General features: G+C 72.9%; 49 protein-coding genes and 1 tRNA gene (2 of these 50 only partly in view). 30 read left to right on the top strand and 20 right to left on the bottom strand.

Translation table 11 applies throughout. From position 1 onward, the window contains the following. Together FXF68_RS16575 and FXF68_RS16570 are read right to left on the bottom strand one after the other, a co-directional pair. On the bottom strand, positions 1-74 hold the 5' end (the start) of the coding sequence (locus FXF68_RS16575; RefSeq protein ID WP_148760070.1) for a DUF397 domain-containing protein. 112 nt of this gene lie to the left of the window's left edge; 74 of the gene's 186 nt are visible here — the first part of the coding sequence; its start codon is at positions 72-74; the stop codon falls past the left edge of the window. Continuing rightward, entirely contained in the window at positions 65-877 is an 813-nt protein-coding gene (locus tag FXF68_RS16570) for a helix-turn-helix domain-containing protein (protein WP_148760068.1), read from the bottom strand. Before FXF68_RS16570 ends, FXF68_RS16575 begins: the two co-directional genes overlap by 10 nt. Positions 878-1,045: 168 nt before the next feature. Between FXF68_RS16570 and FXF68_RS16565 the strand changes: the two genes are divergently transcribed. Both FXF68_RS16565 and FXF68_RS16560 read left to right on the top strand, forming a co-directional pair. Continuing rightward, complete coding sequence (locus tag FXF68_RS16565) at positions 1,046-1,429, top strand: ATP-binding protein (RefSeq protein WP_187437957.1); 384 nt, start codon at positions 1,046-1,048, stop codon at positions 1,427-1,429. A 92-nt stretch (positions 1,430-1,521) separates the two neighbouring features. Beyond that, positions 1,522-1,755 carry a hypothetical protein gene (locus tag FXF68_RS16560; protein ID WP_148760064.1) on the top strand — a complete coding sequence of 78 codons (234 nt, stop codon included), beginning with the start codon at positions 1,522-1,524 and terminating at the stop codon, positions 1,753-1,755. On the opposite strand, the gene FXF68_RS16555 is transcribed toward FXF68_RS16560, so the two are convergent. From FXF68_RS16555 to FXF68_RS16545, 3 genes are read right to left on the bottom strand one after another with little or no spacing between them, the layout of a single operon-like run. Further along, positions 1,739-2,968 (bottom strand): PP2C family protein-serine/threonine phosphatase, encoded by a 1,230-nt coding sequence (locus tag FXF68_RS16555; RefSeq protein WP_222869960.1) that lies wholly within the window; start codon positions 2,966-2,968, stop codon positions 1,739-1,741. The two genes, FXF68_RS16560 and FXF68_RS16555, sit on opposite strands and share 17 nt — an antisense overlap. 29 nt (positions 2,969-2,997) lie before the next feature. Continuing rightward, on the bottom strand, positions 2,998-4,089 hold the full coding sequence (locus FXF68_RS16550) for an acetate/propionate family kinase (RefSeq protein ID WP_342787137.1): 1,092 nt from the start codon (positions 4,087-4,089) through the stop codon (positions 2,998-3,000). Then, positions 4,077-6,419, bottom strand: a complete 2,343-nt coding sequence (locus tag FXF68_RS16545) for a phosphoketolase family protein (protein WP_148760062.1) — start codon at positions 6,417-6,419, stop codon at positions 4,077-4,079. The genes FXF68_RS16550 and FXF68_RS16545 overlap by 13 nt, the downstream gene beginning before the upstream one ends. A gap of 471 nt (positions 6,420-6,890) precedes the next feature. On the opposite strand from FXF68_RS16545, the gene FXF68_RS16540 reads away from it, so the two are divergent. Continuing rightward, positions 6,891-8,165, top strand: coding sequence for an amidase (locus FXF68_RS16540; RefSeq protein ID WP_148760060.1), 1,275 nt, complete (start codon positions 6,891-6,893; stop codon positions 8,163-8,165). 38 nt (positions 8,166-8,203) lie between these two features. Here FXF68_RS16540 and FXF68_RS16535 read toward each other — a convergent pair whose 3' ends face one another. The 4 genes from FXF68_RS16535 to FXF68_RS16520 form a co-directional block, all read right to left on the bottom strand. Further along, a complete protein-coding gene (locus FXF68_RS16535; RefSeq protein ID WP_148760058.1) occupies positions 8,204-9,763 on the bottom strand; it encodes a toprim domain-containing protein in 1,560 nt (519 codons plus the stop codon). A 52-nt stretch (positions 9,764-9,815) separates the two neighbouring features. Further along, entirely contained in the window at positions 9,816-12,539 is a 2,724-nt protein-coding gene (locus tag FXF68_RS16530; protein ID WP_148760057.1) for an AAA family ATPase, read from the bottom strand. A gap of 116 nt (positions 12,540-12,655) precedes the next feature. Next, the gene (locus tag FXF68_RS16525; RefSeq protein ID WP_342787136.1) at positions 12,656-13,537 is read right to left on the bottom strand and encodes a serine hydrolase; all 882 of its coding nucleotides are present in this window, start codon (positions 13,535-13,537) and stop codon (positions 12,656-12,658) included. 50 nt (positions 13,538-13,587) lie between these two features. Then, positions 13,588-14,550, bottom strand: a complete 963-nt coding sequence (locus tag FXF68_RS16520) for a LysR substrate-binding domain-containing protein (protein ID WP_148760053.1) — start codon at positions 14,548-14,550, stop codon at positions 13,588-13,590. A gap of 133 nt (positions 14,551-14,683) precedes the next feature. Between FXF68_RS16520 and FXF68_RS16515 the strand changes: the two genes are divergently transcribed. Next, the gene (locus tag FXF68_RS16515; protein WP_148760051.1) at positions 14,684-16,333 is read left to right on the top strand and encodes a penicillin-binding transpeptidase domain-containing protein; all 1,650 of its coding nucleotides are present in this window, start codon (positions 14,684-14,686) and stop codon (positions 16,331-16,333) included. A 34-nt stretch (positions 16,334-16,367) separates the two neighbouring features. Here the strand turns inward: FXF68_RS16515 and bla are convergent, their stop codons facing one another. From bla to FXF68_RS16500, 3 genes are all read right to left on the bottom strand, one after another. Further along, the gene (gene bla, locus FXF68_RS16510; protein ID WP_148760049.1) at positions 16,368-17,351 is read right to left on the bottom strand and encodes a class A beta-lactamase; all 984 of its coding nucleotides are present in this window, start codon (positions 17,349-17,351) and stop codon (positions 16,368-16,370) included. Positions 17,352-17,457: 106 nt separating this feature from the next. Further along, entirely contained in the window at positions 17,458-18,492 is a 1,035-nt protein-coding gene (locus tag FXF68_RS16505; protein ID WP_148760047.1) for a magnesium transporter CorA family protein, read from the bottom strand. A gap of 140 nt (positions 18,493-18,632) precedes the next feature. Next, positions 18,633-19,751, bottom strand: a complete 1,119-nt coding sequence (locus tag FXF68_RS16500) for a LacI family DNA-binding transcriptional regulator (RefSeq protein WP_148760045.1) — start codon at positions 19,749-19,751, stop codon at positions 18,633-18,635. A 102-nt stretch (positions 19,752-19,853) separates the two neighbouring features. On the opposite strand from FXF68_RS16500, the gene FXF68_RS16495 reads away from it, so the two are divergent. Then, positions 19,854-21,080: an MFS transporter gene (locus FXF68_RS16495; RefSeq protein ID WP_246178742.1), complete on the top strand. Its 1,227-nt coding sequence runs from the start codon at positions 19,854-19,856 to the stop codon at positions 21,078-21,080. Between the two features lie 92 nt (positions 21,081-21,172). On the opposite strand, the gene FXF68_RS16490 is transcribed toward FXF68_RS16495, so the two are convergent. Next, positions 21,173-22,861, bottom strand: a complete 1,689-nt coding sequence (locus tag FXF68_RS16490; RefSeq protein ID WP_148760043.1) for a dolichyl-phosphate-mannose--protein mannosyltransferase — start codon at positions 22,859-22,861, stop codon at positions 21,173-21,175. A gap of 72 nt (positions 22,862-22,933) precedes the next feature. On the opposite strand from FXF68_RS16490, the gene rsmI reads away from it, so the two are divergent. Together rsmI and FXF68_RS16480 are read left to right on the top strand one after the other, a co-directional pair. After that, positions 22,934-23,779, top strand: coding sequence for a 16S rRNA (cytidine(1402)-2'-O)-methyltransferase (gene rsmI, locus FXF68_RS16485; protein ID WP_425458601.1), 846 nt, complete (start codon positions 22,934-22,936; stop codon positions 23,777-23,779). Positions 23,780-23,893: 114 nt separating this feature from the next. Further along, on the top strand, positions 23,894-24,196 hold the full coding sequence (locus tag FXF68_RS16480) for a hypothetical protein (RefSeq protein WP_148760041.1): 303 nt from the start codon (positions 23,894-23,896) through the stop codon (positions 24,194-24,196). A gap of 90 nt (positions 24,197-24,286) precedes the next feature. On the opposite strand, the gene FXF68_RS16475 is transcribed toward FXF68_RS16480, so the two are convergent. Then, positions 24,287-25,963, bottom strand: a complete 1,677-nt coding sequence (locus FXF68_RS16475; protein ID WP_246178741.1) for a glycosyltransferase family protein — start codon at positions 25,961-25,963, stop codon at positions 24,287-24,289. 346 nt (positions 25,964-26,309) lie between these two features. On the opposite strand from FXF68_RS16475, the gene FXF68_RS16470 reads away from it, so the two are divergent. Then, complete coding sequence (locus FXF68_RS16470; protein WP_246178740.1) at positions 26,310-27,644, top strand: glycosyltransferase family 2 protein; 1,335 nt, start codon at positions 26,310-26,312, stop codon at positions 27,642-27,644. Positions 27,645-27,747: 103 nt separating this feature from the next. After that, positions 27,748-29,610: a hypothetical protein gene (locus FXF68_RS16465; protein ID WP_148760039.1), complete on the top strand. Its 1,863-nt coding sequence runs from the start codon at positions 27,748-27,750 to the stop codon at positions 29,608-29,610. A 24-nt stretch (positions 29,611-29,634) separates the two neighbouring features. On the opposite strand, the gene FXF68_RS16460 is transcribed toward FXF68_RS16465, so the two are convergent. Together FXF68_RS16460 and FXF68_RS16455 are read right to left on the bottom strand one after the other, a co-directional pair. Next, on the bottom strand, positions 29,635-31,257 hold the full coding sequence (locus FXF68_RS16460) for an ArnT family glycosyltransferase (protein WP_148760037.1): 1,623 nt from the start codon (positions 31,255-31,257) through the stop codon (positions 29,635-29,637). 86 nt (positions 31,258-31,343) lie between these two features. Next, positions 31,344-32,258: a LysR family transcriptional regulator gene (locus tag FXF68_RS16455; RefSeq protein WP_148760035.1), complete on the bottom strand. Its 915-nt coding sequence runs from the start codon at positions 32,256-32,258 to the stop codon at positions 31,344-31,346. Between the two features lie 118 nt (positions 32,259-32,376). Between FXF68_RS16455 and FXF68_RS16450 the strand changes: the two genes are divergently transcribed. The 10 genes from FXF68_RS16450 to FXF68_RS16410 all read left to right on the top strand — a co-directional run bounded on the left by FXF68_RS16450 (position 32,377) and on the right by FXF68_RS16410 (position 42,847). Continuing rightward, a complete protein-coding gene (locus FXF68_RS16450; protein ID WP_222869959.1) occupies positions 32,377-33,618 on the top strand; it encodes an MFS transporter in 1,242 nt (413 codons plus the stop codon). A gap of 57 nt (positions 33,619-33,675) precedes the next feature. Next, complete coding sequence (metG, locus tag FXF68_RS16445) at positions 33,676-35,478, top strand: methionine--tRNA ligase (RefSeq protein WP_148760031.1); 1,803 nt, start codon at positions 33,676-33,678, stop codon at positions 35,476-35,478. Beyond that, complete coding sequence (locus FXF68_RS16440) at positions 35,475-36,299, top strand: TatD family hydrolase (protein ID WP_148760029.1); 825 nt, start codon at positions 35,475-35,477, stop codon at positions 36,297-36,299. Before metG ends, FXF68_RS16440 begins: the two co-directional genes overlap by 4 nt. A 162-nt stretch (positions 36,300-36,461) precedes the next feature. Beyond that, complete coding sequence (locus FXF68_RS16435) at positions 36,462-37,268, top strand: transglycosylase family protein (RefSeq protein ID WP_246178739.1); 807 nt, start codon at positions 36,462-36,464, stop codon at positions 37,266-37,268. A 16-nt stretch (positions 37,269-37,284) separates the two neighbouring features. After that, positions 37,285-38,169 (top strand): 16S rRNA (adenine(1518)-N(6)/adenine(1519)-N(6))-dimethyltransferase RsmA, encoded by an 885-nt coding sequence (gene rsmA, locus FXF68_RS16430; RefSeq protein WP_148760027.1) that lies wholly within the window; start codon positions 37,285-37,287, stop codon positions 38,167-38,169. A 71-nt stretch (positions 38,170-38,240) separates the two neighbouring features. Further along, positions 38,241-39,362 carry a glycoside hydrolase family 26 protein gene (locus FXF68_RS16425; RefSeq protein WP_246178738.1) on the top strand — a complete coding sequence of 374 codons (1,122 nt, stop codon included), beginning with the start codon at positions 38,241-38,243 and terminating at the stop codon, positions 39,360-39,362. A gap of 53 nt (positions 39,363-39,415) precedes the next feature. Next, positions 39,416-40,345, top strand: a complete 930-nt coding sequence (locus FXF68_RS16420) for a 4-(cytidine 5'-diphospho)-2-C-methyl-D-erythritol kinase (protein WP_148760025.1) — start codon at positions 39,416-39,418, stop codon at positions 40,343-40,345. A gap of 162 nt (positions 40,346-40,507) precedes the next feature. Continuing rightward, positions 40,508-40,648 (top strand): hypothetical protein, encoded by a 141-nt coding sequence (locus tag FXF68_RS42395; protein ID WP_187437956.1) that lies wholly within the window; start codon positions 40,508-40,510, stop codon positions 40,646-40,648. Between the two features lie 87 nt (positions 40,649-40,735). Beyond that, a complete protein-coding gene (locus FXF68_RS42390) occupies positions 40,736-41,023 on the top strand; it encodes a hypothetical protein (protein ID WP_187437955.1) in 288 nt (95 codons plus the stop codon). Positions 41,024-41,071: 48 nt separating this feature from the next. Continuing rightward, entirely contained in the window at positions 41,072-42,847 is a 1,776-nt protein-coding gene (locus tag FXF68_RS16410; protein WP_148760023.1) for an ABC-F family ATP-binding cassette domain-containing protein, read from the top strand. A gap of 59 nt (positions 42,848-42,906) precedes the next feature. On the opposite strand, the gene FXF68_RS16405 is transcribed toward FXF68_RS16410, so the two are convergent. After that, on the bottom strand, positions 42,907-43,395 hold the full coding sequence (locus tag FXF68_RS16405; protein ID WP_148760020.1) for a MarR family winged helix-turn-helix transcriptional regulator: 489 nt from the start codon (positions 43,393-43,395) through the stop codon (positions 42,907-42,909). A 55-nt stretch (positions 43,396-43,450) separates the two neighbouring features. Next, positions 43,451-44,308, bottom strand: coding sequence for a patatin-like phospholipase family protein (locus FXF68_RS16400; RefSeq protein WP_148760018.1), 858 nt, complete (start codon positions 44,306-44,308; stop codon positions 43,451-43,453). Positions 44,309-44,446: 138 nt separating this feature from the next. On the opposite strand from FXF68_RS16400, the gene FXF68_RS16395 reads away from it, so the two are divergent. After that, positions 44,447-45,241 carry a trans-aconitate 2-methyltransferase gene (locus FXF68_RS16395; protein ID WP_148760016.1) on the top strand — a complete coding sequence of 265 codons (795 nt, stop codon included), beginning with the start codon at positions 44,447-44,449 and terminating at the stop codon, positions 45,239-45,241. A gap of 323 nt (positions 45,242-45,564) precedes the next feature. Here the strand turns inward: FXF68_RS16395 and FXF68_RS16390 are convergent, their stop codons facing one another. Together FXF68_RS16390 and FXF68_RS16385 are read right to left on the bottom strand one after the other, a co-directional pair. After that, the gene (locus tag FXF68_RS16390; protein WP_246178737.1) at positions 45,565-46,368 is read right to left on the bottom strand and encodes a TetR/AcrR family transcriptional regulator; all 804 of its coding nucleotides are present in this window, start codon (positions 46,366-46,368) and stop codon (positions 45,565-45,567) included. Between the two features lie 17 nt (positions 46,369-46,385). Next, positions 46,386-47,339 carry an acyl-CoA desaturase gene (locus FXF68_RS16385; RefSeq protein WP_148760014.1) on the bottom strand — a complete coding sequence of 318 codons (954 nt, stop codon included), beginning with the start codon at positions 47,337-47,339 and terminating at the stop codon, positions 46,386-46,388. A gap of 163 nt (positions 47,340-47,502) precedes the next feature. Between FXF68_RS16385 and FXF68_RS16380 the strand changes: the two genes are divergently transcribed. The 10 genes from FXF68_RS16380 to FXF68_RS16335 form a co-directional block, all read left to right on the top strand. Next, positions 47,503-48,423, top strand: coding sequence for an ADP-ribosylglycohydrolase family protein (locus FXF68_RS16380; RefSeq protein ID WP_148760012.1), 921 nt, complete (start codon positions 47,503-47,505; stop codon positions 48,421-48,423). A gap of 60 nt (positions 48,424-48,483) precedes the next feature. Then, positions 48,484-48,555 (top strand) — tRNA-Gln (locus FXF68_RS16375). A gap of 165 nt (positions 48,556-48,720) precedes the next feature. After that, on the top strand, positions 48,721-50,205 hold the full coding sequence (gene glmU, locus FXF68_RS16370) for a bifunctional UDP-N-acetylglucosamine diphosphorylase/glucosamine-1-phosphate N-acetyltransferase GlmU (protein ID WP_281292214.1): 1,485 nt from the start codon (positions 48,721-48,723) through the stop codon (positions 50,203-50,205). 166 nt (positions 50,206-50,371) lie between these two features. Next, a complete protein-coding gene (locus tag FXF68_RS16365; protein WP_083981565.1) occupies positions 50,372-51,352 on the top strand; it encodes a ribose-phosphate diphosphokinase in 981 nt (326 codons plus the stop codon). Positions 51,353-51,659: 307 nt separating this feature from the next. Beyond that, positions 51,660-52,283, top strand: coding sequence for a 50S ribosomal protein L25/general stress protein Ctc (locus tag FXF68_RS16360; protein ID WP_148760008.1), 624 nt, complete (start codon positions 51,660-51,662; stop codon positions 52,281-52,283). Between the two features lie 177 nt (positions 52,284-52,460). Further along, complete coding sequence (gene pth, locus FXF68_RS16355; protein ID WP_187437954.1) at positions 52,461-53,036, top strand: aminoacyl-tRNA hydrolase; 576 nt, start codon at positions 52,461-52,463, stop codon at positions 53,034-53,036. Positions 53,037-53,422: 386 nt separating this feature from the next. Further along, a complete protein-coding gene (locus FXF68_RS16350; protein ID WP_148760004.1) occupies positions 53,423-54,901 on the top strand; it encodes a sugar transferase in 1,479 nt (492 codons plus the stop codon). Positions 54,902-55,072: 171 nt separating this feature from the next. Further along, positions 55,073-56,017, top strand: a complete 945-nt coding sequence (locus FXF68_RS16345; protein WP_148760001.1) for a 3'(2'),5'-bisphosphate nucleotidase CysQ — start codon at positions 55,073-55,075, stop codon at positions 56,015-56,017. Between the two features lie 119 nt (positions 56,018-56,136). Next, a complete protein-coding gene (cysD, locus tag FXF68_RS16340; RefSeq protein ID WP_148759999.1) occupies positions 56,137-57,066 on the top strand; it encodes a sulfate adenylyltransferase subunit CysD in 930 nt (309 codons plus the stop codon). Between the two features lie 62 nt (positions 57,067-57,128). Continuing rightward, positions 57,129-57,362, top strand: partial view of a sulfate adenylyltransferase subunit 1 gene (locus FXF68_RS16335; RefSeq protein WP_148760811.1) — the 5' end (the start) only. The gene runs 1,029 nt beyond the window's last position; the window shows 234 of its 1,263 coding nt (coding positions 1-234); the start codon lies at positions 57,129-57,131; its stop codon lies beyond the right edge, outside the window.

Raw genomic sequence — 57,362 nt, 5'->3', positions numbered from 1 at the left:
GCGACCTCGACGCAGTTACCGCCGTTGTTGGAGCTGCGGCTGGACTTGCGCCATGCGGCGGTGCTCAGGTCCATTTTTCTTTCGCCACCTTTGCTATCAGTTCGAGGGACTGGTCCACGGGGTACGCGGCGGACTGAATGGCCGAGAAGAGTCCGGTGAGCCGTTTGATTTCGAGGCGATCGGTGGTCGTGTCGCCGTTGTAGGCGTTGTCTTTGTACCCTACCTCGGTCCCGTCGGGAAGCGCTCCGATGGCGAAGGCTCCGCCGATTCCCTCGTGCAGGCGAAGCGGCACGATCTGGATGCGTACGAGGCGGGAGGACACCGCAAGAAGGTGTTGAAGTTGGTCGCGCATCATTTGGGGGTCGTCGGCACCGCGGTGGAGCACGCTCTCGTCAACCACGTACGTCAGGCTCGGCGGGGTGTCGCGGGCGAGGACGCCCTGTCGCGTCAGTCGGGTCTCGACGGCGGGCTCGTTGTTGTCAAGCAGGTGAGCGATGTAGGCCGGGGTCTGGAGAAGACCGGGGATGACGAGCGGCTCATAGCTTCGGATGGCGTCGAACTTGGGCTCCTGGATGGCCCAGTCGGTGAACCAGGCCGGGACGACGTTGGTGCCCTTGTAGAGGCCGTCCCAGAGGTGGACGAGGGCCTCGCGGGTGTCGAGGACGCGGTCGGCCTGGATGGCCAGGATGCGGTCGGGGCGGGTCTCGCCGCGCTCTATGCCGCCGATCGTGCTCTTCGCGTAGGGCGCCTGGTCGCGGATCATCTCGCACAGGGCGGCGATGCTCAGGCCCGCCGCCTCCCGGTATCGGCGCAATTCGGAGCCGAATAGCGCGTTCGGCGACTCCCAGGGGCGCAGGTCGTTCGGCCGTTGTCCCATCGCTCTCTCCCTTGGGCTCGAATGACCGGCGATGGCCGGTCATGGGCGGCAGTGGCCACGGCCGTGTCACGCATGGACACGCATCGTGGCTTTCTCATTGCACAGCGTTACACAGGATGCATCATTTCTGCCACCGGATTCTCGAACCAAAAAAATTCGGAGGTTTCCATGATCGAAACCGGGATGGTGTTGGGGGTGATCTCAATCGAATCTTCCGCGCGCGCGCCAGAAGTCGCACGCAAATGGGTGGCCGCTGTGTATCAGAGGCGTCGCCTAGGGGACGACTATGTCGCGCGTACCGTCGTCACTGAATTGGTTACGAACGTCCATAAGCACACCGACACGAAACTGGTTTCCGTACGACTTCTCTTGGAGGACGGTCTCCGGGTGGAGGTCGAGGACAGGTCCGCTGTGCTCCCGGTCGTCCAAGACTGGGACGACACTGCGGAATCGGGTCGCGGGCTCCTGATGTTGGGTGTGCTCGTCCAGGAGTGGGGTGTCCGGCCACTGGCCGATGGCGGGAAGGTGACGTGGGCGCGGCTCGGCGGATGAAGGTGGCGCGTTGGCCCGGTGTGGTGTGGTGGTGGCGTATCCGGCACGGCCACACCACGGCGGAACACCATCTGGACGTACTGGCGTCCCAGATGAGCGATCGCGGATGGGCTCATCTGAAGATCTACGTGGAGTGGCCCCCGACGCTGTGGGTCTTCGCCAAGGGACACGAGGGCACCGCGTTGAGCGTCACGGCGAACCGGGAGGACGGCCGGTGGGTCTACGAGATCCTGTACGCGATCGAGTACCCGTGCCATGCGGTCGCGCAGGTGGCCGACTTCCTGGACGACCTCCTCCGCGACCGCGCGTTCAACCGGTCTCCGTAGCCTCGGCCCGGCGCAGGAGGAGGACGGCCACGTCGTCCTCGGCAAGGTCGCGGCCGATGAGGGACGACATCACCGCCGCGCCGACCTGCTCCGGCGGGCCCGCGTACACGGCCCTGCGCAGGCGGGAGATGCCCTCGTCCAGGGACTCTCCGCGCCGTTCCACGAGGCCGTCGGTGTAGAAGCACATGAGCGCGCCCGGTGGGAGTTCGATGGTGGTGGTCCGGCGGGGGAGCACCTCCTCCAGGCCGATCAGGACGTCGGTCTCCGCGGGAAGGCACCGCGCCGGGGAACCCGGCACGGCGAGCACCGGCGGGCAGTGCCCGGCCGAGGACACCCGCACCCGCTCGATGCCGGGCTCGAACACCGCGTACAGCACGGTCGCCGTGGCGTCCGGCTCGAAGTGGAGCATCTTGCGGTTGAGCTTGCGCAGGACCTCGGCGGGGTCGGTCGTGTCCAGCGCGTAGGCGCGCAGGGCGCTGCGCATCCGGCCCATGACCACGGCGGAGGGGAGGCCGTGCCCCGCCACGTCCCCCATCACGACGCCGATCTCGCCGGACGGCAGGGTGAACACGTCGTACCAGTCGCCGCCCACGGTCTCCTTGCCGGGACGGTAGCGGGCGCTCAGCTCCATCCCGGGGATCTCCGGCAGGGCGGCCGGGACCAGGCTGCGCTGGAGCTCCATGGCTCCGGCCCGCTCCGCCCGTCCGAGCATGACCTGCACCGCCATCGCGGCGGGCGTGGCGGCGTGCTGGAGGAGCTCGACGTCCTCGGAGCGGAACCTGCGCGGGGTCACCGTCCCGACGTGCATGACGCCGACGAGGGCCCCCTCGCAGATCAGCGGGACGCCGAGCAGCGAGTGCAGGCCGCGCTGCACCAGCAGCGGGTTGAAGACGTTGGCCTTCCGCACGTCGTGGATGACGATGGGCTGCCGCTCGACGGCGACGCGCCCGGCGAAGCCGTATCCCAGCGGGACGTGCGCGGCCTGGAGGACCTCTTCCTCGATCCCCTTGGCCGCCGCGGCCACGAGGAACCGCTTCTGCCGGTCGAGAAGCAGCACGACGGCGGTGTCCGCGCTCAACGACTGGCGGACGCGCTCAAGCAGGGCATCGAGGAACTCGTCGATGTCCATGTGGGCGAATGCCCGGTCGGTGATGGCCCGGATGTCCGCCAGCCGGTCGGTGACGGCGTCCACGGGCTCGGTCGTCTGCTTCACCGGGAAACTGTATGCCGAAAAGTGTCTGCTTAGTACTGTTTGTAATGGTCGTAACACCGGCGCACTCCGTTGGCAATCTCCAGGTCCTCGCGAGCCGTGATCACTAGCGTGCGGACGTCCGCGCCCGCGTGGGTGAGGTCGGTGTCGCCGTCCGCGGCCGCGTTGCGGTCGGGGTCGACGCCGACCCCGAGATGGGCGAGGTCACCCGCCAGGCGCATGCGGACGGCCGCGTCGTGCTCCCCGACTCCGCCCGTGAAGACGAGCGCGTCCAGGCCGCCCAGGGACGCCGTCATGGCCGCGGCGCAGGCGCGCAGGCGGTGGTGGTAGACGTCCAGGGCGGCGAGGGCGGTGATGTCGCGCTGCTCGGCCAGGGCGCGGATCTCGCGCATGTCGCCCGTCCCGGTGAGGCCGCGCAGCCCGGACTCGCTTTCCAGCGCCGAGTTGACGTCCCGCGCCGAGAGCCCGTGCTTGATCAGCCACAGCGGGATGCCCGGGTCGATGCTGCCCGCCCGGGACGCCATGACCAGCCCCTCCAGCGGCGTGAAGCCCATGGTCGTGTCGATCGAGCGTCCTTCGGCGACCGCGCACAGGGACGCGCCGGAGCCGAGGTGGCACACCACCATCCGCAGCGAGGACGGCGGGACGCCGAGCAGCTCGCCCGTCCGGCGGACCGCGTAGGAGAACGACAGGCCGTGGAACCCGTAGCGGCGCAGCCCGTACCGCTCGCGCCATTCGGCGGGCAGCGCGTAGGTCGCGGCGGCCTCGGGGAGGGTGGCGTGGAAGGCGGTGTCGAAGCAGGCCACGGCGGGGACGCCGGGCAGCGCGCCGGTGATCTCCGCGAGCGCGTGCAGGGACGCGGGCTGGTGCAGCGGGGCCAGGTCGGCGAGGTCGCGCAGCCGCTCGGTGACGGCCGCGTCGATCGGGACGGGCTCGGTGTAGTCGGTGCCGCCGTGCACGAAGCGGACGCCGATCGCGTCGGGCTTCGGCATTCCGGCGGCCAGGTCCGCCATCTCGTGGCCCGCGCCGGAGTCTTCGGCGAGGACGGCGTCGTCGTGGTCGAGCAGGCTGATCTTCAGGCTGCTCGATCCGGGGTTGACGGTGAGGACCCTCAATGCGGCCACGTCCAGTTCTGGATTTCGGGGGCGTCCTGGCCGTGTTCGCGGGTGTAGGCGCGGAGGCGGAGGCGTTCGTCGGCCATGCGCTGCCTGATGTGGGCGACCCGTCCGCCCAGGGAGGGGACGCGGTCGATGACGTCCATGACCAGGTGGAAGCGGTCAAGGTCGTTGAGCATGACCATGTCGAACGGAGTCGTGGTCGTTCCTTCCTCCTTGTAACCGCGGACGTGCAGGTGGCCGTGCCCGGCGCGGCGGTAGGTGAGGCGGTGGATCAGGTACGGGTAGCCGTGGAAGGCGAAGATGACGGGCTTGTCGGTGGTGAAAAGGGCGTCGTAGTCACGGTCCGGCATTCCGTGCGGATGCTGGCTGGGCGGTTGGAGCCGCATGAGGTCGACGACGTTCACCACCCGGACGCGCAGTTCCGGGAACAGTCGGCGGAGCAGGTCGACGGCGGCGAGGGTTTCCAGGGTCGGGATGTCGCCCGCGCACGCCAGCACCACGTCGGGATCGGCCCCGCCGTCGGTGGACGCCCATTCCCAGATGCCGATTCCGCGTGTGCTGTGCGCTATCGCCTCGTCCATCGACAACCAGTCGAGCGCGGGCTGCTTTCCGGCGACGACGACGTTCACGTAATCGCGGGAGCGCAGGCAATGGTCGCCTACCGAGAGCAGGGTGTTGGCGTCCGGCGGCAGGTAGACACGGACGATCTCCGGTTTCTTGTTCATGACGACGTCCAGGAAACCGGGGTCCTGGTGGGTGAAGCCGTTGTGGTCCTGCCGCCATACGTGCGAGGAGAGAAGGTAGTTCAGCGACGCGATCGGACGCCGCCATGGCAGGGCGCGAGTGACCTGGAGCCATTTCGCGTGCTGGTTGAACATCGCGTCCACGATGTGCACGAAAGCCTCGTAGCTGTTGAAGAGGCCGTGCCGCCCGGTGAGGAGATATCCCTCCAGCCAGCCCTGGCAGAGGTGCTCGCTTAGCACCTCCATCACCTGTCCGGACGGGGCCTGGTGCTCGTCGGTGGGGAGGAGTTCGCCCTGGAACACGCGGTCGGTCGCGTCGAACACGGCGCCGAGGCGGTTGGACGCGGTCTCGTCGGCGCCCATGATGCGGAAATTGGACGGGTTGGCGCGGACGACGTCGCGGAGGAACGTCCCGAGCTGCCGGGTCGGCTCGGTGACGGCCGTGCCGGGCGTCTCGACCGGGACGGCGTAGTCGCGGAAGTCGGGCAGGACCAGCGGTTTCAGCAGCAGCCCGCCGTTCGCGTGCGGGTTCGCGCTCATCCGCCGCCCGCCGACCGGGGCCTGTGCGCGGATCTCCTCGACCGGGCGTCCCGCGCCGTCGAACAGCTCGTCCGGACGGTACGAGCGCAGCCATTCCTCCAGCAGGGCGAGGTGCGCGGGGTCGTCGCGGAGGCCCGACAGCGGCACCTGGTGGGCGCGCCACGTGTTCTCGACCGGGAGGCCGTCGACCTCCTTCGGGCCCGTCCAGCCCTTCGGGCTCCGCAGGACGATCATCGGCCAGCGCCGCCGCTGCGACGTCCGGCCGGAGCGGGCGCCCTGCTGGATCTCGGCGATCTCGTCGAGGGCCTGGTCGAGCGCGGCGGCCATCTTGTGGTGCATGGACGCGGGGTCGTCCCCGCTCACCAGGAACGGCATGTATCCGTACCCGTCGAGGAGCTGGACGAGTTCCTCCTCCGGGATCCGCGCCAGCACGGTCGGGTTCGCGATCTTGTATCCGTTGAGGTGCAGGATGGGCAGAACGGCGCCGTCCTTCACCGGGTCCAGGAACTTGCCGGAGTGCCAGCTCGCCGCGAGCGGGCCGGTCTCGGCCTCGCCGTCCCCGACGATGCACGCGACGACGAGGTCCGGGTTGTCGAACGCCGCGCCGAAGGCGTGCGCGAGCGAGTATCCGAGTTCGCCGCCCTCATGGATGGAGCCCGGCGTCTCCGGCGCGACATGGCTCGGGATCCCGCCGGGGAACGAGAACTGCCGGAAGAGGCGGCGCATGCCCGGCTCGTCGTACGACACGTCCGGATAGACCTCGCTGTAGGTCCCCTCAAGCCAGGCGTTGGCCACGGCGGCCGGGCCGCCGTGCCCCGGGCCCATGACGTAGATCATGTCCAGGTCGCGCTTCTTGATCACCCGGTTGAGGTGCGCGTAGCAGAAGTTGAGGCCGGGCGTCGTGCCCCAGTGGCCGAGCAGGCGCGGCTTGACGTCGTCGCGCGCGAGCGGCTCGCGGAGCAGCGGATTGGCGAGAAGGTAGATCTGGCCAACCGAAAGGTAGTTCGCGGCTCGCCAGTACGTGTCGATCCGTCGCGTTTCTTCGTCGGTCACGACGTAGGCACGTCCCCGCGATCGGCGGTCTCAACCTTCCGGCGAGGGCGCCGGAGCAACGGAGCCACGGCGGCGTGGGTGCGCCTTGCGCCGCCGTGGCTCACTCCCCACCTGGTCGAGGACGTCACCGGTTACAGGGGCGGTCGCCGCGCCGAGCGGCGGCGCGGCCTCCGCCCCGCCCCCCAGCGAACCGGTGGGAGCGTCTCACTAGGTGCGTTGAAGCCTGCCGCCTACCGGCGCGTAGGTATTCGGGTCCGGGGGCGCGGTCGACGGGCGGTCGAGTCCGTGCGACGACCGGGTCACGCTCAGCGACGAACGGACGACGCAACGCGACCGGCGGCGCGTCCGGCGGCGTGTCCGGCGGTGCGCCTCTCCGGGCCCGGGGGTTCTGCAATGCTACGCAGACCAGGCAGGTCGTACACAAGGTCGTATACAAGCGTCGTATACAAGGGTCGTACACAGGGAGATGGCATGGGCGGGTTCTTCACCGGCCGGACGCTGACGGACCTCGGCCGCGCGCTGCGGTCCGGGGACGAGTCGGCGGCCGGGCTCCTCGCACGCGCGCTGGAGTCGGTCGATCCGGAGCTGAACGCCTTCGTGACCGTCGACCGCGCGGGCGCGGAGGCGGCGGCGCGGCGGGCGGACGCCGAACTCGCGGCCGGCGCCGACCGGGGCCCGCTGCACGGCATCCCCGTCGCGGTGAAGGACATCATCGACGTCGCCGGGCTGCCGACCGGCATGGGCTCCGCGCACTTCGCCGGGCACGTCGCGGACGCCGACGCCGACTGCGTCCGGCTGCTCCGCGCCGCGGGCGCCGTGATCGTCGGCAAGACCGGCACGCACGAGTTCGCCTACGGCGGGAGCGGCGACGTGACGGTGGACGGGCCCGTCCGCAACCCGCACGACCGGGAGCGGATGTCCGGCGGGTCGAGCAGCGGCAGCGCCGTCGCGGTCGCGGCGGGGACCGTCCCGCTCGCGCTCGGCACCGACACCGGCGGGTCGGTGCGGATCCCGGCGGCGTTCTGCGGGATCGCCGGGTTCAAGCCCGCCTTCGGCTCCATCCCGACGGGCGGCGTGTTCCCGCTGTCGACGTCCTTCGACCACGTGGGCCTCCTCGCCGGGTCGGCGGACGACTGCCGCGTCGCCTACGAGGCGCTCGTCGCCCCGATCGACCCGGTCTCGGACGGCGGGCGCGTCGCGTGGCTCGAACCGCAGGCCATCGACCCCGAGGTGGAGTCGGCCGTCCGGGCGCTGTTCCCGGACGCGCCGTCCGAGACGCTCGACTTCGCCGAGCTGCGGCGCGTCTTCCGCTTCATCCAGGACAGCGAGGCGTACGACGTCCACGCCGAGCGCGTCGCCGAGGCGCCGGAGCTGTACCAGCGGCCGACGCTCGAACGGCTGGAGCGCGCCGCCGAGACGCCCGGCTGGCGGTACGTGCGCGCGTTCCGGGAGCGGGACGGGTTCGCCCGCGAGGTCGACGGGCTCCTCGACCGCTACGACCTGCTCGCCATGCCGACGCTGCCGATCACCGCGCCGAAGATCGGCGAGACGGAGGGGCCGCTCGGGCCGCACGTCCCGACGCTGGTGAGCCTGACCTGCGCGTGGAACGTCCTCGGGCTGCCCGCGCTGAGCGTCCCCGCCGGGACGGTCGGCGGCCTGCCGGTCGGCGCGCAGCTCGTCACCCGGCGCGGCGCCGAGAGCCTCCTCTTCGACGCCGCCGCCCGCCTGACGGTCGTCACGGGCTGACGGCGTCACGGGCTGACGGCGTTACGGGCTGACGGCGTTCACGGGCTGACGGTTTCGAGGAGGATCTCGGTGACGAGGGCGGGCGGCACGTCCGTTCTCGACGCGATCCGGACGACCTGGCGCGCCGCCTCCGCCGGACGGGACGCGATCACCCCGGACGCGGCGCGGATCCCGGTGAGCCGTTCCTCCGGCGTGCCGAGCGTTCCGCCCGCGCGAGCGAGGGCGGCGTCGACGACGGCGTCCAGCAGCGGCGCGCGGGCGCGGAGCGCCTGGAGGAGGGCCGCGCGCCCGTCCGCCCGGAGGACGTCGGCCGGGTCGCGTCCGGCGGGCAGCGCCGCCAGCTCGACCGGCCCGCCGATCCCGGCGAGCCGCTCCCACGCGCGAACGGCCCCGGACCGTCCCGCCGGGTCGCCGTCGAGCGCGACGAGGACGCCCGCGCGGTCGAGGTCGGCGGTGTCGGCGAGCGCGCCGAGCTGCGCCGACGTGAGCGCGAGCCCGCAGGTCGCGACGGCCGCGTACTCGGTCGGGCCCGCCAGCGTCACCGCGATCGCGTCGAGCGGCCCCTCGACCACCACCGGACGGGCGCCCGCCGCGAGCCGGTCGCGCGCCTCGTGCAGCCCGTACAGCAGTTCGCCCTTGTGGAAGAGGGAGGTGTCCGGGCCGTTGAGGTACTTGGGGCCGGGGGCGCCGTCGCGGCGGCGTCCGATGAAGCCCGCGACCGCGCCGTCCACGGTTCGGATGGCGAACACCGCGCGGTCGCGGAACGTGTCGCGGAGGCGTCCGGCCGGGTCGCGGCGGGCGAGCCCGGCGGCGACGATCGCGTCGTCGGTGTGGCCGCGGGTCCGCAGGTGCTCGGTGAGGACGCGGCGTCCGGCGGGCGCGTACCCGATCCGCCAACGCGCCTGCACGCTCGGAGGGAAACCGCGTTCGGCCAGGTAGGCGGGCACCCAGCTCCCGCCGAGGCTGGCGCGGAAGAAGCGTTCGGCGTCGGAGGTGATCCCGTCCCGCGACGATCCGGACGCCCGCGCGTGGACGCGGCGCGCCGTCCGCAGGATGCGGTCGCCCAGGCCGGGCCCGGCCCAGAACGCGCGGTCGGGGAAGGCGGGCATCGCCGGTTCGAGCCCGAGCCAGGACGCGACGAGGAACGCGACCGAGTCGGCCTCCACCCGCCGCACCACCCCGCCCGGACCTGGGGGTGCGGGGCGTCGTCCCTCCGCATGAAACTCGCCGGGGACGTTCGCCGCCAGCGCCGCGACGCGGCGTCCCGCGCCGGGCGGCGGCGGGCCGGGCGCGGGCAGCGGCAGGCCCTCGGTCTGCGTCACGTCGAACACGGCGCGCGGCGCGCCCGTCCGGCCGAGGACGCGGATGCCCGTCTCGCCCCTCCTGACCTGGCGTCCCGCCGACCGCCACTCCTCGTAGGAGCGGACGTCCGCCGCGCCGCGCCACTGCGCGCCGATCAGCAGGATGCCGGTGTAGTCGTGGCGGCGGCCGTGCGCCGCCGCCTGTTCGAGCCAGCGGGACCAGGGGAGCGTCCCGTCCCGGAGCCGGGTGGTCTCCCGGTCGGCGACACCGCGCAGCAGCCGCTCGTCGCGGCCCATGGAAGCCTCCTCGCCGTCGGCGGGCGGGGAAGCCATCTCAGGTCATACCCAGTTACAGGTACAAACCGAAGAATTCCTCCGGGTGTTCGAGCAGCGGCGGGAGGTCCTCGGCGGTGAGGGTGATCAGTTCCTTCTTCGTCGGCGGCTTGACCGGCTTGGCGCCCTTCTCCTGCGGAGTGAGGCGCTTCGCCGCGACGGCGACGGACGCGACCCGGTCGGCCTGGTTCGCGACGGCCACGTCCAGCATGTTGCGCATCAGCCGGCCGTTGCCGAACGACGGTCCGCGCGGCGCGCGGCGCAGCATCGCGCGCAGGACGTCCTCGGTGCCGTCCGCGAGCCGGAACCCGTCGGCCGCGGCGAGCTGCCCGAACACGGTGATCAGCTCGTCGTCGGAGTAGTCCGGGAAGTGGATCTGCTTCGGGAAGCGCGAGTCGAGGCCCGGGTTCGCGGCGAGGAACTCGGCCATCTCCTGCTGGTAGCCCGCGACGATCACCACGAGGTCGTCGCGGTGGTCCTCCATCAGCTTGACCAGCTCGGCGATCGCCTCGTGCCCGTAGTCGCCCTTGAGCGGCGACTGCGTCAGCGTGTACGCCTCGTCGATGAACAGGACGCCGCCGAGCGCCCGCTCCACCAGGCGGCGGGTGCGCGGCGCGGTCTGCCCGATGTACTCGCCGACGAGGTGCGCGCGGGACGCCTCCACCAGGTGCCCGGACGACAGCACCCCGAGCCGCTTGTAGATGCGTCCGAGCAGCCGCGCCACCATCGTCTTGCCGGTGCCCGGATTGCCGGTGAAGACCATGTGCCGGGTCGGCGGCGTGATCCGCAGCCCGGACTCGCTGCGCAGCCGCGCCGCGTGCGTCCCCGCGACGAGCAGCGCGATCTCGTGCTTGACCGTGTCGAGGCCGGTGAGGTCGTGCAGCTCGGCGAGCGGGTTCCCGGCGGCGCGGGACGTGTCGAGCGTCTCCGGGATGTCCTGCTTGCGGACGACCAGCTCCGCCGTGCCGTTCTTCGCGGCCCGCTCCTTCGCGGCCGCGACGGCCTGCTCGGCGAGGTGCGGCGCGAGCCGCGCGTTGCGGAGCGTCTGCATCGGCGGCGTCGCGGCGAGCAGCTCGCCCGCCGCGTCCACGGCCTGGCGGGTGGCGCGGGCGCCGCGCGCGTCCAGCGCCCGGCGGAACAGCTCCGCGTGCCCGTCTGCGGTGAACGGGTGCGTCTTCACCACCCGGAACCGCTGCGGCAGGACGGGGTTGATCTCCCGGATCCGCTCGTCCCCGCCCGTGTCGCACAGCGCCACGAGGTGCAGGTCGGGGTGGACGGCGAGCAGCCGGTGCAGCTCGGCGGCGATCGCCTCGCCGTTGCCGGGGTCGGTGACGATGCCGTCCAGGCCCTCGATGACGAGCAGCCGGTCGCCCGCGCAGTCGCGGGCGTCGGCGTGCAGCTTCGCGACCGCGTCCGAGAGGCGCTGGCCGGTGAACAGGTTGTCGGACACCCAGTGCGGGTCGCGGCCGAGGGACAGCGCCTTCGCGAGCTCCTGCGCGGCGTCCCGCTTGCCGGTGCCGTCCGGGCCCGCGACCAGCAGCCGGACGGGCGCGTCGCCGCGGGTCAGCTCGTCCAGCGCGGCGACCAGCTCGGCCTGCCCGACCAGCGCCGTCGCGATCTCCGACCGGCCGCCGCCGCCCGGCTCCGGACGGGCCTCGGCCGCGTCCGCCGGGACGCTCTTCAACGTCTCGGTCAGCGGGTTCACGACCCGGCGGCGCGGCGCGTACAGGCGGCGCAGGTCGGTCTGGAACTGGCCGACCGGGATCCACTCGGCCTTCGGGAACCACGGGTCGCCCGGCAGGCCCTGCACGATCGCGATGAACCGCATCGCCATGTCGAGCCAGCCGCGGCAGGCGTCGGCGGCCCCGGCGACCAGCGCGCGGACGAGCCACGCCCGCGTCCGCTCCTGCCACGCGCCCGGCTTGAACCCGCGCCGCTCGGCCGGGAAGCGGCGCTGCAACTCGCGGTAGCGGTCCTCGCCGAGCGCGACCGACAGCTCTGCCGGGACGTGCTCCATGCTCCCCTGGAGGAGCAGCTGGATCAGGTGGACCTCGGCGTTCTCGTCCCTCGGCGCCGCCTCCATCAAGTGCTCGAAGGACGACAGCAGCCCCCCGCACACCCACTCCAGGTAGCCGACCGGGCCGAGCAGCTCCGGCACGGCCGTGACGATGTCGTCGCCCGCGTGCGCGTGCCAGTTCTCCCGCAGCTCCATCTTCGGCAGGTCGACGTCGCACGTCGGCGGGTCGTCGTAGAGGCGCAGCAGCGCCTTGCGCCGCTCCTCCAGCGGCTCGATGCCCTCCAGCGCGGACAGGCAGTCGCGGGCCAGCTCGATCGCGAGCTCCCGCTCGGGCGCCTCGATCAGCCAGTCGACCGGTGGCCGCCATCGGCCGCCGGGCGCGTCCCAGCGCGTCATCCGGGTGCTGAGCGGGCCCGGGTTCACGAGGTGGCCGTGCAGCAGCCGCTCGGGGAGCTGCGAGTACGAGCCCGCCTTGATCGCGCCGCCGCCCGGCAGGAACGCGAGGATCCCGAAGATCTCGGCCGTGACCAGCGACGCGGGCAGGGTGAGGAGCTTGTGCTCGTCGGTGGTCAGGTCGGCGGCGCGCGGGTCGGCCGCGAGCCCGTCGATCCGCGCCGAGATCTCCTCGAACAGGCCGTCGGGGACGCGCCAAGGACCGTACGAGTAAACGTCGAGCACCGGCTCGTCGGTGAGCAGTAGCTCCAGATGCTCCGGCAGCCGCAAAGAACTCTCCCAAGGACGATCAAAGACGGGGTACAGCCTACGTTTCCGGAGCAGGTGCCGGGTCGACGGCACGGCCAATCGCCGGTATCGGCCTGCCGGGTTCGTGCTATGGAGCGTTACGGAACGCGCAAAGTCTCCACCGCGAGCCGCGCGGCCGTCCCGATCACCGCGTCGGCCTGCGGCAGGACGGCGATCGGGAGCAGCGACCGCGTGAACACGGCGACCGCGTAGCGCCCGCCGTCGGGGTACTCGACGACGCCGACCTCGTTGCGGAGCGTCGGGAGCGTGCCGGTCTTGCCGCTCACGAGGACGTCGTCGTACGGGAACCCGGACGACAGCCGGTGCGGCCACACCTGGAGCCCGAACAGGCGGCGCATCGCGGCGCAGCCTTCGGGTGACGCGGCCTCGTCCCGCCAGATCAGCGACAGCAGGCGGGTCATCTCGCGGGGGGTGCTGCGGCTCGTCCGGAGCGGGTCGAGGACGCGGAGCCTCTCCCGCACGCCGGGTTCGTCGAGCCTCGCCCACACTTCGCCGAAGGTGGCCGCGCCCGCGTCGGCGAGGAGGGTCCCGTGCAGCTCGCGTCCGCTGACCTCCACGACCGTGCCCGGGAGGCCGAGCGCTTCGGCGGTCGCGTTGACCGCGTCGCGGCCTACCCTGTCCAGGACGACGTCGGCGGCGGCGTTGTCGCTCACCGTGATCATCAGGAAGGCGAGGTCGCGGAGGGACATGCGGACGTCGTCCAGCATCCCCGACACCCCCGTGGGCCCGGCGGTACGGTCCTCCGCGCGGAGGGCGACCTGCTCGGACGGGTCGAGCACGCCGGACGCCGCCTGCCGGTGGAACGCGACGAGCAGCGGCACCTTGAACACGGACGCGAGCACCACCGGCTCATCGGCCCTTACGGACACCTCCCGCCCGGTGTCGACGTCCACCGCGTGCAGCCACCCGGTGACGCCGGCCGCCTTGAACTCGTCCTCGATCCGCTCGGTGATGCTCACGCCGTTTCCCTGTGGGGGGACCACCCTCCACGCCCCCGGGTTCGCTTCGCTCATGCGAGGAATCCCGAGGAGGGGCGCGGGACGACCCGGCGGGCCGGGGCGGCGTCCAGCGGGGTCATGCCCGCCTCGCGGCGCAGGACGGCGGTCGCGACGGCGGTGAAGTCGGCGATCGCGCGGGCGTGCTCGGGATCGCGGGCGCGCCGCCACGCGCACGACGTCCGCCACGCGAGCGGCTCGCCCACGAGCGGGCGCCACGCCGTCCCGGCCGTGTCGTCGGCGCGGGGGACGAGCGCCACCGCCGTCCCGGCGAGGACGAGCCCGAGCGCGAACTCCGGATGCCGCGCCTCGTGGACGGCCCCCGGCGCGTACCCGTGCCTGCGGCAGACGGCCAGCAGCTCGTCGTGCGCGCCGGGCGCCTCCGCGCGCGGCGGCAGCACGAGGTCGCGCCCGGCGAGGTCGGCGAGATGCACCTCGGGGGAGGCGGCGAGGTCGGAACCGGCGGGCAGCAGGACGCCGAGCGGCCGGCCGAGCATCGGGCCGAGCTCCAGGTCGCGGCCGTCGCACGGGTGCCGGACGACCGCCGCGTCCAGCGCGCCCTCCGCCAGCGCGCGGACCTGCTCGGCCGTCCCCGCCTCGCGCAGGTCGAGCCGCAGATCCGGGCGGCGCGCCCGGAACGCGGCGATCAGCGCGGCGACGATCGGCCCGCCGAGGTCGCTCGGCACGCCCGCCCGCACGGCGCGGGACTCGCCGAGCCGGGCGCGCTCGGCGACGGAGTAGACGCGGTCCACGCGGGTGAGGATGTCACGGGCCTCGTCCAGCAGGAGGCGGCCCGGCGCGGTCAGCTCGACCCGGCGGCTCGACCGGTCGAACAGCCGGACGCCGAGCTCCCGCTCCAGCCGCTTGATCCGCTGGCTCAGCGGCGGCTGGGCCATGCCGAGCCGCTCCGCCGCCCGGCCGAAGTGCAGCTCCTCCGCGACCATGACGAAGCACCGCAGATGCCCCACGACGTTCACGAGCAGCGATGATATCGAAACGGATATCTATCCGACATAGATATGAATCTTGGACATTTCACGCTGAGCCTGGTCTCCTTGTGCACTCACTCAAGGGGGACCCCTCGTCCGGAGGGGGAAGGGAGAACCGACGATGCGCCGATCCCGTGTGATCGCCGCCGTCGCCGCCGTGGCGGCGGTCGTGCTCGTGGGGGCGGGGACGGTGTGGTTCCTGCGCGGCGGCGACGACCCGAAGGACACCGCGCGGCTCTACCTCGCGGCCTGGTCCAAGTCCGACCACGCCGCGATGAAGGCGCTGACCGACCGTCCGCCCGCCGACTTCGAGCGGCGCCTCGCGCGCCAGAACGGCGACCTCGGCGTGACCGGCCAGCGCTACACCGTGGCCTCGGTCGGCAAGGTCAAGGACGGCGCGGCGGGCGGCGCGTACACCGCCGAACTTCGGCTCGCCGGAGACCGCGCCTGGACGTACCAGGGCGCGCTCCCGTTCGTGAAGCGGGACGGGAAGTGGCGCGTCCGGTGGTCGCCGGAGCTGCTGTACCCGGGGCTCAAGGAGGGCGAGCGGCTGCGCTCCGCCCGCGCCTGGCCCGAGCGGGCGGCCGTCCTCGCGGCGGACGGCAGCGACCTGAGCAGCTCGCCGTCCGGGTCCGCGCAGCAGGTCGCCGGGCCGGTCGGGCCCGCGTCCGCGGAGGCCGCGAAGCGGCTCGGCCCGCCCTACCAGAAGGGCGACCCGGCCGGGCTGGACGGCCTCCAGCGGCAGTACGAGCGGCGCCTGGCCGGGACGCCGGCCCTCGCCGTGCAGATCGTCGGCGCGGACGGCACGCCGGTGAAGACGCTCAAGCGGTTCGGCGGTGCCGAGGGCAAGCCCCTCCGGACCACCATCGACCCGAAGGTGCAGGCCGCGGCGGGCAAGGCCCTCGGCGAGGCGAGCAAGCCGGCCGCGATGGTCGCGCTGCGGCCGTCCACCGGGGAGATCCTCGCCGTGGCGAACAAGCCCGGCGGCTACAACCGGGCGCTGATGGGCCAGTACGCGCCCGGCTCGACGTTCAAGGTCGTCACGGCGGCGGCGCTCGTCGCGGGCGGCATGGACGCGCGCACCAAGGTCGCCTGCCCGGCCACGACCACGGTCGGCGGCCGCTCGTTCCACAACTACAAGCACGAGGACTTCGGGACGATCCCGCTCCGCGAGGCGTTCGCGCACTCCTGCAACACGACGTTCGCGCGCCTCGCCGTGGACAGGCTCGGGGAGAAGCGGCTCGCGCAGGTCGCCGCCCAGTTCGGCTTCAACGCGCCGATCATCGCCGGGACGCCCGCCGTCCGCGCCGCGTTCCCCGCGAACAAGGACGACACCGCGTTCGCCGCCGCGTCCTTCGGCCAGGGCCAGGTGCTGACCAGCCCGCTCAACATGGCGGGCGTCGCCGCCGCGGCGGCGGACGGCACCTGGCGCTCGCCCCGCCTCGTCGCCGCCGCCGACGCCGCGCGGGCGGCCGACGCGGGCGGACGCAGGCCGGAGCCGCCGAAGAAGCTCGAACCCGCCGTCGAACGGGCCCTGCACACGCTGATGCCCGCCGTCGTCAGCGAGGGGACGGCGTCCGGGGTGGCGTTCCCGTCCGGGACGGCCGGGAAGACCGGCACCGCCGAGTTCGGGCAGGGCGCCGACCCGCCCACGCACGCCTGGTTCATCGGCTACCGGAAGGACGTCGCGTTCGCCGTCGTCGTCGAGGGCGGCGGGACGGGCGCGGAGGCCGCCGCGCCCATCGCCGCGAACTTCCTGAAGGGCCTCTGAGGTAGGGGGCACTGAGGTAAGAGGCACTGAGGCTTCATGCGCCGAGGCCGTCCGCGAGGATGCGGGCGGTCTCGGCGACGGCCTTCTCGTCGGCCGCGTCGTCCGCGCCCGGCCGCGTCGTCATCACCGCCATGACCAGCGGAGCCCTGTTCGGCGGCCAGGTGATCGCGATGTCGACGGCGTGGCCGTAGACGCCCGCCGTGCCGGTCTTGTCGCCGACCGTCCAGGACTTCGGCAGCCCGGCGCGGATGCGCTTGTCCCCAGTCACCGTCGCTTTCAGCCAGCCGATGAGCCTTGCGCGGTCGGGCTGGGCGAGCGCGTCGCCGACCGTGAGGGCCCGCAGGTCACCGGCCCACGCGGCGGGCGTCGCGGTGTCGCGCGGCTCGCCCGGCCGCCAGTGGTTGAGGCCCGGCTCCCTGCGGTCGCTCCTGCTGGACGTGTCGCCCAGCGAACGGAAGAACGCGGTCAGGCCGGGCGGGCCGCCGATCAGCTTCAACACCAGGTTCCCGGCCGTGTTGTCGCTCTGGGTGATCGTCGCGTGGCACAGGTCGGCGACGGTCATGCCGGTGCCGACGTGCTTCTTCGTCACCGGCGAGAAATCGGCCAGGTCGCTCTTCTTGTAGCGGATGACGCGGTCCATCAGCGTGCGGTCGGAGTCCCGCGCCTTCCGCAGGACCGCGCCGCAGGCCATCGCCTTGAACGACGACGCGAACGGGAACCGCTCGCCGCCCCGGTAGGAGACGAACCTCCCCGTGCCGGTGTCGACGGCGTACGCGCCGACCCGCACGCCGCGGGCCTTCTCCACCGCGCGAAGCTTCGCCGCGACCGCAGGCTGGGACGGCGCCTCCGCAGGAGCGCTGCCGTGGGACGCGCTGCTCCGCGGCTTCGGGGAGGCGTCGGAGGCCGTCCCGCCGCACCCTGCCAGGAAGGCGAGCGTGAGGACGGCGAGCGCGAGGACGGCGAGCGCGAGGACCGAGGCGCCGAACGACGTCCGGAGCCCGGCAGCGAGTCTCGTCATGCCGGAGAGCAGACCAGGGCGGGCGACGTCATGTCCAATATTGATATCGGGCGCGCTCGATAGGCGTCCTGATATGTATGCCGCCTGGCCTGAGCCGACGCGGTGGTCACAGCCAGTCGCGCCGCTTGAAGATCAGGTACAGGCCGACGCTGCACACGATGATGACGATCGTGCTCGTCACGAACCCCGTGTGGTTCGAGAACCCCGGATACGGGACGTTCTGCCCGTAGAAGCCGGTGACGGCGGTCGGCACCGCGATGATCGCGGCCCAGCTCGTCACCTTCTTCATCACCTCGTTCATGCGGTTGCCTTGGAGCGCCAGCCGCGTGTCGAGCAGGTCGGCGACGAGGTCGCGGAGGCCGTCCGTCCACTCCGCGACGCGGAGGGTGTGGTCGTAGACGTCCTGGAGGTAGGGGACGAGCTTCGGGTCGACCAGGCGGTTGTCGCGGCGGAGCAGGGAGTTCAGCACCTCGCGCATCGGCAGCGCGATCCGGCGGAGACTGGCGAGGTTCCGGCGGAGCTGGTAGCTGCGGTGCTGGATCTCCTTGACCGGGAACTCGTCGCCGAACACCAGCTCCTCGACGGTGTCGGCCTCCTCGTCCAATGCCTGGACGGCCGCCAGCTGCTGGTCGACGACGAGGTCGAGCATCCCGTACAGGAGGAAACCGGCGCCCGCGCCGTCGAGGTCGGCGGCGGGGCTCTCGTCCCAGCGGCGGACGAGCGTGTCGACGTCCAGGCCGCCGTCCTGCCGCACCGTGACCAGCGCGCCCTTGGCCACGAACGCGGACAGCTCGCGCAGGGTCAGCTCGGCGCCGTCCACCACCGGGACGTACATGTTGACGAACATGTAGCCGTCGTAGCGGTCGAGCTTCGTCCGCTCGTGCCGGGACACGGCGTCCTCCACCGCGAGGTGGTCGAGGCCCAGTTCGTCGCTGATGACGCGGAGGTCCTCCTGGCGGGGGCCGCACAGGTCGAGCCAGACGACCGTGCCGTCCTGCTCCAGGTAGTCGCTGACCTCGGTGACCGGGAAGCCCTCCGCCACGACCTCCCCGCCGCGCCACGCCCGCGTCCGCGGCGGCGCCGTCCCGATCCGGTTCTCCGGATGCGCCTCGATGTCGGTCTCAGACGGATGCGATCCCATGCGCCGCTGTATACCCGACCCACTCCACGAACGGGCCGCAACCCACCCGATTCCCTGACACGACCCTGCGCGGCCGGTGGGCCGCCGCGCGTGCTCTGTCCCGTGCGGACGCGGAACCAGGCGCGTTCGGGGCGGGGCGGTCAGGGAGGAGGCGGGGCGGTCGAGTCGCGGATGATCAGTTCGCCGGGCAGGACGCGGGGCGCGGGGCGGCGGCCGGAGAGGAGGTCGAGCAGAGCCGTCATGCCCTGGGCGCCCAGCTCCTCGGCGGGCAGCCGGACGGTCGTCAACTCCGGCTCCAGCGCGGTCGCGAGGAGGACGTCGTCGAACCCGGTCACCGACAGGTCGCCGGGGATGTCCAGGCCGCGCGCCCGCGCCGCCTTGTACGCGCCCGCCGCGATCAGGTCGTCGTCGCAGACCAGCGCGGTCGGCCGGTCGGCACGGTCCAAGAGCCGCCCGGCCGCGTTCTTGGCGGATGTGGCGTCGATCGCGCACATCGACCGGCTCAGCACCCCGCCCGGCACGGCCGCGACGGCGGCGGCGAGGGCGCGGGCCCGCGCGCGGAACGTCCACTGGTCGACGGCGGCGGCGACGTGCCCGATCCGGCGGTGGCCGAGTCCGGCCAGATGCTCGGCGATGCCCCGCATCCCCTCAGCCACCCCGAAGTCGACCGTGGGAACAAGCCTCCCACCCGCGCCGCCCGGCCCGTGGCCGCTGGACCCTGGGGCGCCGGGCCCCGCGGCGTGCGGCGCGAGGCCGGCGGGGGTGTTGGGGCCGCTGTCGAGCATGACGGCGGGGGTCTCCCGGAAGCGGGCCAGCGCCTCGACCGCCATCGAGGACGCGAGGACGCCGTCGATCGCCTCGTCCGGCGACGCGAACGGGCCGTCCGGCGGGGTGTAGGACGGCGGGCCCGGGCAGGCGTCCCCGACCGGGCCGTTCATGTCGTCCGGCCAGGTGGCGACGACGACGCCGAAGCCGTGCCGGGCCGCGACCCGCGCCGCGCCCGTGTAGACCGGGCCGAAGAACGGCGCGGTCAGCGTCGGGACCATCAGCAGGACGGTCCGCGTCGTGCCGAGCCGCAGGTTCCGGGCCGCCGGGTTCGGCCGGTAGCCGAGCCGCTCCGCCGCGCTGCGGACGCTCCGCGCGGTGGCGGGGGAGACCCGGCCCGTCCACTTGCCGCCCAGTACGAGCGAGACCGTGGACTGCGAGACCCCCGCCTCCTGAGCCACGTCCTTGCTGGTCGGACGGCCGGGTGCCGACACCTGCGCCTCCTCGGGACTGATCGCGGACGAATTCAGACTAGATCGCGGCCCCGTCAAGTGGTACGTATGACGTCAAGGCGGAGTAATACGTATGACTTCATCGTGGAACTCGGGGGCGCGATGCGCGGTTATGTCGTCTTCCTGCGAAGGCCGTACGCGGGGCGGCTGCTGGGCGCCACCCTGCTCGGCCGCCTCCCCAACGGGATGGGGATGCTCGCCGTCGTGCTGCACGTCCGGTCGGACGGCGGCGGCTACCCCCTCGCCGGGACGCTCGCCGCGATCCTCGGACTGGCCACGGCGGCGGGGCAGCCCGTCCTCGGCCGCGCGATGGACCGGCTCGGCCAGCCGCGCGTGCTGATCCCGGCCGCGTGGGCGTCCGCCGCCGGGTTCGCCGCGCTCGCCGCCATCGGGGCCGACCCGCTGCCGGTCGCCGTCGCCGCCGTGATCGCCGCCGGGTTCGCGACCCCGCCGCTGGAGGCCGGGCTCCGCGCGCTCTGGCCGGACGTCCTCGACGGCCCCGAGCAGGTCGACGCCGCCTACGCCCTCGACGCCGCCGCGCAGGAACTCCTCTTCACCGTGGGACCGCTGCTCGTCGTCGCCGCGGCCGTCGCGAACACCGAGACCGCGCTGCTGCTCACCGGCGCGCTCGGCATCGCCGGGACGCTGATCGTCGCGCTGTCCGGGCCGTCGCGGCGGTGGCGGGGCGAGCCGCGCGCGTCCGACTGGGCCGGGCCGCTGCGCTCGCCGGGGCTGCGCGTCCTGTTGCTGTCGCTCGCCTGCGCCGGGATCGCGCTCGGCGTCTACGCGGTCGCCGTCGTCGCCTACGCGGAGCGGCAGGACAGCGAGGCCGCCTCCGGGCTGCTGCTCGCCTGCATGGCGGGCGGCGCGCTGACCGGCGGGATCGTGTACGGCGCGCGGCGCTGGGCGGGCGCGCCGCACCGGCGGCTGCCGTGGCTGATGGCCGCGCTCGCCGCCGGGTACGTGCCGCTCGTCCTCGCGCCGGGCCTCGCGGTCATGGCGGTACTGGCGTTCGTCTCGGGCGTGTTCCTCGCGCCCGTGCTGGCGTGCAGCTTCACGCTCGTCGACCGGCTCGCCCCCAGCGGGACGGTCACCGAGGCGTTCGCGTGGGTCGTCGCGGCGGTCGGCGCGGGCGGCTCGCTCGGCTCGTTCGTCGCCGGCGTCGGCCAGGACGTGGCGGGCGTCCCCGGCGCGTTCGCCGGAGCGGGCGCCGGTGGCCTCCTAGCACTGACCCTCTGCCTCTTCGGCGGACGGACGTTCCACCCCGCCCCAGCCCAACCCACACCCGCCAACGCCGAAGCCTCCGCCTAACCCCAGCCCGCTCGACCCAGACCCCGCCCAACCCCGCGCCCGGCGGTACCAAGACGCGTCCTGCCCGGCCCGCGTCCTGCCCTGGACTGGGGTTAGACCCAGGATTTGAACCAGATTCGGTCTTGCCACTCTGTGTAGGGGATCGTCTGGGCGGCCAGGATCGGGTAGAAGTAGGCGAAGTTCGCCAGGACCACCAGCAGGAACGCGCCCGCGGCGGCGGCGCCTATCAGGCGGCGCAGGCTCGCGGTCTGCTGGGCCGCGTGGGCGCCGCCCGGTTCGTAGGGGTCCGGCCCGTACGGGGCGGGGGCGTTCGGGTAGGAGTCGTGGGCCCCCTGGCCCGGACGCAGGGCATGCGCGCCCGCCGCCCCTGCGGGTGCGGGCCCTATCAGGTAGCCGAGCACCAGCACGATCGCCAGCACCATGAACGGGATCAGCGGCGTCGCGTAGAACAGGAACATCGTCCGCTCGGAGAACGCGGACGGGAACCACGTCAGCCACCCGGCGAGGAAGCCGACCAGGATCGCCCCGGCCCGCCAGTCGCGCAGCATGAGCCAGATGCCCGCGACGATGACCAGCGCGATCAGCGCCCCCCACCACAGCGCGGGCGTGCCGATGCCGAGGATCTCGCGGGAGCACCGCTTGCCCGCGCCGCAGGCGTCCGCGGGCTGGGTGTAGAAGAACGCGACCGGACGCCGCAGGATCGGCCAGTCCCACGGCCAGGACTGGTAGGGGTGCTTGTCGTCCAGCCCGGTGTGGAAGTCGAGCATCTGCTTGTGGTAGCGCCACAGGTCGGGCATGGCCTCGAACGGGCGCCACAGCATGCTGCCGGACGCCTTGCCCCGCCCCCACCCGCCGGGCTTGAAGATCCACCCCCACCAGGTGACGAGGTAGGTCACGAGGCCCACCACGACGAGCTGGACGAACGCGGGCACGGCCTCCAGCAGCATCGTCCCGGCGAACGGCGCCCTGACCCCGGCCGCGCGCCGCGCGCCGTAGTCCCACAGGACGACCATCAGCCCGAACGCCGCGATGTAGAAGACGCCCGTCCACTTGGTGGCGCAGGCGAGGCCGAGGCAGACGCCCGCGCCGTACCGCCACCCGTGCGCGAGGAACGGCCCGTACACGGAGGTATCGCCGCTCTCGATCCGCTCCGCGAGGATGCGGCGCGACCGTTCGCGGTCGTTCACCAGGCACGCGAACCCGGCGAGGATCCAGAACATGACGAAGATGTCGAGCAGCGCGGCCCGGCTGGTGACGAACTGGAGGCCGTCCAGGGCGAGCAGGAGCCCGGCGGCGCAGCCGAGGAGCGTCGAGCCGGTCATCTTCCGCGCGACGCGGCACAGGATCAGCACGGACAGCGTCCCGGCGACGGCGGGCACGAACCGCCAACCGAACGGCGTCGCGCCGAACATCCATTCACCGATCGCGATCATCCATTTACCGAAGGGCGGGTGCGCCACGAAGGCGGGCCCGTCGCCCCAGATGTTCGCGTGCTGATCGGCGATCAGCGCCTTGTCGGCGTTCTGGACGGTGTTGTGCTCCCATCCGAACTTCAGCAGGGCCAGCGCGTCCTTCGCGTAGTAGGTCTCGTCGAAGACCACCGCGTTCGGCGACCCGAGCCGGTGAAAGCGCAGGTAGCCGGCGAAGAGCGTCACGAGCAGCGGGCCGAGCCAGCCGAGCAGCGGGCTGCCGGGGAGCGCGGGCGCCAGCCATTCCCGCAGCGGGGGAGGCCGCCGCCGGGAGCCGGGCGCCGCCGCGGGAGCGAGATCCGTCGTCGCCATCTTGCGAGCATATTTGCATTTCCCCCCTCCTTCGGGACTTGGCGGCCTTTCCCAGGTGAGGGCGCTGGAACAATGGGGCCCGTGATGGGGACCCTCTTGCTCGCCGCCGCGCCGATCGGACGGGCCGACGACGCGTCCGTCCGGCTCCGGGACGCGCTCGCCGCCGCCCCGGTGATCGCGGCCGAGGACACCCGGCGGCTCCGCCGGCTCGCCGCCGACCTCGGCGTGCCGCTCGCCGGGAAGGTCGTGTCCTACCACGACGCGAACGAGCGGACGCGGACCGCCGGGCTGGTCGCCGAGCTGCTCGCCGGCCGGGACGTCCTCGTGATCACCGACGCGGGCATGCCCGGCGTGTCCGACCCGGGGTACCGGCTCGTCCAGGCGGCGGTCGCGGAGGGCGTGCCGGTGACGGTGCTGCCCGGGCCGTCCGCCGTCACGACCGCGCTGGTCGCGTCCGGCCTGCCCACCGACCGGTTCTGCTTCGAGGGGTTCCCGCCGCGCAAGCCGGGGGAGCGGGCCCGGCGGCTCGGCGCGCTCGCGGACGAGCCCCGCACGATGGTGTTCTTCGAGTCCCCGCGCCGCCTGGACGACACCCTCGCCGCGATGGCGGACGCGTTCGGCGCGGACCGTCCCGCCGCCGTCTGCCGGGAGCTGACCAAGACCTACGAGGAGATCCGCCGCGGCACGCTCGCCGAACTGGCCGCCTGGGCCGCGGACGGCGTGCTCGGCGAGATCACCGTCGTCGTCGGCGGCGCGCCCGAGCGGCCGGGCCTCACCGACCCCGCCGACCTGGCCGCTGCCGTCGCCGCCAGGGAGGACGCCGGAACGCCCCGCAAGCAGGCGATCTCCGAGGTCGCGAAGGAGAACGGCGCCCCGAAACGGGTGGTCTACGAAGCGGTCCTCAAGGCCAGGAAATAGTCACCGGCATCAGAACGGTCTGACCGGTTCTTTCGGGGAATAAGAGGCATCGGTGCGCCTCGGCGAGACGCATCATGGGTAGTGGGTGGACTTCATCGGGAGGGGGTGACAGCCGTGCGCGACACATGGTCGAGCCACGAATCCTGGGTCTTCGAGTGCCTGAACTGCACGACTACCTGGGACGAGGAGCTGGAGGTCCGGCACTGCGGGGACGGGCACGGCAACGAGGCCGTCATCTACGAGTTCGGCGGCCAGCCCTGCACCACGCCCTGGATGGACCGGTCCTGCCCGAAGTGCCAGAGCCAGAACGTCAAGGCGCGGTCGGCGAGCAGGCGCAGGCAGAGCGAGGTGCCGAAGGCGAACGGCAACGGAGACGTGGCGATGGTGTACCACCTCCGCCGCATGCACGCCTGGTGACCGGCGGGGTGACCGGCGGGCGAAGCGGGTGAGGCGCCTCGCGGGCCGCCCGCGGGCGGCCCGCGAGGCGGACCGCCGGTCGGCGAGCCGCTAGGCCGGGACCTCCGCCGTGTCGCGCGGCGCGGGGCTCTCCGGGGCGGGGGCCTCCGCCCGCTCCGGATCGTCGCCGCGCCGGCGGAGGCGGCGCGTCCAGCCCTTGAACGTCGCGCGCGACGCGGGTCTGAACGCGATCCCCGCCGCGAGCGCCGCGAGCGGGACGGCGGGCAGCACGTACCGGTAGTCGAACTCGGCGGTCGCGGCGGGCGCGAGCAGCAGCCCGGTCGCGAGCGTCCAGGGCAGCAGCGCCTCGCCGCCGAACCGCCGCCACATCCCGGCGAGCCCGGCGAGCCCGATCAGCAGGACGACGCCGAGCATCGACCCGCGCAGGTAGAACACGTCCTGGTAGCCGCGGGCGACCCCGGCGAACGGCTCGACGACGCGGGTGCGGGCGTCGCCGCGCTCGTACGCCCTGGCCTCGGCCGACGCGATGGAGTTGCCGTCCATGTGCCAGTCGGGCAGCGGCCTGCTCGTCGTGCGGAACTCGTACTGCGCGTACGTCGCCGGGTCGGGGAAGACCGTCCGGTCCCAGCGGAAGACGCGGAGGAAGTCGTGCGCGACCACGCCCAGGTAGTCGAGCGGCTGCGCGATGATCGCGCGCTTGGCGTAGTCGCTGGCGAGGGCGTTGTTGTCGGGGCTGAACCGCGTCCCGGTGTAGCGGTTCAGCGGCGACTGGACGCTCCAGATGCCGAACTGGGACGTCTTCAGCCGGTTCTCCGGCTCGGTGCACAGCGGGTACTCGCTGACCGGCAGGTCCTTCATCTGGTGGCAGTCGGCGAACTTGTAGACCCGCGCGTACAGGAAGATCCCGTTGCTCTCGGTGAGCGCGAACTTGCCGCTCTCGGCCTTGTACCAGCCCATGTAGCCGATGACGGGCAGCATGCACGCCGCCATCGTGACCGCGAGCAGCCGCCAGCCGCTGCGCCGGATCAGCATGTAGACGAGCACGCCGACCAGCACCGGCATCCCGACCGAGCGGGTCAGCCACGCCATCCCGACGAGCAGCCCGACCGCCGCCGCGATCTTCCAGGACGGCCGGTCCCGCCACAGCAGCAGCGTGACCGCGCTCATCACGAGGAACGTGAACATCGTGTCGGAGAGGACGAGGTGCTCCAGCTGGAGCTGGTAGGCGTCCAGCAGGACGGGCGCGGCGGCGAGCGCGGCGCCCCAGCCGGGCAGCCGGAACCGGCGGCGCAGCAGCGCGTAGATCATCACGCCCATGCCGAGGCCCATGAGGTGCTGGAGGCCCGCGACCAGCGCGAAGCTGTGGAACGGCTTCAGGAACCACAGCAGGAAGGCGTAGCCGTCCGGCCGCAGCGGGTGCGGGTACGGGTCGGTCGCGACGTGGAGGTAGTCGAAGCTGTCGTTGAAGAACATCACCGGCTGGTAGCCGAGCATCGCGACCACGCGGATGAGCGCGGCTGTGGCGATGATCACACTGAACGCGGGGTGGCGGCGGGCGAGCGCCCACAGGCCGCGGCCGCGTCGGCCGCGCCGCGAACCGGCGGACTCCTCCGCCCCGGCGCCGTCCGCGGACGAGTCTTCCGTCGTCTCGTCCTTTTTCGGATGTGTCTTCGTATCGATTTCCGGCCTGTCGGTAAAGACCTCGTCCGGATCCGGGGCGGTGGCCGTCCCGCCGGGCGTGTCGTGCGCGGCCGCAGCATCGCCCACCACTGCCGTACCTCCCCTTCCGCGCCGGGCCCCCGGCCCGGCGGCCCCGCCGCCCCCGAGGTCCCCTTCGCAGCGCGGTTCGCGTTCTCCGGCCAGCGTCACAGCAGACCCACCCCTTCCGGGCCGCCGTGCCCGTATGCTTGACGTCCTAGCCTGCCGCCCGCGACCGTGGCGGTGAGTGCCTTTCGGTTGCAACTGCGCAACACGATACGGGTGCTCTTGACGAGAGCGACCATCATTACCCGTCCCCGGCAGGCATCATGAACGATGACGGGCCGCCGCGCGGAAGAACCGAGACAAACGGACAGCCCCGCAGACGGTCACGAGGGGTAACGAAGGAGATCGCGTGGAACTCTCCGTAGTGATGCCGTGCCTGAACGAGGCCGAGACGGTCGCGACGTGCGTCCGCAAGACGATCGGCTTCTTCGAGGACAAGGGCATCGACGGCGAGGTCGTCATCGCCGACAACGGCAGCACCGACGGCAGCCAGCAGCTCGCCCGGGACGCGGGGGCGCGCGTCGTCCCGGTCGTCGACAAGGGGTACGGCAACGCGCTGATGGGCGGCATCCGCGCCGCGCGCGGCCGGTACGTCGCGATGGGCGACGCCGACGACTCCTACGACTTCACCACGCTCGGCCCGTTCCTGGACGAGCTGCGCGACGGCGCCGACCTCGTCATGGGCAACCGGTTCAAGGGCGGCATCGCCGACGGCGCCATGCCGCCGCTGCACCGCTACCTCGGCAACCCGGTGCTGAGCTTCGTCGGCCGGCTGTTCTTCGGCAGCAAGATCGGCGACTTCCACTGCGGGCTGCGCGCCTTCGACCGCGACGCGATCCTCCGCCTCGGCCTGCAGACCGGCGGCATGGAGTTCGCCAGCGAGATGGTCGTCAAGGCGACCCTGCACGGCTACGACATCCGCGAGGTGCCGACCACCCTCTCCCCGGACGGGCGGTCGCGCCCCCCGCATCTCAACACCTGGCGTGACGGTTGGCGTCATCTCCGCTTCCTCATGCTCTTCAGCCCCCGGTGGCTGTTCCTCATCCCGGGCCTTGTATTCATGACGCTCGGACTGCTCGCGGGGATCGCACTGTCCACCGGACCGGTCACGGTCGGGGAGATCGCGTTCGACGTCGACACGCTGGTCGGGGCGGGAGCCGCGCTGGTCATCGGCTTCCAGGCGGTGCTGTTCGCCTTGCTCACCAAGGTGTACGCGATGCAGGAGGGGTTCCTCCCGCACGACCGCCGGGTCCAGAAGGTCATCGACTGGTGGAGCCTGGAGCGCGGGCTGCTGCTCGGCGGGCTGCTCGCCGTCGCGGGCCTCGGCGGGCTCGTCGCGTCGCTGCTGCACTGGCGGGTCAACAGCTTCGGCGAACTCGACCCGCGGCACTCGCTGCGCATCGTCGTCCCGGCCGCGACCGCGCTGGTGATGAGCCTCCAGGCCATCTTCGCCTCGCTGTTCGTCAGCATCCTCGGCATCCGCCGCCGCCAGCACCCGCCGCTCACCGACCCGGCCGAGGAGGCCGCGGGCGTGGTGGACGCCGCCGCCCGCAAGGCCGCCGAGGACGACGCCGAGCAGAGCGCCAAGGACGACGCCGGGAAGGGCGCCGGGAAGGTCGCCGCGGGGAACGTGGACGCGGCGGCGGCCGAGCGCGACGGCGAGGACGGCACGTCGGAGGACTGACCACCGGCGCGCCCCCGGCCCCCCGTCCGGCGGCACTGTGACAGTCTTGACCGGCAATGGATCACCGTTCCCAGCACGCCCGCGCCCGGGGAGCCGCACGCCGATGAGCACGCGCATCCCGGCGGGTTCCGACACCCCGCCACTGGGCGTCGCGCGCCCGCCGGTCGCGTCTCCGGGCCGGGACGCCGCCGCACGCCGCCGCTCCGGCGGCCGCCGCTGGGCGTGGCTGTTCATGCTCGGCTGGGCGGCGCAGGTCGCCGTCCGGCTGTGGCTCGGGTCGGGGCAGACGGTCCCGGTCGCGACGCCGGACGAGTCCGGCTACCTGTTCGCGGCCCGCGTCCTGACCGGCGGCCCCGACGCGGACATGTCCTACGGAACGGTCTACCGGGGCGGCTACCCGCTCCTGCTGACCCCGGCGTTCTGGCTCAGCGACGACCCCGTGTCGGTGTACCGGTTCGCGCTGGTCGTCAACGCGCTGATCAGCGCGGCGATGCTGCCGCTCGCCTTCCAACTGCTGCGCCTGTTCCAGGTCCGCAAGCGCTGGGCGTACGTCTTCGCGCACGTCACGGTCGCGCTGCCGTGCGTGCTGTTCTACTCCGAGTTCGTGCTGACCGACGCGATCCTGCCGGTGGTCCTGGTGGGGTGGCTGCTGCTCGTCCACCGCTGGCTGACGGCTCCGGCCCCTGAGGGTGTTTCCGGGGGGCGTGGGGCGCCGTCCCTCCACAAGGGGCAGGGTGCGGCGGTTCGGGTGCATCTGGCCGGGGCGGGGGCCTCGCTGCTCGTCGCGTACGCCTACGCCTGCCATTCGCGCGGGGCGGTGCTGCTCGTCGCGCACGGCGCGCTGGTCGCGACGGCGGTGGCGTGCCGGTGGCGGTCCTGGCGCGCCGGGGCGCTCGCCCTGCTCGCCGCCGCCGCGGGCACGGCGGCCGGGATGCTGCTGAACGCCTCGCTGCTGCCGCACATGTACCCGGCGGGCGACAACGACCTCAGCGGCAACGTCGTCCAGCGGCTCACCGACGCGCGGGGCTGGGCGTGGACGCTGTCGCTCGGCACCGGCCAGGTCTGGTACCAGTCGGTCGCCACCGGCGGCGTCGCGGCGGTCGGGCTGGTCGCGGTGGCGTACGCCGTCGTCCGGCCGGGCGGGGCGCTGGCGTGCTCGGCCGGACGGACCCGCGCGCTCGCCCTCACGATCGTCGGGATCGTCGCGGCCATCGCGCTCGCCACGTCGGCCGCGCTGCCCGTCGAGTACCGCGTCGGCAACTACGTCTACGGCCGCTACCTCGCCACCATCACGCCCGTGCTGTTCGCCGTGGGCGTCGCGGTGCTGCTGCGCGGCGCGTGGCGGGTCCCGGCGGCGGCCGCCGCGGCGGCGGCGCTGACGGTCGGGGCGGCGTGCGTCGTCCAGTGGTACGCGGGCGACCTGCTCACCCAGTACACCTACACGGGCTACGACTTCCCCGAGACGTCCTTCCTCACGTGGGACTGGACGTCCTTCCGCCTGTGGCACGCGACGCTGACGGGCCTCCTGCTGCTCGCCGTCGCGGTCGCGGCGGTCCGGCTGCGGCGGCGCGGCCCGCTGCTGCTCGCGGCGGTGCTGGCCGTGGTCGCGGTCGGGATGAGCGTCACCGCGACGGAGCGGATCGCGCGTCCGCTGGTGCGGGACGAGACCGCGCACACCGACATCCGGGAGAGCGTCGACCTGAGGGCGCAGCGGTCCATCGCGGTCGACTGGAACGTCCCGTGGACGATCCGGCTGTCCCACTACTACTGGGCCTGGTGGAGCGACGGCAGCGTGTTCGACGCCCGCTGGACGCCGCCGCCCCGGAACGTCGACCTCGTGGTGCTGGCCTGGCCGAAGGACGTCCCGGCGGAGAGGTCGTGGCCCGCGGGCGCGCCGCCCGGCTGGCAGGTCGTCGACAGCCGCCGCACCATCGAGGGCGACTGGGTCGCCTGGACCCGCTCCTAGCGCGGGTCTGGTCCTCGGGCGGTTCTAGTCCTCGGGCGGCAGCGGCGGCGGGTTCCAGAGTTGCAGGACGCCGTCCGACGACCGCCACATCAGCCGCCACCCCTGCGCGGGGGACGGCCGCCAGCCGCCGCCGATCTGCGACTCCATGCCCCGCCAGCGCGTGTAGAGCATCGGGCCCTCGGTCGCGTCGCGCGGCACCTGCCCGAGGTAGTGCGGGAAGTCGCGGATCTCGCCGCGCCAGACCGGGTCGCCCCACACGTCCCGCGTGTAGAAGGTGAGGGTCTGCGCGAGGCGCCGGTCCGCGCAGATCAGCGTGATGTCGCGGTGCCCGGCGAGGTAGCCGCGGAACTGCCGCCACGCGGTGTCGCGCGGCAGGTCGGGGACGGCCCGGACGGCCGCCGTCACGTACGTCGCGCCGAGCGCGACCGCCACCACCGGGACGACCAGCGTCCGAAGCCGCAGCCGGGACGGCAGCATCCGCACCATCAGGGTCAGCGACCCGAACCCGCCCGCGAGCAGCGCGGGCAGCACCGCGAACCAGTACCGCTGGAGCCAGGCCCGCAGCGAGATGTCGTTCGGGTCGAGGACGCCGGAGAACAGCGTCAGCGGCACGGCGAGCGCGAGGAACCACACGAGGACGAGCGCGAGCCGCCGGTCGCGGGTGACGGCCCAGCCGGCGATCGTCAGCCCGAGCGCGGCGGTGAAAACGAGGCCGAGCGGGTTCCAGTCGTGCATGGCGCGCAGGAACGAGCGGGCGGCGAGCTCGCGGGTCACGTAGTCGCGGGACTGCCCGCCGTGCTCGGCGGCAGACATCAGCCCGGCGAGCGGGCTGCCCCACACGAGCTGGTTGTGCACGAAGCTGGCGAGCAGGATCGCGAGCATCGGCGCGCCGACCGTGACGTTGCGCCGCCACGGGACGCGCAGCAGCGCCAGGTAGACCGGGATGGGCAGGAACAGGAACGCCAGGAACTCCCGGACGAGGAACGACGCGCCGAGGAACGTTCCGGCGGCGAGCAGCATGCGGGTCTGCGCCCGCCCGGTCCGGCGGCTCGCGACGACGAGGCCCGCCATGCCGATCGCGAACAGCCCGGCGCCCGGCATGTCCGGCAGCATCACGCCGGTCGACCAGGTGATCTCGTGGCCGAACGGGTTCGTCATGGTGAAGAACGGGTGGACGATCAGGACGCCCGCCGACAGCAGGCCCGCGACGTCGCCGAACAGCGACCGGACGACGAGGTACGTCCCGACGAAGAACGCGCACCCGCCGAGCGCGGCGATGGTGAAGTAGGCGGCCTGGCCGTCGCCGAGGATCTCCTGGACGAGCCGCGCCGGAAGCACCAGCCCGATGCGGGTGACCTGGTGCGGGACCTCGTCGAACGGCCACTGCGTGAGCGGGACGTCGGGCCAGTCGCGGGCGGCGAGCCACACGTAGTAGGAGTCGAAGTACAGCGGCGGCGTCATCAGCACGAACTGCGCGGTCACCGCCGCCACCGCGACGAGCAGGGACAGCCACACCACGCGCCGCGTCCGCCGGACCCGGCCGGGCACCGCGCCGAGGACCGCGCCGAGCGGGCGGCGCGCCGGCCCCGGCCCGGCGCCGGTCTCCGGCGCGCCGGCGACCGCCTGGTCGGACGTGGTCTGGGCCATGCCTGGGCTCCCCGCCTCCGCTGCCTTCGCGCGGCCGCCGACCGTGGCGACCGCGCCGCTCTCCGCTCCCCGCGACGCCGGACAGGTTACTCCGCGCGAGCGCGCACCGCCCGGCGCGCTACCTCCGCCAGCCCTGCCGCGAAGGCGCGGACCCGGGCGTTCTCGTGGTCGCGGCGCCAGACGAGCGCCAGCGTGGAGTCGGGCAGGCCGGTCACCGGCACGTACGTGACGGCCCCCCGGTCGTGGTCCCGGGCGGTGGCCCGGCACAGCAGCATGAGCGCCCGTCCGGCCGCCGCCAGCGCGAGGCCCTCCTGGAGGGTGCCGACCAGCGGCCCGGCCCCGATCGGACGGCCCCCGGGCGTGACCGACGGGGAGAAGCTCTCCCGCCAGTAGGCCGGGGCCGGGCCGCCCACCCGGACCAGCGCGCACCCGGCCAGCTCCTCCGCCGCCAGCGACTCCCGCGCGGCCAGCGGATGCCGCACCGACAGCGCGACCGTCTGCGGCTCCCGCGAGAAGGTCGCGCCGACGACCAGGTCGTCCTCCAGGACGGGGCCGAGGACGATCGCCGCGTCGAGTCCGCCGTCCCGCAGCGCTCCGAACGGGTCGTGCAGCGGCACCTCGGCCAGCTCGACGTCACAGGTCGGGTGCCGCTCCTGGAACCGGGAGACGGCCTCGGTCACCTGGTCGTTCGCCGTGCACTGGAAGCCCAGCCGCAGCGTGCCCTCGACGCCGCGCGCGGCGAGGCGGGCGTCGTCCACCGCCTGGCGCAGCCCGTCGTAGGCCGGGCGCAGGCTCCGCTGGAACGCCTCCCCGAGCGGCGTGAGCCGGACGCGGCGGCTCGTCCGCTCCACCAGCCGGGCCCCGACGCGGGCCTCCAGCGACCGGAGCAACTGGCTGACCCTGCCCTGCGAGACGTACAGCCGCTCACCGGTGCGCCCGAAGTGCAGTTCCTCGGCCAGGACGAGGAAGCATTCGAGTTCGCGCAGTTCCAGACCGGGCATCCCGCCTCCGTGATCGATCAGTGTGCCTATCGATGAGCGTCACTAATGCAGCCGTGAGCGGCCCGGCGTTGTTCCGGCGACCCGGCCGCCGTTGACTCGGGGCATGAGTGATCCGGCCATGAGAAACGCGACCTCCCCGGACGGCGGCGGCCTCGCCGCGTGGGCGGCGGTCGGCGCCGTCGCCGCCGCCACGTTCACCGTCGTCACGTCCGAGATGCTCCCCGTGGGCCTCCTCACCCCGATCGGGCGGACGCTCGGCGTCAGCGAGGGCGTCGCCGGACTGGCGCTGACGGTCACGGGCCTCGTCGCCGCCGTGGCCGCGCCGCTGATCGTCCCCGCCCTGCGCCGGGCGGACCGGCGGCCGGTCGTGGTGGCGCTGCTGCTGACGCTCGCCCTCGGCAACGCCGTCGCGGCGTGGTCGCCGAACGCCGTCGCGCTGATGGCCGGGCGGGTCCTCGTCGGCGCGGGCATGGGCGGGGTGTGGGCGCTGGCGGCGTCGCTCGCGGCCAGGCTCGTCCCCGAACGCTCCAGGGGGACGGCGATCGCGGTCGCGTTCAGCGGCGTCGCGATCGCGTCGGTGCTGGGCGTGCCCGCCGGGACGCTGCTCGGCGAGGCCGCGGGCTGGCGGGCGGCGTTCGCGGCGGCCGGCGGGTTCGCCGTCGTCCTCGCGGCGGCCATGGCGGTGCTGCTGCCGCCGCTGCCGGTGGAACGCTCCACGAACCTGCGGGGCATGGCCGGGCTCGCCGCCGAACCGCGCGTCCGCGCGGGCCTGATCGCCACCGCGCTGCTGGTCACCGGGCATTTCGCCGCGTACACCTACGTCCGTCCCGTGCTGGAGGACGTGTCCGGCGCGGACGCGGGGCAGATCGGCGTCCTGCTCCTCGGCTACGGCGTCGCGGGCGTCGCCGGGAACTTCGCGAGCGGCGCCCGGGCCGTCCGCTCGCCCCGCGCCACCCTGCTCGTGCTCGGGACGGCGCTGGCCGTGACGGTGCTGCTCGTCCCGCTGCTGGGACGGTCGCTCGGCGGCGGCGCGGCCCTGCTGATGCTGTGGGGCCTCGCCTACGGCGGCGTTTCGGTGACGGTGCAGAACTGGCTGCTCGCGGCGGCCCCGCACGCCCAGGAGGCGGCCTCGGGCCTGCTCGTCGCCGTCTTCAACGCCGCGATCGCGCTCGGAGCCCTGCTGGGCGGACGCGCGGCCGACGGCCTCGGCACCGTCTCGGTCATGTGGGTCGCCGGGCTCCTGGCGGCGGCCGCCGCCGTCCAGGTCGTTCGGGCGGCGGAGCCCGCGCGGCCCGAGGAGCAGGGGAGCATGCGCGCGGCGAGCGTCCCGGAATCGCGGACGAGCGCGGACGGGCGTTGATCGCGTCGCGGCCTTATCCGGTGCCGGGGGCCGCGCCGCGCGACTACCCTTGATTGCATGTCCTCGTCAAGCCGTCACATCTTGACCGCGCCCGCCTGGCCGTACGCCAACGGGCCCCGTCACATCGGGCACGTCTCCGGATTCGCGCTGCCCGCCGACATGTTCAGCCGCTACCAGCGGATGGCGGGCAACCAGGTCCTGATGGTCAGCGGCACCGACGAGCACGGCACCCCGATCCAGGTGCAGGCCGACAAGGAGGGCGTCACCGCCCGCGAGCTGGCCGACCGGTACAACCGCGTGATCGCCGAAGACCTGCACGGCCTCGGCATGTCCTACGACCTGTTCACCCGGACGACGACGCTGAACCACTACGCGGTCGTCCAGGAGATCTTCAAGGGCCTGTACGACAACGGCTACATCTTCCCGCAGAAGACGATGGGCGCGATCTCGCCGTCCACCGGCCGGACGCTCCCCGACCGCTACATCGAGGGCACCTGCCCGATCTGCGGGTACGACGGCGCGCGCGGCGACCAGTGCGACAACTGCGGCAACCAGCTCGACCCGGTCGACCTGATCAACCCCGTGTCGCGGATCAACGGCGAGACGCCGAAGTTCGTCGAGACCGAGCACTTCATGCTCGACCTGCCCGCGTTCACCGAGGTCCTCGGCCGGTACCTGCGCGGCAAGCAGAACGGCGCGCTCGCCTGGCGGCCGAACGTGCTCAAGTTCGCGCTGAACCTGCTCGACGACATGCAGCCCCGCGCGATCAGCCGCGACCTCGACTGGGGCGTGCCGATCCCGCTGGACGGCTGGCGCGACAACCCGGCCAAGAAGCTGTACGTGTGGTTCGACGCGGTGATCGGCTACTTCTCGGCGTCGGTCGAGTGGGCCCGCAGGCAGGGCGACCCGGAGGCGTGGCGCGCCTGGTGGCAGGACCCGGACGCCCTGTCCTACTACTTCATGGGCAAGGACAACATCGTCTTCCACGCCGAGATCTGGCCCGCGATGCTGCTCGGCTACAGCGGCCAGGGCGACAAGGGCGGGACGCCCGGCTCGCTCGGCGCGCTGAACGTCCCGAGCGAGGTCGTGTCGTCGGAGTTCCTGACGATGGAGGGCAGGAAGTTCTCCTCGTCCCGCCAGGTCGTCATCTACGTGCAGGACTTCCTCGCCCGCTACGACGTGGACGCCCTGCGCTACTACATCGCGGTCGCCGGTCCCGAGAACCAGGACACCGACTTCACCTGGTCGGAGTTCGTCCGGCGCAACAACGACGAGCTGGTCGCCGCGTGGGGCAACCTCGTCAACCGGTCGGTGAACCTGGCCGCGAAGAACTTCGGCGCGATCCCGGAGGCGGGCGACCTCACCGACGCCGACCGGGCGCTGCTGGAGCGCAGCCGCCGCGCGTTCCCGGCGGTGGGCGCCGAGCTCGAACGGTCCCGGTTCAAGAACTCGATCACCGAGGCGCTGGACGTCGTCCGCGACGCCAACAAGTACCTGTCCGACCAGGCGCCCTGGAAGCTCAAGGACGACCCGGCCCGCGTGAAGTCGATCCTGCACACCGCGCTGCAGGTCGTCGACGACGCGAAGACGCTGCTGACGCCGTTCCTGCCGCGCTCGTCGCAGAAGGTGTACGAGATGCTCGGCGGCGAGGGCGTGTGGAGCGGCATGCCCGAACTCAAGACGGTCTCCGAGGAGGGCGGTCCGGACTACCGCATCCTCACCGGCGACTACGCGACCGAGGCGCGCTGGGAGTCCGTGCCGATCAAGCCGGGCGTGCCGCTGGACAAGCCCGTCCCGCTGTTCAAGAAGCTCGACTCGTCCGTGGTGGACGAGGAGCTCGCCCGGCTGGAGAACACGTGAGCCGAGACGCCGACGGGCAGGCATCCAGGTCCTATCCGCCGCTTCCAGAGCGCCTGCCCGTCGACGTCTTCGACAGCCACTGCCATCTCGACATCGTCGAGACGCCGGTGGACGAGCAGCTCAAGTCCGCGAAGGCGGCGGGCGTCACGCGGATCGTGACGATCGGCTGCGACCTGCCGTCGTCGCGCTTCGCGGTGGACGCGGCCGCCGAGTTCGACGACGTGTACGCGGCGGTCGCGATCCACCCGAACGAGACGACCGCGATCTCCGACGCCGTGCTGAACGACGTCGCGCTGCTGGCCGCGCACCCGAAGGTCCGCGCGATCGGCGAGACGGGCCTCGACTACTACCGCGACTGGGCGCCGAAGGACGACCAGCACCGCGCGTTCCGCGCCCATATCGAGATCGCCAAGCGGACCGGCAAGGCCCTCGTCATCCACGACCGGGACGCCCACGACGACGTCCTCCGCGTCCTGGACGAGGAGGGCGCGCCCGAAACGGTCGTGTTCCACTGCTACTCGGGCGACGCCCGGATGGCGGAGACGTGCGCCGAGCACGGCTACCTGATGAGCTTCGCGGGCAACGTCACGTTCAAGAACGCCGAGCCGCTCCGGGACGCGCTGCGCGTCGCGCCCCTCGACCTCCTCCTGGTCGAGACGGACGCGCCGTTCCTGACGCCGATCCCGCACCGGGGCAAGCCGAACGCCTCGTACCTGATCCCGCACACCGTCCGCGCGATGGCCGAGGTCAAGGGCGTGGACGTGGCGGAGTTGTGCACGGCGATCGCCGCGAACGGGGAGCGCGCCTTCGGCCCCTGGTAAGACCCCTGGTGAGGGCGTCGGCAAGGCCCCTGGTAAGGCCGGTGTCACCCGCGGCGGGGGCGGCGGATGTGGGCGATGCGGTGGCGGAGGCACGACGGGTGGCCTTAATGTCTGGCCTTTGAGCGGGCGCCCCCCGAGCCCGGCCCCCTGGAGGAACCCCCCGTGCCTCGCCATCTCGCGCGCCGAACGTCCGCGCCCTCCGCCGTCGTGCTCGTGGCAGCGCTGCTCGCGGCCGGTTGCGGAGGAGGCGGCGGCTCGACCGGGCCGCAGAAGGCCGCCGCCGCGGACGCGCCCCGCACGAGCCCCGCGCCGCGCAAGGTCGTCATCGTCGTGGACGGCAAGCGCACCGAGGCGATGACCACCGGGACGACCGTCCGGCAGGTGCTCGACCAGGCGCGGGTCGCGCTCGGCCCGCACGACCTCGTCAAGCCGCTCGCCGACCAGCCGCCCGGCGACGTCGTCTACGTGCTGCGGCTGCTGTCGGCGCCGAAGCTCGAAGTGGTGAAGGTGCCGCAGAAGACCGTCCGCAAGAACAGCTCGTCCGTCCCGCCGTGGAGCGAGAAGGTGCTGCGGGAGGGACGTCCGGGCGTGCTGATCGTGCAGTGGGCGTACGTCCGGCGGAAGGGCAAGAAGGTCAAGAAGGTCATCACGAAGAAGGTGAAGAGCAAGCCCGTCACGCGGGTCCTCGCGGTCGGGCCGAAGTCGGCGGGGTCCGGCTCGGCGGCCCGGCTGAACTGGACGGCCCTGGCCCGGTGCGAGTCCCACAACAACCCGAAGGCCGTGAACCCGGCCGGGTACTACGGGCTGTACCAGTTCTCGCTGGCCTCGTGGGCGTCGGTCGGCGGCAAGGGCAAGCCGTCGGACGCGCCCGCGGCGGAGCAGACGTACCGGGCCCAGATGCTTTACAACAAGGTCAACGGCCGCTGGCAGGGCCAGTGGCCGAACTGCGGGAGCAACCTGTTCTCCTAGCTGGGACAATCGGGGCGTGGGGGAGACACGAGGGCTGCTCGGCCCCGCCGACGTGCGGGAGCTCGCGGCGCGGCTCGGCATCAGGCCGACGAAGACGCTCGGGCAGAACTTCGTCATCGACGCGAACACGGTGCGGCGGATCGTCCGGGCGGCGAGCCTCGATCCCGGCGACGTCGTGGTCGAGGTGGGGCCGGGGCTCGGGTCGCTGACGCTGGCGCTGCTGCCGGAGGCGCGCCGGGTCGTGGCCGTGGAGATCGACGCGGCGCTCGCCGCCGAGCTGCCCGGCACGGTCGCCGCGCGGGCCCCGGACCTCGCCGGACGCCTGGAGGTCGTGCACGCCGACGCGATGCGCGTCGACGGCGTGCCGGGCCCGGAGCCCACGGCGCTCGTCGCGAACCTGCCGTACAACGTGGCGGTGCCGGTCGTCCTGCACCTGCTGGCCGTACTGCCGTCGCTGCGGACGGCGCTCGTCATGGTCCAGGCGGAGGTCGCCGACCGGATGGTGGCGAGCCCCGGCGGCCGGATCTACGGCGTGCCGTCGGTGAAGCTCGCCTGGTACGGGGAGGCGCGCCGCGCCGGCGCGGTCGGCCGGGCCGTGTTCTGGCCCGCGCCGAACGTCGACTCGGGGCTCGTGGCGTTCACCCGCCGCGAGCCGCCGCCGACGAAGGCGTCCCGCGCGGAGGTGTTCGCCGTGGTGGACGCCGCGTTCGCGCAGCGCCGCAAGACGCTGCGGGCGGCGCTCGCGGGCTGGGCCGGGTCCCCGGCGGCGGCGGAGGAGGCCGTGCGCGCCGCCGGAGTCGACCCCAGGGCCAGGGGCGAAGCGCTGGACGTGGCCGCCTTCGCCAGAATTGCCGAGTATCGTCGTCCAACACGCGGGGGAGATCGGCTCCCACTCCCCTGAGGCGTGCACGGGGTGCGGGCTGCCGCCTGCCCGGGGGAGATCAACTCACACCAGGACGACCGGAGGTCGATGTGAAGGCGCGTTCGCGGACGGCGCGGGCGAGGTTGCCGATCGTGGGGACGGCGCTCCTCGCCACCGCGGCGGTGGTCGCGACGGTGGCGGCGGGCTGCGGGGGCGGCGCGGGCGCCGCGCCCAGGATCACGACGACGGCGCGGGCCGGGGTGGCGCCCGTCCCGCCGAAGGACGGGGCGTACTTCGGGGCCTGGGTGCCGCCGGAGCGCGGCGGGAAGGCGTCCGGCCCACCCTCGGGTTCGGCGTCGGGGCCGGGTTCGGCGTCGGGCGCGCCGTCCGGGTCGGAGACGCCCGGCAAGGACGCCGGGAAGCCGGGCATGGGGCCGGTCGCGGGCTTCGAGCGCGAGCTCGGCCGCCGGCTCGACATCGTGCAGAGCTACCGCTCCTGGACGGCCGACTTCCCCGCCGGACTGGACCGGTCCGCCGTCGACGGCAACCGCTACCTGCTGCTGACCTGGGCGGGCGCCGACACGAAGAAGATCGTCCGGGGCGAGTACGACGACCTCGTGCAGCGCCGCGCCCGCGCGATCAAGGCGCTCGGCAAGCCGGTGTTCCTGCGCTGGTCGCGGGACATGGACACGGCGGCGGCGCGCAAGCGCGTCCACTCCGCCGAAGACTTCGTCGCCGCCTGGAAGCACCTGAGGACGATCTTCCAGCAGCAGGGCGTCGACAACGTCGCCTGGGTGTGGTGCCCCACCGCCCGCGGCTTCGGCGGCGGGCACGCGGGCTCCTACTACCCGGGCGACGACCAGGTCGACTGGATCTGCGCGGACGTCCCGCCGCGCGGCGACTCCGAGTACCGCGAGCTGTCGGAGGAGCTGAAGCTGTTCCTGCAGTGGTCCCGCGACCGGCACAAGCCCATCATGATCGCCGAGTTCGGGGTGCCCGCGGCCTACGGGGAGCGCCGCGCCGAGTGGCTCCGGGAGGCGTCCAAGACCCTCCAGGACCCGCAGGTCAAGGCCGTCGTCTACTTCAACTCGAACGAGCTGGCGGCGAACGCGAAGGACAAGCGGCGGGCGCTCGCGGTGACCGGCGACAAGCACGCCGTCTCGGCGCTGCGCGGGCTCGCGACCACGCCCTACTTCAACCCGCGCAACCTTCCGGTGACCAGCGGCGGCTGATCGCCCGGGCGTCCGCGGTCCGGAATGGCCGTAGGGTTTTTACCGTGAGCGCAGTGACCGTACGCGTCCCCGCCAAGGTCAATCTCCAGCTCGGCGTGGGGCCCATCCGCGACGACGGCTACCACGACCTCGTCAACGTGTTCCACGCCGTGTCGCTGTTCGACGAGGTGACCGTCGCGACCGCTGCGGCGCCCGAGGTGCGCGTCCAGGCCGCCCCCTACTCGCGGGTGGCCGTCGCGGACGTCCCCGCCGACCAGAGCAACCTCGCCGCCCGGGCGGCCCGCCTCGTCGCCGAACGGCTCGGCGTGGACGCCCACGCCGCGATCCGCATCCGCAAGGCCATCCCGGTCGCGGGCGGCATGGCGGGCGGCAGCGCCGACGCCGCCGCCGCGCTGGTCGCCTGCGCCCGGCTGTGGGACGACCGGGACGAGCCCGTCCTCGGCCGCGCCGACCTCGTCGAGCTCGGCGCGGAGCTCGGCAGCGACGTGCCGTTCGCCGTCCTCGGCGGGACGGCCGTCGGCGTCGGCCGCGGCGAGCGGCTCACCCCGGCGCTGACCCGCGGCACCTTCCACTGGGTGTTCGCGACGGCGGACGGCGGGCTGTCCACGCCCGCCGTGTACGCCGAGTGCGACCGCCTCCGCGCGGAGCAGGGCACGGACGCGGAGGGGACCCCGGCGGCGCGGGTGTCGGAGCCGCTGATGACCGCGCTCGCGACCGGCGACGCGAAGGGCCTCGGCGCGGCCCTGGCGAACGACCTGGAGCCCGCCGCGCTGGCGCTGCGCCCCTCGCTCGGCCGGGTGCTGGACGCGGGCCGCGATCTCGGCGCGGTCGGCGCGCTCGTGTCCGGATCCGGCCCCACTTGCGCGTTCCTCGCCGAGGACGAGGAGGACGCCGCCGACATCGCCGAGGGCCTCGACGGGGCGGGCGTAGCGGCCCAGGTACTGCGCGCTTACGGCCCGGTGCCCGGCGCGATGCTGGTGTGACGGCCGGGCGGGCGGCCGGTCTGACCCCTTTTATTAGGAAGCTTCCCTAATAGAAAACCTTGAAAGCCCTCGTCACTCGCGACAACCTGGTGCACACTCAACACGTCTTGTAACTGTGACACCGATTCCGTCCCGCGTTGATCCCCCCGGCGAGGTGGAGCGATGACGTACCTTTCCGTGCTGCTGGGCCTCGTGGCCGTCGCGATGATGCTGACGCTCGCGCTGCAGGCCGTCCGCCGCGACCGCGAACTGCGCCGCGACGCGCCGGAGAACGCCGTTTCCGGGGAGCCCGCCGGGCGGTAGGCTCGCCGCGCGCCTCCCGGCGCCGGAACCGCCCGCTCCTCCCGCTGCGAGGTCCCCCCGTTGTCGACGACCTCTTCAGGACCCCCGTTGCTGCTGATCCTCCTGGGCCTCTTCTTCGTGCTCGGTGTCGTCGCGCTCGTGGCGGTCATCCTGCTGATCGCGAACCGGCAGAAGCGGACGCCGCCGCCCGGCTACGGCCAACCCGGCTACGGCCAACCCGGCTACGGACCGCCCGGATACGGGCCACCGGGGAACCCGCCGCCCGGCTACGGCCCGCCGCAGCCCGGACAGCCCGGCCCGCAGGGGCCGCCGCCCGGGCAGCCGGGGCCGGAGGGTCCGCCGCCCGAGTCGCAGGGTCCGCCGCCGCCCCTCTGACGGCGTCCGGATCATCCGCTCTCCGGGGCCAATAGGCTTGTGGGCGTCGTGAATCTCGTGAACCTTGAGAACGTCGCCAAGTCGTACGGGCCGTCGCCGCTGCTCGACGCCGTGTCCCTCGGGCTGGACGAGGGCGACCGCGTCGGCGTCGTCGGCCGCAACGGCGGCGGCAAGAGCACCCTCGTGTCCGTCCTCGCGCGGGAGACCGAGCCCGACGCCGGGCGCGTCACCCACGCGCGCGGCCTGCGGCTCGGCCTGCTGTCCCAGCGGGACGAGTTCCCCGCCGCCGCGACCGTCCGGTCCGTCGTGCTGGGCGACCGCGCCGAGCACGAGTGGGCGGGCGACGTGCGCGCCCGCGACATCCTCGGCGGCCTGCTCGCCGACCTCGACCTCGACGCGCCGCTCGCGGGCATGTCCGGCGGGGAGCGCCGCCGGGTCGCGCTGGCCCGGCTGCTCGTCCCCGAGTCCGACCTCCTGCTGCTGGACGAGCCCACCAACCACCTCGACATCGAGGCGATCGACTGGCTGGCCCGCCACCTCAAGGGGCGCAAGGACGCGGTGCTCGTCGTCACCCACGACCGCTGGTTCCTGGACGAGGTCACCGACCGCACCTGGGAGGTCGTCGACGGCCAGGTCGAGCGCTACGAGGGCGGCTACTCCGCCTACGTCCTCGCCAAGGCCGAGCGCTCCCGGATCGCCGCCGCCACCGAGGCGAAGCGGCAGAACCTCCTCCGCAAGGAGCTGGCGTGGCTGCGCCGCGGCCCGCAGGCCCGCACGTCCAAGCCGAAGTTCCGGGTGGACGCCGCGCAGGCCCTCATCGCCGACGAGCCCCCCGCGCGCGACTCGGTCGAGCTGACCCGGTTCGCGACCGCGCGGCTCGGCAAGACCGTCTTCGAGGTGGAGGACGCGACCGTCGAGGTCGGCGACCCCGGTCGCGTGATCTTCGAGCGGATGACGTGGCGGCTCGGCCCCGGCGACCGCGTCGGCCTGGTCGGCGTCAACGGCAGCGGCAAGAGCACCCTGCTGCGCCTGCTGGACGGCTCCGTCCGCCCGGCGGCGGGACGGGTGGTGCGCGGCAAGACCGTCCAGCTCGCGCATCTGACGCAGGACCTCGAAGACCTCGACCCGGCCCGGCGCGTCCTCGAGTCGGTGGAGGAGATCCGCCGCCGGATCACGGTCGGCAAGCGCGAGTGGACGGCGAGCCAGCTCCTCGAACGCCTCGGCTTCCCGGGCGACCGCCAGTGGACGCCGGTCGGCGACCTGTCCGGCGGCGAGCGGCGGCGGCTGCAGGTGCTGCGCCTCCTGATGGGCGAGCCGAACGTCCTCCTGCTGGACGAGCCTACCAACGACCTCGACATCGAGACGCTCACCGAGGTCGAGGACATCTTGGACGGCTGGCCCGGCACCCTCGTCGTCGTCAGCCACGACCGGTACTTCCTGGAGCGCGTCACCGACCACGTGGTGGCGCTGCTCGGCGACGGGCGCGTGTCGATGCTGCCGGGCGGCGTCGACGAGTACCTGGAGCGCCGGGCCGCCGGGCAGGCGCCGAAGCCCGCCGCCGCCGGTCCCGACCGGGCCGCCGCGCCCGCCGCGGCGCCGAAGCCGAAGGGCGGGAAGGAGTGGAAGGCCCGCAAGGAGCTGGACCGGCTCGAGCGGCGGCTGGAGAAGCTCGCCGCGCAGGAGAGCGAGCTGCACGAGAAGCTCGCCGCGCACGCCACCGACTACGCCAAGCTCCAGGAGCTGGACGGCCGCCTCAAGGAGATCCAGGCCGAGGCCGCCTCCGTCGAGGAGGAATGGCTGATGCTCGCCGAGGACATCGGCTAGGACGGCCGGGCCCCGGTCGGAGGTCGAACGGGGCGAGCTCAGAGGCCGAACGGGCCGGCTCAGAGGTCGAACGGGACGAGCAGGGTCCGCAGCAGGTCGGCGAGGACGGCGCGCTGCTCCGGGCTGAGGCTGTCGAGGATGGCCTGCTCCCGGTCGAGGAGGTCGGCGAACGCCGCGTCCACCCGCGTCTCGCCGGCGGCGGTGAGCCGGACCTGGACGCCGCGCTTGTCCTGCGGGTCGGGATGCCGCTCGACGAGCCCGGCGGCGGCGAGCCGGTCGATGCGGTTCGTCATCGTGCCGGACGTGACGAGCGTCGCCCGCAGCAACTGCCCCGGGCTGAGCTGGTAGGGCGCCCCGGCCCTGCGCAGCGCGGTGAGGACGTCGAACTCCCACGACTCCAGGTCGTGGTCGGCGAACACGCCCCGGCGGGCGCGGTCGAGGTGCCGGGCCAGCCGGGACACGCGGCTCAGCACCTGCAGGGGCCGTACGTCGAGGTCCGGCCGCTCGGCCTCCCACGCCTCGACCAAACTGTCGACCTCGTCCCGCATGCCGACACCTTACCCGTCTTGGTATTCCGAGGAAGGAGGGTGATCGGCCGCGGGATCAGGCGTCCGGTTCGCCGACCGCCCCGCCGACGGGCCCGCCGACCACGCGGCTGATCCGCTCGGCCGCGTCCGCCGCCTGCCGGAACCCCTCGCGGTAGACGGACGCCCAGCGGGTCAGGTCGCCGACGTTGCCGCCGAACGCCTCGAGCGCCGCCTCGTCCGGGACGATCTGGACGTCCGCCCCGGCGTCGCCATAGGACCGGGGCATCGGCTCGATCAGCACGATCCGGCCCGCGCCCGCCGCGAGGTGCGCGTTGGAGCCGCCGCCGAACGCCCCGTCCATGAAGGGGCGGCCGCCTATCAGGACCGGCTCGGCGTAGCCGGGCGCGGCGCTGCTCGCGGCGACGGCGGCGGTCAGCGGGACGCCGCTGCCCGCGTCCCAGACGACCGGCGTGCCGGACTCGACGTCCACGCCGGTGACGAGGAGGCGCGCGGCGGGCCACTCGTCCGTGCCGATCAGGAACCGCATGCCCGCCCGGTGCTGCTCGGCGGGAAGCGCCGTCGCCGCCAGGGCCAGCCTGCCGATGCGGCGCCGGATCTCGTCCGGCTCCAGGTCGGCGGAGCCGCCGAGCGCGAGCGCCTCCGCCATCGCCGAGCCGTCCGGGGCGGGCCGGGGGGTGTCGCGGGGCGGCAGGTCGGCGAGGGCGTCGAGGTCGCGGCCGGTCGTGATCAGCGCCCCGGCGATCGCGCCCGCCGACGTCCCGACGATCACGTCGGCGGCGGCGGGGTCGAGGCCCGCCCGCCGCAGCCCGGCGGCGAGGCCGGTCAGCCACGCCGTCCCGACCGGCCCGCCCGGCCCCAGCACGAGCGCCCAGCCGTTCCGTCGTCCGTGCTCGGTCACGCCGCTGTCCGTCATGCCGTCGAGCCTAGGAAGGGTCCGCGACCCGGCGCATCTGTCGGACGGCAGAAAAAGATCTCACTTCTTGACTTCACACTATGGCGGCGACGATGATGTCTCTTGACGTCGAGATAAATACGGCGAACGGGGAGGACGATGGGCCGGACGACGAGCACAGTGTGGGACCCGGCGCAGTACGGGGCCTTCGGCGGCGAGCGCGGGCGCGCCTTCCGCGACCTGGTCGGCCGCCTCACCGGCCCGCCGCCGGCCCGCGTCGCCGACCTCGGCTGCGGCAGCGGCGAGCTCACCGCCACCCTCGCCGCCCGCTGGCCGGACGCCGTCGTCGACGCCCTGGACGGCTCGCCCGAGATGATCGCCGAGGCCCGCGCGCACGAGATCCCCGGACGGCTCTCCTTCCGCGTCGGGGACGTCGTGACCTGGCGGCCGGACGGCCCGCTCGACCTGATCGTCAGCAACGCCGTCCTGCACTGGGTGCCCGAGCACCACGGGCTGCTGGTCAGGTGGGCCGACGCGCTCAACCCCGGCGGCAGGCTCGCCTTCCAGGTACCCGGCAACTTCGGCGCGCCCAGCCACGTCCTGCTCCGCGACCTGTGCCGGTCGGAGCGGTGGCGGGACACGCTCGGCCAGTTCGCGCTGGAGCCGCCCGTGCTCGGCCCGGCCGGGTACCTCGACCTGCTCTCCCGTCCCGGGTTCACGGTCGACGCCTGGGAGACCACCTACATGCAGGTGCTCCAGGGGGAGGACCCGGTCCTGGAATGGGTGAAGGGGACGACGCTGCGCCCCGTCCTGTCCGCCCTGGGCCCGGACGAGACCGACGAGTTCCTCGCCGAGTACCGGGACGTCCTCAGGCGGGCCTACCCCACCGCCCCGTACGGCACCGTCTTCCCGTTCCGGCGCGTCTTCGTGATCGCCACCCGCGACGAGGTCTGACCGCTCACCTTCGCCGCCGAGCAGCCTTAACCCGCCGTCAGCGGCCGCGCGGGGATTCTTGACATCAAGATTCGGAAGCGGGCATGCTGTGTCTCGATGTCGAGAGACACCGCGCGCAAGCGCGCGCGGGACCGACGTCCGCAGACGGGATGCCGCCCGGCCCCGCCGAGGGAAGCGACTCGTTCCCCTGCGGTGCCAACTCGGAAGGGCCGACCGGTGTCCGGCACATCCCGGTTTCGCGACCCGAAGCCGGCGACCCCTGGCCGGTGGCCGCTCAGAAGAACTCCGGGCGGCCACCGGTTGTCAGCCCCCGGCGGGCCGCCTCACGGCGACGCGTCGGGTGCGATCTCCGGATCGCGGCGGCCCCGGCGCTGCGCCTTCTGCGCCTTCTCCTCGGCCTTCTCGGCCTTGGCCGCCGCCCGTCCCTCGGCCTTCTCCGCCTTCGCGGCGGCCTTCTCCGCGCGCTTCTCCTGCCGCTCCAACTCCCGGCGGCGGCGCCGCGGGTCGAGCGACGGCCGCGGCTCCAGCCCGGACAGGCCGTTCCACGCGAGGTTCACCACGTGCGCGGCCACCTCCTCCCGGCGCGGCTTGCGGACGTCCAGCCACCACTGGCCCGTCAGCGCCACCATCCCGACGAGGCTCTGCGCGTAGATCGGCGCGAACTTGTCGTCGTAGCCGTGCCGGTCGAACTCCTGCGCGAGGACGTACTCCACCTCGCCCGCGATCTCGCTGAGCAGGCTCGCGTAGCTGCCGGTGCCCGTCCCGCCGTGCGAGTCGCGGACGAGGATCCGGAACCCGTCCGGGTTCTCCTCGATGTACTCCAGCAGCGCCAGCGCGGCCTTCTCCAGCTTGCCGCGGTAGTGGATCGCCGAGTTCAGCGCGTCCGTGACGAGGCCGAGCAGCCGCTCGAACTCCCGGTCGACGACGACCGCGTACAGCCCCTCCTTGCCGCCGAAGTGCTCGTACACCACGGGCTTCGAGACGCCCGCGGCCGACGCGATCTCCTCCACCGACGTGCCGTCCAGGCCGCGTTCGGCGAACAGCGTCCGCCCGATGGTGAGGAGCTGCTCGCGGCGTTCCTTACCGGTCATCCGCTTTCTGCGGGTCCTGGGAGCGGGTTCAGTCACGGGACCAATTGTGGCGGTCATACCGCCTGATTCGTTCGCTTCGCCGCCAGCCTGTCACTGTTCGGCCACCGCACGTCGTAGGCCAGACCCGTCTTCTCGAACGCCCAGATGATCCGCGCGCTGATGTCGACCTGCCCTTTCAGCACCCCGTGCCGCGCGCACGTCGGGTCGGAGTGGTGGAGGTTGTGCCACGACTCGCCGAGCGACGGGATGGCGAGCCACCACACGTTGCGGGACTTGTCGCGGACCTCGAAGTCCTCCTTGCCGAACGTGTGGCAGATCGAGTTGATCGACCACGTCACGTGGTGGACGAGCGTGATCCGGACGAACCCCGCCCAGAACAGCGCGGTCAGGAAGCCCGCCCACGACATCGTCACCATCCCGCCGATCAACGCCGGGAGCAGGAACGACACCGCCACCAGACCGGGGAACGCGAGGTGGATGCGGCGGATGTCGCGGTCGTTCAGCAGGTCCTTCGCGAACCGGTGCTTGGACGTCCGGTTGGCGTCGAACAGCCACCCGTAGTGCGCCCACGCCAGCCCCTTCGACAACGCCTTCCAGTCGCTGCCGAAGCGCCACGGCGAGTGGGGGTCGAGCTCCTTGTCGGAGTGCTTGTGGTGCCGCCGGTGGTCGGCGACCCACGTGATGACCGGGCCCTCGATCGCGATGCTCCCCGCCAGCGCCAGGAAGATCTTCAGGGGGCGGCGCGCCTTGAACGACCCGTGCGTGAAGTACCGGTGGTAGCCGACCGTGACCCCGCCGGCGGACAGCACGTAGAACACCGCCATCAGGGCGACGTCCGTCCAGCCGAGGAACCTGCCCCAGGCCAGTGGGACGGCCGCGAACAACGCCAGGAACGGGACGGCGGTGAACACCGCGACCAGCACGCGCTCGGCGTTCCCCCGTGGTTCCGGCGCGATCTCCGGGCGCCGCTCGGCGCGGGGCTGGCCCAAGGCCGGGGCCGTGGTCATGCGTCATCACTCCCTGCGGGTCGGAGCACTTACCTACGCCAACGTAAGCTACGGAACCGTAAGTTGACAGGGGCGGACGGTAAATTAAGGAGGAATCTGCCCCATAAGCCACATAACTCTCAAGCAACGGACGCCCGAAGGCCCCGCGCGAGAGGATGGCGGGATGCCCCTCACCCAGGAGGAACGCGCCGCCCTCGCCGAAGGCTCCCTCACCGGCCTCTCCGTCGGCGACGCCTTCGGCGACCAGTTCTTCGTCCTCGCCAACAGGCACCTCTCCGCCGAGACCGACGCGCCGCCCGCGCCGTGGGGCTGGTCGGACGACACGGAGATGGCGTGCTCCGTCGTGCACGTCCTAAACCAGCGCGGGCGAATCGACCAGGATCTGCTGGCGGAGTCGTTCGCCGCCCGGATGGACGTCGGACGCCGTTACGGCGCGGGCGCGTACGAGCTGCTGACCCGGATCGCGAACGGCGACCACTGGCACCGGGCGTCCCGCGAGCTGTTCGACGGGCGCGGCTCCTACGGCAACGGCGCCGCGATGCGGATCGCCCCGCTCGGCGCCTTCTTCAGCGACGACCCGGCCCGCGCCGCGGAGGAGGCCGCCCTGTCCGCGGAGGTGACGCACGCCAACCCGGAGGGCATCGCGGGCGCCGTCGCGGTGGCCGCCGCGGCGGCGCACGCCGCGGCCGGGCGGGGCACGAGGATCGCGCCGAGGGAGCTCATCGAGGCGGCCCTGGAGTGGACGACGGCGGGGGAGTACGTGCGGCGCGGCCTGCGGCGGGCTCTCCGGCTGCTGGGCAGGTCCCCGCGCGAGGCGGCGCACGAGCTCGGGAACGGCAACCGGATCTCGGCGCAGGACACCGTCCCGTTCGTCCTGTGGGCCGCGGCGACGCGGCTGACCGACTACGAGGCGGCCGTCCGCGCGTGCGTCGCGGTCGGCGGCGACATGGACACGACCGCCGCGATGACCGGCGGCATCGTCGCCGCCCATCTCGGCCCCGAGGCGGTCCCGGCGGCCTGGCTGGCGGCGCGCGAGCCGCTCCCGGACTGGCTGGCGCGGCCGGATACGGCGGGAGAAATCTGACGGGTGTCGGTATCGTGGTGGCCGGTCGGGTCCGGTCACCGGGCGGTCCGTCCGTTTTAATCCGGCGTGGTGTAATCGGCAGCACAAGGGTTTTTGGTGCCCTTAGACAAGGTTCGAGTCCTTGCGCCGGAGCTGTGGTAGATGTCCGTCCCTGCGACGCGGGCGGGCGGTGGGGGTGACAGGGCGGGGGCGGGCGGTATCCTGCCCGTGTCGGGTGCGTCCGGCCTGGATACGGCGTGATGTCGCAGGTGGGCGCGTCCATAACCGATCCCGTCCGCGATGCCGAGGAGCCTCCTTGTGAGCGCTGCGAGCCGCCCGGCCGCCGTCATCGTCCTCGCCGCGGGCGAGGGCACCCGGATGAAGTCCCGTACCTCGAAGGTGCTCCACGAGCTGTGCGGGCGCAGCATGCTCGGCCATGTGCTGGCCGCCGCCCGCGAGCTCGAACCCGAGCGGCTCGTCGTGGTCGTCGGGCACCGGCGCGAGCAGGTCGCCGCGCACCTCGCCGAGGCGGGGCCGGACGCCGAGACGGCCGTCCAGGAACCGCGGAACGGGACGGGCCACGCCGTCCGGATGGCGCTGGAGCAGACCGGCGCCCTCGACGGCACCGTGGTGGTCACGAACGGCGACGTCCCCCTGTTGCGCGGCGAGACGCTGCGGGCGCTCGTCCGGACGCACGAGGACGAGGGCAACGCGGCGACCGTCCTCACGACCGAGATGCCGGACGCGACCGGTTACGGCCGGATGGTCCGCGCCGCCGACGGCGCCGTCGAGGCGATCGTCGAGCACAAGGACGCCACCCCCGAGCAGCTCGCGATCAAAGAGATCAACGTGGGCATGTACGCGTTCGACGGCGCGCTGCTGGCGGACGCGCTCAAGCGGGTGACCACCGACAACGCCAAAGGTGAGGAGTATCTCACCGACGTCGTCGCGATCGTGCGGGCGGACGGCCACCGCGCGGGCGCGCACCTCGCGGCCGACTGGGTCGAGACGCAGGGCGTGAACGACAAGGTCCAGCTCGCGCAGGCGCGCCGCCAGCTCAACGACCGGATCCTCGAAGCGCACATGCGGGCCGGCGTGACGGTCATCGATCCGGCGAGTACCTGGGTCGACGTGGACGTCACCGCCGAGCCCGACGCCGAGATCCACCCGGGGACGCAGCTCCACGGCCGCACGCACCTCGCGGAGGGCGCGCGCGTCGGCCCGAACTGCACGCTGACCGACACGACGGTCGGCGCGGACGCGACCGTGGTGAACGCGGTGTGCGTGGAGGCCGAGATCGGCCCGGAGGCGTCGGTCGGCCCGTTCGCCTACCTCCGGCCGGGGACGCGGCTGGCCCGCAAGGGCAAGATCGGAACCTACGTCGAGACGAAGAACGCCGACATCGGCGAGGGCACGAAGGTCCCGCACCTCACCTACGTGGGCGACGCGGAGATCGGCGAGCACTCCAACATCGGCGCGAGCTCGGTGTTCGTGAACTACGACGGCGTGCAGAAGCGGCGCAGCGTCATCGGGTCCCATGTGCGGACGGGCAGCGACAACATGTTCGTCGCGCCGGTGACGGTGGGCGACGGCGCCTACACGGCCGCCGGTTCGGTGATCGTGCAGGACGTCCCGCCGGGGGCGATGGCGGTCGCGCGGGCGCGGCAGCGCAACGTCGAGGGGTGGGTCGAGCGGAAGCGTCCGGGGACGCCGTCCGCCGAGGCGGCCCGCCGCGCCCAGGAGGCCCTGGAGGCTCAGGAGGCCCACGAGGCCGAGGGGGCCCATGCGGAGGACGCGCCGTAACGGCCGCGTCCGGGTGAGGACTGCCCCGCCGTCCGGCGGGGATGGGGAGGACATCGGCGTCCTCCCGCGAACAACAGAACGACTCGTGCGCCGGACTCTTGTGGTGCGCGGGCGGTGGGGACACAGACCCACGTGAATTCACGCCATTGAGGGGGAGTTGTCAGAGGTGAGTGGGATCAAGGCGAGCGGCCAGAAGAAGCTGATGCTCTTCACCGGCCGCGCCGACCCGGACCTGGCCAGGGAAGTTGCCGACAACCTCCAAGTCGACCTCACGCCCACGTCCGCGTACGACTTCGCGAACGGTGAGACGTTCGTGCGGTTCCTGGAGTCCGTCCGCGGCTCGGACGCCTTCGTGATCCAGAGCCACACGGCTCCCATCAACCAGTGGATCATGGAGCAGTTGATCATGGTGGACGCGTTGAAGCGCGCGTCCGCCAAGCGGATCACCGTCGTGGCGCCGTTCTTCGGGTACGCGCGACAGGACAAGAAGCACCGCGGCCGGGAGCCGATCTCGGCGCGGCTGATGGCCGACCTGTTCAAGACGGCTGGCGCGGACCGGCTGATCACGGTCGACCTGCACACCGCGCAGATCCAGGGCTTCTTCGACGGCCCGGTCGACCACCTGTTCGCGCTCGACCTGCTCGCGCACCACTTCGAGAGCAGGCTCGACACCTCGCAGGTGACGGTCGTCGCGCCGGACGCGGGCCGGGTGCGGGTGACCGAGCGGTGGTCGGACCGGCTGGGCGGCGTCCCGATGGCGATCATCCACAAGAAGCGCGACCCGGACGTCGCGAACGAGGTGAAGGTCTTCGACGTCGTCGGCGAGGTCGCGGGCCGCACCTGCGTCGTGGTGGACGACATGATCGACACCGGCGGGACGATCGTGAAGGCGGCGGACGCGCTGTTCGACCACGGCGCGAGCCGCGTGGTCGTCGCGGCGACGCACGGCGTGCTGTCCGGCCCGGCCGTGGACCGGTTGAAGAACTCCCGCGTCTCCGAGGTGGTGCTGACGAACACGCTGCCGATCCCCGAGGAGAAGCAGTTCGACAAGCTCACCGTCCTCTCCATCGCTCCCCTCATCGCCCGCGCCATCAACGAGGTCTTCTCGGACGGCTCCGTCACCAGCCTGTTCGGCGGGCAGAGCTAGCCGCCCGCCGCGCGTTCGCCGCGCGTTCGCCGCGCGCCCGCCGGGAGGCGGAGCCGGCCGCCCGCCCGGAACGGGGCCGGTGGCGGTCCGGGCCCGGGTTGGGGCGGGTCTTCGATCGGCTAGACTTGTGCGACCCGCGTCCGCTCCAGGTCGTCCAGTGCGTGCCGTGCCGGTACCGCGCTCCCTGGAGAACGCAAAGAATCTTCAAGTCGCCCGCCCCCAGTCGGCGTGCGAGGATCACAACCGTCCGTAACGGACGTCCGGACGCCCCGGACGGCCGTGGATCGCAGAATGAGGAGTTTTCGCCGTGTCCGAGGTACGCATCGCCGCCGAGCCGCGCACCGAGTTCGGTAAGGGTGCCGCGCGGCGCACCCGCCGGGCCGGCAGGGTGCCCGCCGTCCTCTACGGTCACGGCACCGACCCCCAGCACATCTCGCTGCCCGGCCATGAGCTGATGCTGGCGCTCAAGACGCCGAACGTCCTGCTCACCATCGAGGGGCTGAACGGCGGCGCCGAGCTGGCGCTGCCGAAGGACGTCCAGCGCGACCCGATCAAGGGTTTCCTGGAGCACATCGACCTGCTGCTCGTGAAGCGCGGCGAGAAGGTCGTCGTGTCGCTGCCGATCCAGCTCGTCGGCGACGTGGTGGCGGGCGGCCAGGTCGCGCAGACCGAGGTGGAGATCTCCGTCGAGGCGGAGGCCACGCACATCCCCGAGTCCGTCGAGTTCGACATCAGCGGCCTGGAGATCGACAGCCAGGTCCTCGCGAAGGACCTGCGCCTCCCGTCGGGGACGACGCTCGCCGCCGACGAGGACGTCCTGATCCTCCAGATCACCGACGCCAGCGTGTCCGCCGAGCGCGAGGAGCCGGCGGAGGCCGCCGAGGCCGCGGGCGAGGGCGCCGAGGGCGAGGGCGAGGCCCCGGCCGAGTAGGAGGCCGGGCGGTTCCGGCGCGGCCGCGCGGCGACGCGGCCGTCCGGGTAGGGCGCGGCGTGTTCTGTCACGGCATGTTCTTTCACGGCCCCGCGGGTGCGCACCCGCGGGGCCGTGCCCGTTGTGCGGGCCCGTGATGGTGGCCCGTGGTGGTGGCCCGTGGGGTGGAGGAGTTCGGTGAGCGCGGATCTCTGGCTGGTCGTCGGCCTGGGCAACCCCGGGCCGTCGTACGCGAAGAACCGGCACAACGCGGGGTTCATGGTGCTGGACGTCCTGGCCGCGCGTGTCGGCGGCAGGTTCAAGTCGCACCGGTCCAGGGCGGACGTCCTGGAGGGACGGCTCGCCGGGGCGCGGGCGGTGCTCGCGAAGCCGCGGTCGTTCATGAACGAGTCGGGCGGTCCGGTGAAGGGGCTGTGCGACTTCTACAAGGCGCCGGTGGAGCGGCTCGTCGTCGTCCATGACGAGCTGGACATCCCGTTCGGGGCGATCCGGTTGAAGCAGGGCGGCGGTGACAACGGTCACAACGGGCTGCGGTCGGTGACGAAGTCGCTCGGGACGCGGGAGTACCTGCGGGTCAGGTTCGGGGTGGGCCGCCCGCCGGGGCGGATGGACCCGGCGGCGTTCGTGCTGAAGGACTTCTCCGCCGCGGAGCGCAGGGACCTCGACCTTGAGGTCGACCGGGCCGCGGACGCGGTCGAGGCGCTGATCTCCGACGGGCTCGGCGCGGCGCAGAACGTCTTCCACGCGGGTTGAGCGCCTTCCGCGCGGCGGGTCGAACGCCTTCCGCGCGGGTCGAACGTTCGGGGGCGCGGGCTGAATGGACGTCCACGCGGGTTGAAAAAGGTCGTCCACGCAGGCTGAACGGCCTTCAGTGGGGTGGCCGGATCCGGCCAGTCGCAGCGGAACGCGACAGTGTCGACGCGGACAGGCACAGCCGGGTTTTCGTGCGCTTCTCGCCTTGCCTGTCGGCGATCTCGGGCCGGTACCGGCCTCCGCGTGACCTGACCATGGCAAAGCGGCCATAGGATGCGGCTCAAATGAGGTTCAAGATGCATGTGAACCTCAGGCGACGTTCAACCGTCTTCGGTGTGAATCGCGCTGACGGGGCGCGCGTTACAGGGGATTGGTGAGAGGTGTATATGGCCGTCGTTGACAAGGTGCAGGCCGAGTCATCGACCAGCCATGACCAGCGGCGCCCGTCCTTCCAGAGCTGGAGCGGATCCTACCGGCGGGTCGCCGGGTACCTGGACTTCCTCAGCATGCTGATGGCCGGCGTGATCGCGTTCGTGCTCCGGTTCCCCGGCGTCCCGACCGACCTGAACGCGCCGTACGTGGCGCTGACCGTCGCGCTTCCGATCGTGTGGGTGCCGACGCTGATGCTGTGCCGGGCCTACCAGCCCCGGTACGTCGGCGTCGGGTACGAGGAGTTCCACCGGGTGCTGCGGGCCGGGTTCATCCTCACCGCGACCGTCGCGATCGTCGCGTACGCGACCAAAACCGAGGTCGCGCGCGGCTACGTGGTGATGGCGCTGCCGCTCGGAACGGTCCTCGCCCTGCTCGCCCGCTACCGGCTGCGCAAGTGGCTGCACCGCAAGCGCTGGAACGGCGAGTGTATGCGCCGCGTCGTCGCCGTCGGGCACCGCACGTCGGTGGCCGACCTGATCCGCGAGCTGCAGAAGAAGCGCTACCACGGGATGGACATCGTGGCCGTGTGCCTTCCGCCCGCGCTCGCGTCCGGCGACGACGCGGTGGCCGAGGTGGAGGGCGTCCCGGTGCTGGGCGACTTCGCGCAGGCGGCGGCCGTGGCCGACCGCGTCGCGGCCGACTCGGTCGCGGTGCTCGCCTGCCCGGAGATGGACGGCGTGGCCCTGCGCAGGCTGGCCTGGCAGATCGAGCGCAACGACGTCGAGCTCGTGGTCGCGCCCGCGCTGATGGACGTGACCGGCCCGCGGATCTCGATCCGCCCGGTGTCCGGGCTGCCGCTGCTGCACGTCGAGCACCCGGAGCTGGACGGCGGCCGCAAGGTGTTCAAGGGCCTGTTCGACCGGGTCGCGGCGCTCGGCGCGCTGCTCGCGCTGAGCCCGCTGCTGGCGCTGGTCGCGATCCTGATCAAGTTCTCCGGCGAGGGCGGCCCGGTGCTGTTCCGGCAGACCCGGGTCGGGCGCGGCGGCCGCGAGTTCACCGTGCTGAAGTTCCGCACGATGGTCCCGGACGCCGAGGCCCGCCGCCTCGAACTGCTCCAGCAGAACGAGAACGACGGCGTGCTGTTCAAGATCCGCGCCGACCCGCGGGTGACGCCGGTGGGCCGCTGGCTGCGCCGCTACTCGCTGGACGAGCTGCCGCAGCTCTTCAACGTGCTGCGCGGCGACATGTCGCTGGTGGGGCCGCGCCCGCCGCTGCCGGAGGAGGTCGCCCAGTACGGCGGCGACGTGTACCGGCGGCTGGTCGTGAAGCCGGGCCTCACCGGCCTCTGGCAGGTGAGCGGCAGGTCCGACCTGACGTGGGAGGAGTCCGTCCGGCTCGACCTGCGCTACGTCGACAACTGGACGCTCGCCCTCGACCTCCAGATCATGTGGAAGACCTGGTCGGCGGTCTTCCGCGGCTCCGGCGCGTACTGAACCGGAGGCCCCGCGCGGGCCCTTCGGCACCCCTTCGGCGACCCTTGGGCGCCCCTGCCGGTCGCCGACCGGTGGCCGCGGGGGCGTACCCTGACGCGGGCGCGGCGCGCTCGGACGCGCGTGAGACAGTAGATCGGACAGAACGAGCCGAATCGGGAATGTGATCGACGGATGACGGTGGATGCGGCCGCGGACGACCACGAGCTGGCGGCGGAGCTCGCCGGCACGGCGGGTCGCCTGCTGCTGGACGTGCGGGACGAGGTGGGCTTCGCCGACGCGCGGGCCCTCAAGGACGCGGGCGACCTGCGGTCGCACGAGTACCTCATGGCGGCGCTGGCCGAGCGCTGTCCCGGCGACGCCGTCCTGTCCGAGGAGGGCCGGTCCGCGGCCGCGGGCAAGCGCACGGGCGGCGGCGAGCGCGCCCCGACCCGCAACACCGCCGACGCCGAGCGGCTGACCGCCGGCCGCGTCTGGATCATCGACCCGCTGGACGGCACCCGCGAGTTCTCCGAGGAGGGCCGCCGCGACTGGGCGGTGCACGTGGCGCTGTGGCGGCGCGACCCGTCCGGCGGCGGGCGGCTCGCCGCCGGGGCCGTGGCGCTCCCGGCGCAGGGCCTGATCCTCCGCACCGACGCCACCGGCGGCGCGTCGCTGGTCCGGGACGACGCGGGCGACCCCGACCCGGTGACCGCCGGGTCGCGCAGGGCGCGCGGCGCGCTGCCCCGCGAGGTGCCGCTGCACGTCCCGGCCCCGGACGCCGGCAAGCTGCGCATCGCGGTGAGCCGCACCCGGCCGCCGGAGTTCGTCCGGCGGATGGCCGATCAGATAGACCTCGATGTCGAGATGGTGCCGATCGGGTCGGCGGGGGCGAAGATCTCCGCGGTCCTGCTCGGCGAGGTGGACGCCTACGTCCACGCGGGCGGGCAGTACGAGTGGGACTCGGCGGCCCCGGCGGCGGTGGCCCTCGCGGCGGGGGCGCACGCGTCCCGCGTCGACGGGGCCCCGCTGGAGTACAACCGGGAGGACCCGCGGCTCCCGGATATCCTGGTGTGCCATCCCGTGTCGGCGTCGACGCTGCTGACCGGCATCGGGAGCGTGTCCGGCGCGTTGCCCTGACCCCTTCCCGCCCGAGGGCGGGATTTTTTCCGCGGCGGCCGGGCGTTCGATCCGGAGGGGACGTCCGTCCCGCGGCCACTCGGTTGCATCTGCCAGTACAGCGTGAAAGAGCCCACACCATGCCTCAGACGACGCAGCGTTGTGATTACCTGCTGTCTCAGTTGGACGTGCTAGAAGCAGAGTCGATCCATATCTTCCGCGAGGTCGCGGCGGAGTTCGAGCGGCCGGTGCTGCTGTTCTCCGGCGGCAAGGACAGCATCGTCATGCTGCGGCTGGCGCAGAAGGCGTTCTGGCCCGCGCCGATCCCGTTCCCGGTGATGCACGTCGACACCGGGCACAACTTTCCCGAGGTGATCGAGTTCCGCGACCGGATGGTGGCGGACGTCGGGGTGCGGCTGGTGGTCGCCTCGGTGCAGGAGTCGATCGACAGCGGCCGCGTCGTGGAGCAGAAGGGGCGCCGCGCGTCCCGGAACCGGTTGCAGACCACGACGCTGCTGGACGCGATCGAGGAGCACCAGTTCGACGCCGCGTTCGGCGGCGCGCGCCGCGACGAGGAGAAGGCCCGCGCCAAGGAGCGCGTGGTGTCGTTCCGCGACGAGTTCGGCCAGTGGGACCCGAAGAACCAGCGTCCCGAGCTGTGGAACCTGTTCAACACGAAGATCGTGCAGGGTGAGCACGTGCGCGTGTTCCCGCTGTCGAACTGGACCGAGCTCGACATCTGGGACTACGTCCGCCGCGAGGAGCTGGCGCTCCCGCCGATCTACTTCGCGCACACCCGCCGCGTGTTCGAGCGCGACGGCCTGCTCCTGGACGCCGAGACCGGGTTCGCGAACCGCGGCGAGGACGAGCCGGAGTTCGAGGCCACGGTCCGCTACCGGACGGTCGGCGACGCGTCCTGCACGGGCGCGGTGAAGTCGGCGGCGGAGAGCCTGGAAGAGGTCATGGAGGAGATCGCCGCGACCCGGGTCACCGAGCGCGGGCAGACCCGCGCCGACGACCGCACCAGCGAGGCCGCCATGGAGGACCGCAAGAAGGAGGGCTACTTCTGATGGCCGCCACCCAGCCCCCGGGGGGAGCCTCGCTCTCCGGCACGACCCCGTCCGGCAAGAGCATGGACCTGCTGCGCTTCGCCACCGCCGGCAGCGTCGACGACGGCAAGTCCACGCTGATCGGCCGCCTGCTGTTCGACTCCAAGTCGATCTTCGAGGACCAGTTGGAGTCGGTCGAGCGGACCAGCGCCGACCGCGGCGAGGAGTACACCAACCTCGCGCTGCTGACCGACGGCCTCCGCGCGGAGCGCGAGCAGGGCATCACCATCGACGTCGCCTACCGGTACTTCGCGACG

This window comes from Actinomadura decatromicini, from assembly GCF_008121305.1.
Lineage (GTDB): Bacteria > Actinomycetota > Actinomycetes > Streptosporangiales > Streptosporangiaceae > Spirillospora > Spirillospora syzygii.
The sequence above is the reverse complement of the archived record's forward strand: the minus strand, read 5'-3'. Positions and strand labels throughout refer to the sequence as shown.

Excerpts from the sequence above, each read along its gene's own strand:
- FXF68_RS16570 (WP_148760068.1), bottom strand. The coding sequence starts at position 877 with ATGGGACAACGGCCGAACGACCTGCGCCCCTGGGAGTCGCCGAACGCG.
- FXF68_RS16565 (WP_187437957.1), top strand. The coding sequence starts at position 1,046 with ATGATCGAAACCGGGATGGTGTTGGGGGTGATCTCAATCGAATCTTCC.
- FXF68_RS16560 (WP_148760064.1), top strand. The coding sequence starts at position 1,522 with ATGAGCGATCGCGGATGGGCTCATCTGAAGATCTACGTGGAGTGGCCC.
- FXF68_RS16540 (WP_148760060.1), top strand. The coding sequence starts at position 6,891 with ATGGGCGGGTTCTTCACCGGCCGGACGCTGACGGACCTCGGCCGCGCG.
- FXF68_RS16535 (WP_148760058.1), bottom strand. The coding sequence starts at position 9,763 with ATGGGCCGCGACGAGCGGCTGCTGCGCGGTGTCGCCGACCGGGAGACC.
- FXF68_RS16515 (WP_148760051.1), top strand. The coding sequence starts at position 14,684 with ATGCGCCGATCCCGTGTGATCGCCGCCGTCGCCGCCGTGGCGGCGGTC.
- bla (WP_148760049.1), bottom strand. The coding sequence starts at position 17,351 with ATGACGAGACTCGCTGCCGGGCTCCGGACGTCGTTCGGCGCCTCGGTC.
- FXF68_RS16505 (WP_148760047.1), bottom strand. The coding sequence starts at position 18,492 with ATGGGATCGCATCCGTCTGAGACCGACATCGAGGCGCATCCGGAGAAC.
- FXF68_RS16490 (WP_148760043.1), bottom strand. The coding sequence starts at position 22,861 with ATGGCGACGACGGATCTCGCTCCCGCGGCGGCGCCCGGCTCCCGGCGG.
- rsmI (WP_425458601.1), top strand. The coding sequence starts at position 22,934 with ATGGGGCCCGTGATGGGGACCCTCTTGCTCGCCGCCGCGCCGATCGGA.
- FXF68_RS16465 (WP_148760039.1), top strand. The coding sequence starts at position 27,748 with ATGAGCACGCGCATCCCGGCGGGTTCCGACACCCCGCCACTGGGCGTC.
- FXF68_RS16460 (WP_148760037.1), bottom strand. The coding sequence starts at position 31,257 with ATGGCCCAGACCACGTCCGACCAGGCGGTCGCCGGCGCGCCGGAGACC.
- FXF68_RS16455 (WP_148760035.1), bottom strand. The coding sequence starts at position 32,258 with ATGCCCGGTCTGGAACTGCGCGAACTCGAATGCTTCCTCGTCCTGGCC.
- FXF68_RS16450 (WP_222869959.1), top strand. The coding sequence starts at position 32,377 with ATGAGAAACGCGACCTCCCCGGACGGCGGCGGCCTCGCCGCGTGGGCG.
- metG (WP_148760031.1), top strand. The coding sequence starts at position 33,676 with ATGTCCTCGTCAAGCCGTCACATCTTGACCGCGCCCGCCTGGCCGTAC.
- FXF68_RS42395 (WP_187437956.1), top strand. The coding sequence starts at position 40,508 with ATGACGTACCTTTCCGTGCTGCTGGGCCTCGTGGCCGTCGCGATGATG.
- FXF68_RS16405 (WP_148760020.1), bottom strand. The coding sequence starts at position 43,395 with ATGCGGGACGAGGTCGACAGTTTGGTCGAGGCGTGGGAGGCCGAGCGG.
- FXF68_RS16400 (WP_148760018.1), bottom strand. The coding sequence starts at position 44,308 with ATGACGGACAGCGGCGTGACCGAGCACGGACGACGGAACGGCTGGGCG.
- FXF68_RS16395 (WP_148760016.1), top strand. The coding sequence starts at position 44,447 with ATGGGCCGGACGACGAGCACAGTGTGGGACCCGGCGCAGTACGGGGCC.
- FXF68_RS16385 (WP_148760014.1), bottom strand. The coding sequence starts at position 47,339 with ATGACCACGGCCCCGGCCTTGGGCCAGCCCCGCGCCGAGCGGCGCCCG.
- FXF68_RS16380 (WP_148760012.1), top strand. The coding sequence starts at position 47,503 with ATGCCCCTCACCCAGGAGGAACGCGCCGCCCTCGCCGAAGGCTCCCTC.
- FXF68_RS16350 (WP_148760004.1), top strand. The coding sequence starts at position 53,423 with ATGGCCGTCGTTGACAAGGTGCAGGCCGAGTCATCGACCAGCCATGAC.
- FXF68_RS16345 (WP_148760001.1), top strand. The coding sequence starts at position 55,073 with ATGACGGTGGATGCGGCCGCGGACGACCACGAGCTGGCGGCGGAGCTC.
- cysD (WP_148759999.1), top strand. The coding sequence starts at position 56,137 with ATGCCTCAGACGACGCAGCGTTGTGATTACCTGCTGTCTCAGTTGGAC.